General features: G+C 69.6%; 50 protein-coding genes, 1 tRNA gene and 1 pseudogene (1 of these 52 cut by a window edge). 34 read left to right on the forward strand and 18 right to left on the reverse strand.

Going from position 1 to position 55,750, the window contains the following annotated elements:
• Window positions 1–135: 135 nt before the first annotated feature.
• Entirely contained in the window at window positions 136–750 is a 615-nt protein-coding gene (recR, locus tag PIQ37_RS18955) for a recombination mediator RecR (protein WP_342074656.1), read from the forward strand.
• Window positions 751–825: 75 nt separating this feature from the next.
• On the forward strand, window positions 826–1,173 hold the full coding sequence (locus PIQ37_RS18960; RefSeq protein WP_010342491.1) for a histidine triad nucleotide-binding protein: 348 nt from the start codon (window positions 826–828) through the stop codon (window positions 1,171–1,173).
• 81 nt (window positions 1,174–1,254) lie between these two features.
• Here the strand turns inward: PIQ37_RS18960 and PIQ37_RS18965 are convergent, their stop codons facing one another.
• The 4 genes from PIQ37_RS18965 to PIQ37_RS18980 are packed head-to-tail and all read right to left on the reverse strand — an operon-like array spanning window position 1,255 to window position 5,627.
• Entirely contained in the window at window positions 1,255–1,773 is a 519-nt protein-coding gene (locus PIQ37_RS18965; RefSeq protein ID WP_017914772.1) for a Slp family lipoprotein, read from the reverse strand.
• The gene (locus PIQ37_RS18970) at window positions 1,770–3,719 is read right to left on the reverse strand and encodes a DUF3488 and transglutaminase-like domain-containing protein (protein ID WP_342074657.1); all 1,950 of its coding nucleotides are present in this window, start codon (window positions 3,717–3,719) and stop codon (window positions 1,770–1,772) included. The genes PIQ37_RS18965 and PIQ37_RS18970 overlap by 4 nt, the downstream gene beginning before the upstream one ends.
• Window positions 3,712–4,668: a DUF58 domain-containing protein gene (locus PIQ37_RS18975; RefSeq protein ID WP_342074658.1), complete on the reverse strand. Its 957-nt coding sequence runs from the start codon at window positions 4,666–4,668 to the stop codon at window positions 3,712–3,714. The genes PIQ37_RS18970 and PIQ37_RS18975 overlap by 8 nt, the downstream gene beginning before the upstream one ends.
• Window positions 4,669–4,673: 5 nt before the next feature.
• Window positions 4,674–5,627 (reverse strand): AAA family ATPase, encoded by a 954-nt coding sequence (locus tag PIQ37_RS18980; protein ID WP_342074659.1) that lies wholly within the window; start codon window positions 5,625–5,627, stop codon window positions 4,674–4,676.
• Window positions 5,628–5,663: 36 nt separating this feature from the next.
• Between PIQ37_RS18980 and PIQ37_RS18985 the strand changes: the two genes are divergently transcribed.
• From PIQ37_RS18985 to PIQ37_RS18995, 3 genes are read left to right on the forward strand one after another with little or no spacing between them, the layout of a single operon-like run.
• Window positions 5,664–7,508: a glycosyltransferase family 39 protein gene (locus tag PIQ37_RS18985; RefSeq protein ID WP_342074660.1), complete on the forward strand. Its 1,845-nt coding sequence runs from the start codon at window positions 5,664–5,666 to the stop codon at window positions 7,506–7,508.
• A gap of 48 nt (window positions 7,509–7,556) precedes the next feature.
• The gene (locus tag PIQ37_RS18990; protein ID WP_342074661.1) at window positions 7,557–8,546 is read left to right on the forward strand and encodes a glycosyltransferase family 2 protein; all 990 of its coding nucleotides are present in this window, start codon (window positions 7,557–7,559) and stop codon (window positions 8,544–8,546) included.
• On the forward strand, window positions 8,543–10,390 hold the full coding sequence (locus PIQ37_RS18995; protein WP_342074662.1) for a hypothetical protein: 1,848 nt from the start codon (window positions 8,543–8,545) through the stop codon (window positions 10,388–10,390). Before PIQ37_RS18990 ends, PIQ37_RS18995 begins: the two co-directional genes overlap by 4 nt.
• 21 nt (window positions 10,391–10,411) lie before the next feature.
• Here PIQ37_RS18995 and PIQ37_RS19000 read toward each other — a convergent pair whose 3' ends face one another.
• The gene (locus tag PIQ37_RS19000) at window positions 10,412–10,984 is read right to left on the reverse strand and encodes a Maf family nucleotide pyrophosphatase (protein WP_342074663.1); all 573 of its coding nucleotides are present in this window, start codon (window positions 10,982–10,984) and stop codon (window positions 10,412–10,414) included.
• 143 nt (window positions 10,985–11,127) lie between these two features.
• On the opposite strand from PIQ37_RS19000, the gene PIQ37_RS19005 reads away from it, so the two are divergent.
• From PIQ37_RS19005 to PIQ37_RS19070, 14 genes are all read left to right on the forward strand, one after another.
• Entirely contained in the window at window positions 11,128–11,637 is a 510-nt protein-coding gene (locus tag PIQ37_RS19005) for a YceD family protein (RefSeq protein WP_010342480.1), read from the forward strand.
• A gap of 101 nt (window positions 11,638–11,738) precedes the next feature.
• Window positions 11,739–11,933 (forward strand): 50S ribosomal protein L32, encoded by a 195-nt coding sequence (gene rpmF / locus PIQ37_RS19010; protein WP_010342479.1) that lies wholly within the window; start codon window positions 11,739–11,741, stop codon window positions 11,931–11,933.
• Between the two features lie 97 nt (window positions 11,934–12,030).
• Window positions 12,031–13,014 (forward strand): beta-ketoacyl-ACP synthase III, encoded by a 984-nt coding sequence (locus PIQ37_RS19015; RefSeq protein WP_267097022.1) that lies wholly within the window; start codon window positions 12,031–12,033, stop codon window positions 13,012–13,014.
• Between the two features lie 89 nt (window positions 13,015–13,103).
• Entirely contained in the window at window positions 13,104–13,892 is a 789-nt protein-coding gene (locus PIQ37_RS19020; RefSeq protein WP_342074664.1) for a BUD32 family EKC/KEOPS complex subunit, read from the forward strand.
• A gap of 344 nt (window positions 13,893–14,236) precedes the next feature.
• Window positions 14,237–15,181, forward strand: coding sequence for an ACP S-malonyltransferase (gene fabD, locus PIQ37_RS19025; protein ID WP_342074665.1), 945 nt, complete (start codon window positions 14,237–14,239; stop codon window positions 15,179–15,181).
• 91 nt (window positions 15,182–15,272) lie between these two features.
• On the forward strand, window positions 15,273–16,016 hold the full coding sequence (fabG, locus tag PIQ37_RS19030; RefSeq protein WP_010342476.1) for a 3-oxoacyl-ACP reductase FabG: 744 nt from the start codon (window positions 15,273–15,275) through the stop codon (window positions 16,014–16,016).
• Window positions 16,017–16,221: 205 nt separating this feature from the next.
• The gene (acpP, locus tag PIQ37_RS19035; RefSeq protein WP_010342475.1) at window positions 16,222–16,461 is read left to right on the forward strand and encodes an acyl carrier protein; all 240 of its coding nucleotides are present in this window, start codon (window positions 16,222–16,224) and stop codon (window positions 16,459–16,461) included.
• A gap of 129 nt (window positions 16,462–16,590) precedes the next feature.
• The gene (gene fabF / locus PIQ37_RS19040) at window positions 16,591–17,826 is read left to right on the forward strand and encodes a beta-ketoacyl-ACP synthase II (protein ID WP_048490158.1); all 1,236 of its coding nucleotides are present in this window, start codon (window positions 16,591–16,593) and stop codon (window positions 17,824–17,826) included.
• 185 nt (window positions 17,827–18,011) lie between these two features.
• Window positions 18,012–19,361, forward strand: coding sequence for an aminodeoxychorismate synthase component I (locus PIQ37_RS19045; RefSeq protein WP_342074666.1), 1,350 nt, complete (start codon window positions 18,012–18,014; stop codon window positions 19,359–19,361).
• A 68-nt stretch (window positions 19,362–19,429) separates the two neighbouring features.
• On the forward strand, window positions 19,430–20,497 hold the full coding sequence (gene mltG, locus PIQ37_RS19050; RefSeq protein WP_407136992.1) for an endolytic transglycosylase MltG: 1,068 nt from the start codon (window positions 19,430–19,432) through the stop codon (window positions 20,495–20,497).
• Entirely contained in the window at window positions 20,494–21,165 is a 672-nt protein-coding gene (gene tmk / locus PIQ37_RS19055; protein ID WP_017913364.1) for a dTMP kinase, read from the forward strand. The genes mltG and tmk overlap by 4 nt, the downstream gene beginning before the upstream one ends.
• Complete coding sequence (locus PIQ37_RS19060; protein WP_342074668.1) at window positions 21,162–22,124, forward strand: DNA polymerase III subunit delta'; 963 nt, start codon at window positions 21,162–21,164, stop codon at window positions 22,122–22,124. Before tmk ends, PIQ37_RS19060 begins: the two co-directional genes overlap by 4 nt.
• The gene (locus PIQ37_RS19065) at window positions 22,121–22,474 is read left to right on the forward strand and encodes a PilZ domain-containing protein (protein WP_010342469.1); all 354 of its coding nucleotides are present in this window, start codon (window positions 22,121–22,123) and stop codon (window positions 22,472–22,474) included. Before PIQ37_RS19060 ends, PIQ37_RS19065 begins: the two co-directional genes overlap by 4 nt.
• An 87-nt stretch (window positions 22,475–22,561) precedes the next feature.
• A tRNA-Val gene (locus tag PIQ37_RS19070) sits at window positions 22,562–22,636 on the forward strand.
• A 134-nt stretch (window positions 22,637–22,770) separates the two neighbouring features.
• Here the strand turns inward: PIQ37_RS19070 and PIQ37_RS19075 are convergent.
• Window positions 22,771–22,953: pseudogene (locus PIQ37_RS19075) on the reverse strand (helix-turn-helix transcriptional regulator); the annotation flags it as partial.
• A gap of 102 nt (window positions 22,954–23,055) precedes the next feature.
• Here PIQ37_RS19075 and PIQ37_RS19080 point away from each other — a divergent pair.
• Window positions 23,056–23,253, forward strand: coding sequence for a helix-turn-helix domain-containing protein (locus PIQ37_RS19080; protein ID WP_342074669.1), 198 nt, complete (start codon window positions 23,056–23,058; stop codon window positions 23,251–23,253).
• Window positions 23,254–23,342: 89 nt separating this feature from the next.
• Here PIQ37_RS19080 and PIQ37_RS19085 read toward each other — a convergent pair whose 3' ends face one another.
• From PIQ37_RS19085 to PIQ37_RS19100, 4 genes are all read right to left on the reverse strand, one after another.
• Window positions 23,343–23,633: a hypothetical protein gene (locus tag PIQ37_RS19085; protein ID WP_342074670.1), complete on the reverse strand. Its 291-nt coding sequence runs from the start codon at window positions 23,631–23,633 to the stop codon at window positions 23,343–23,345.
• The gene (locus PIQ37_RS19090) at window positions 23,633–24,136 is read right to left on the reverse strand and encodes a hypothetical protein (protein ID WP_342074671.1); all 504 of its coding nucleotides are present in this window, start codon (window positions 24,134–24,136) and stop codon (window positions 23,633–23,635) included. Before PIQ37_RS19090 ends, PIQ37_RS19085 begins: the two co-directional genes overlap by 1 nt.
• A gap of 444 nt (window positions 24,137–24,580) precedes the next feature.
• Entirely contained in the window at window positions 24,581–24,790 is a 210-nt protein-coding gene (locus PIQ37_RS19095) for a hypothetical protein (RefSeq protein WP_342074672.1), read from the reverse strand.
• 121 nt (window positions 24,791–24,911) lie between these two features.
• Entirely contained in the window at window positions 24,912–25,115 is a 204-nt protein-coding gene (locus PIQ37_RS19100) for a tail assembly protein (protein ID WP_342074673.1), read from the reverse strand.
• A gap of 98 nt (window positions 25,116–25,213) precedes the next feature.
• Between PIQ37_RS19100 and PIQ37_RS19105 the strand changes: the two genes are divergently transcribed.
• Both PIQ37_RS19105 and PIQ37_RS19110 read left to right on the forward strand, forming a co-directional pair.
• Window positions 25,214–25,963, forward strand: a complete 750-nt coding sequence (locus tag PIQ37_RS19105) for a DNA-formamidopyrimidine glycosylase family protein (protein WP_342074674.1) — start codon at window positions 25,214–25,216, stop codon at window positions 25,961–25,963.
• Window positions 25,964–26,202: 239 nt separating this feature from the next.
• Window positions 26,203–26,514: a hypothetical protein gene (locus PIQ37_RS19110; protein ID WP_342074675.1), complete on the forward strand. Its 312-nt coding sequence runs from the start codon at window positions 26,203–26,205 to the stop codon at window positions 26,512–26,514.
• Between the two features lie 149 nt (window positions 26,515–26,663).
• Here PIQ37_RS19110 and PIQ37_RS19115 read toward each other — a convergent pair whose 3' ends face one another.
• The 4 genes from PIQ37_RS19115 to lexA are packed head-to-tail and all read right to left on the reverse strand — an operon-like array spanning window position 26,664 to window position 32,533.
• On the reverse strand, window positions 26,664–29,876 hold the full coding sequence (locus tag PIQ37_RS19115; RefSeq protein ID WP_342074676.1) for an error-prone DNA polymerase: 3,213 nt from the start codon (window positions 29,874–29,876) through the stop codon (window positions 26,664–26,666).
• On the reverse strand, window positions 29,873–31,294 hold the full coding sequence (locus PIQ37_RS19120) for a Y-family DNA polymerase (RefSeq protein WP_342074677.1): 1,422 nt from the start codon (window positions 31,292–31,294) through the stop codon (window positions 29,873–29,875). Before PIQ37_RS19120 ends, PIQ37_RS19115 begins: the two co-directional genes overlap by 4 nt.
• A 10-nt stretch (window positions 31,295–31,304) precedes the next feature.
• The gene (imuA, locus tag PIQ37_RS19125; RefSeq protein WP_342074678.1) at window positions 31,305–31,925 is read right to left on the reverse strand and encodes a translesion DNA synthesis-associated protein ImuA; all 621 of its coding nucleotides are present in this window, start codon (window positions 31,923–31,925) and stop codon (window positions 31,305–31,307) included.
• On the reverse strand, window positions 31,925–32,533 hold the full coding sequence (gene lexA, locus PIQ37_RS19130; RefSeq protein WP_342074679.1) for a transcriptional repressor LexA: 609 nt from the start codon (window positions 32,531–32,533) through the stop codon (window positions 31,925–31,927). The genes imuA and lexA overlap by 1 nt, the downstream gene beginning before the upstream one ends.
• A gap of 51 nt (window positions 32,534–32,584) precedes the next feature.
• On the opposite strand from lexA, the gene PIQ37_RS19135 reads away from it, so the two are divergent.
• Entirely contained in the window at window positions 32,585–33,985 is a 1,401-nt protein-coding gene (locus PIQ37_RS19135) for a DUF6624 domain-containing protein (RefSeq protein WP_342074680.1), read from the forward strand.
• Between the two features lie 68 nt (window positions 33,986–34,053).
• Here PIQ37_RS19135 and PIQ37_RS19140 read toward each other — a convergent pair whose 3' ends face one another.
• From PIQ37_RS19140 to PIQ37_RS19150, 3 genes are read right to left on the reverse strand one after another with little or no spacing between them, the layout of a single operon-like run.
• Complete coding sequence (locus PIQ37_RS19140; RefSeq protein WP_342074681.1) at window positions 34,054–34,410, reverse strand: XRE family transcriptional regulator; 357 nt, start codon at window positions 34,408–34,410, stop codon at window positions 34,054–34,056.
• Entirely contained in the window at window positions 34,407–34,748 is a 342-nt protein-coding gene (locus PIQ37_RS19145; protein WP_043092911.1) for a type II toxin-antitoxin system RelE/ParE family toxin, read from the reverse strand. The genes PIQ37_RS19140 and PIQ37_RS19145 overlap by 4 nt, the downstream gene beginning before the upstream one ends.
• Before the next feature lie 53 nt (window positions 34,749–34,801).
• The gene (locus PIQ37_RS19150) at window positions 34,802–36,043 is read right to left on the reverse strand and encodes a citrate synthase family protein (RefSeq protein ID WP_342074682.1); all 1,242 of its coding nucleotides are present in this window, start codon (window positions 36,041–36,043) and stop codon (window positions 34,802–34,804) included.
• A 119-nt stretch (window positions 36,044–36,162) separates the two neighbouring features.
• Between PIQ37_RS19150 and prpB the strand changes: the two genes are divergently transcribed.
• From prpB to prpF, 6 genes are all read left to right on the forward strand, one after another.
• Window positions 36,163–37,050, forward strand: coding sequence for a methylisocitrate lyase (gene prpB / locus PIQ37_RS19155; protein WP_342074683.1), 888 nt, complete (start codon window positions 36,163–36,165; stop codon window positions 37,048–37,050).
• A gap of 31 nt (window positions 37,051–37,081) precedes the next feature.
• Window positions 37,082–37,687, forward strand: coding sequence for a DUF1003 domain-containing protein (locus PIQ37_RS19160; RefSeq protein ID WP_153751165.1), 606 nt, complete (start codon window positions 37,082–37,084; stop codon window positions 37,685–37,687).
• A 40-nt stretch (window positions 37,688–37,727) separates the two neighbouring features.
• Complete coding sequence (gene prpC / locus PIQ37_RS19165) at window positions 37,728–38,891, forward strand: bifunctional 2-methylcitrate synthase/citrate synthase (protein WP_148830582.1); 1,164 nt, start codon at window positions 37,728–37,730, stop codon at window positions 38,889–38,891.
• Window positions 38,892–39,153: 262 nt separating this feature from the next.
• A complete protein-coding gene (gene acnD / locus PIQ37_RS19170) occupies window positions 39,154–41,769 on the forward strand; it encodes a Fe/S-dependent 2-methylisocitrate dehydratase AcnD (RefSeq protein WP_342074684.1) in 2,616 nt (871 codons plus the stop codon).
• 30 nt (window positions 41,770–41,799) lie between these two features.
• Window positions 41,800–42,303: an SRPBCC family protein gene (locus PIQ37_RS19175; protein WP_342074685.1), complete on the forward strand. Its 504-nt coding sequence runs from the start codon at window positions 41,800–41,802 to the stop codon at window positions 42,301–42,303.
• A gap of 38 nt (window positions 42,304–42,341) precedes the next feature.
• Window positions 42,342–43,535 carry a 2-methylaconitate cis-trans isomerase PrpF gene (gene prpF, locus PIQ37_RS19180; RefSeq protein WP_342074686.1) on the forward strand — a complete coding sequence of 398 codons (1,194 nt, stop codon included), beginning with the start codon at window positions 42,342–42,344 and terminating at the stop codon, window positions 43,533–43,535.
• Window positions 43,536–43,595: 60 nt separating this feature from the next.
• Here prpF and PIQ37_RS19185 read toward each other — a convergent pair whose 3' ends face one another.
• Window positions 43,596–44,126, reverse strand: a complete 531-nt coding sequence (locus PIQ37_RS19185; protein WP_342074687.1) for a hypothetical protein — start codon at window positions 44,124–44,126, stop codon at window positions 43,596–43,598.
• Between the two features lie 650 nt (window positions 44,127–44,776).
• Here PIQ37_RS19185 and PIQ37_RS19190 point away from each other — a divergent pair.
• The 5 genes from PIQ37_RS19190 to PIQ37_RS19210 all read left to right on the forward strand — a co-directional run.
• Entirely contained in the window at window positions 44,777–46,996 is a 2,220-nt protein-coding gene (locus PIQ37_RS19190) for a TonB-dependent receptor (protein WP_342074688.1), read from the forward strand.
• Between the two features lie 69 nt (window positions 46,997–47,065).
• Complete coding sequence (locus tag PIQ37_RS19195) at window positions 47,066–48,061, forward strand: nucleoside hydrolase (protein WP_342074689.1); 996 nt, start codon at window positions 47,066–47,068, stop codon at window positions 48,059–48,061.
• Between the two features lie 509 nt (window positions 48,062–48,570).
• Window positions 48,571–53,460 (forward strand): alpha-2-macroglobulin family protein, encoded by a 4,890-nt coding sequence (locus tag PIQ37_RS19200; protein WP_342074700.1) that lies wholly within the window; start codon window positions 48,571–48,573, stop codon window positions 53,458–53,460.
• Window positions 53,461–54,005: 545 nt separating this feature from the next.
• The gene (locus PIQ37_RS19205; protein ID WP_342074690.1) at window positions 54,006–55,094 is read left to right on the forward strand and encodes an MFS transporter; all 1,089 of its coding nucleotides are present in this window, start codon (window positions 54,006–54,008) and stop codon (window positions 55,092–55,094) included.
• 28 nt (window positions 55,095–55,122) lie between these two features.
• On the forward strand, window positions 55,123–55,750 hold the 5' portion of the coding sequence (locus PIQ37_RS19210) for an HAD family hydrolase (protein ID WP_342074691.1). It continues 32 nt past the right edge of the window; only the first 628 of its 660 coding nucleotides appear in the window; its start codon is at window positions 55,123–55,125; the stop codon falls past the right edge of the window.

Below are 55,750 nucleotides of genomic sequence, written 5' to 3' on the forward strand. Positions count from 1 at the left end.
GCGGCTTCAGCCGCGAGGGGCGTTATCGGTAATGCCCTCGCGGCTGAAGCCGCTCCTACGAAAACATCGCGTGACAGCGATGTTTCTTTTACGAATCCCCACTCCCCACTCCCCACTCCCGAATCCCCAACCACAATGAGCTCGTCCCTGCTCGAACAACTGATCGATGCGTTCCGCGTGTTGCCTGGCGTCGGCCAGAAGACCGCGCAGCGCATGGCGTATCACGTGCTCGAGCGCGAGCGCGAAGGCGGGCAGCGGCTGGCCGAGCGCTTGCACGAGGCCATCGAGCGCATCGGCCATTGCGCGCAGTGCCGTGATTTCAGCGAGACCGAGCTCTGCGCGATCTGCGCCAGTCCCGCGCGCGACCGCCAGCAGCTGTGCGCGGTGGAATCGCCGGCCGACCGGTTGGCGATCGAGCACGCCACCGGTTACCGCGGGCTGTACTTCATCCTGCAGGGCCGGCTGTCGCCGCTGGACGGGATCGGCCCGCGCGAACTGGGCCTGGATCGGCTGGCCGCGCGGTTGGCGCAAGGCGAGGTGGCCGAGCTGATCATCGCCACCAACTCCACGGTCGAAGGCGAGGCCACCGCGCATTACCTGGCGCAACTGGCGCGCCAGCATGGCGTGCGGCCGAGCCGGCTGGCGCAGGGCCTGCCGCTGGGTGGGGAACTGGAGTACGTGGATCGCGGCACGCTGTCGCATGCCTTCGGCAGCCGCAGCGAAGTGCCGCGCACCGGCACCGGCGAGTAACCGCCGCACTCGGCTGCGGCGCGACGCCGAATTGGGCTATAACGGCGGCCCCTTCTTTCGTTCCGGGCGCGCTCCATGGACACCATCTTCGGCAAGATCATCCGTCGCGAAATTCCGGCCAGCATCGTCTACGAGGACGATGCCGTGCTCGGCTTCAAGGACATCGCGCCGCAGGCGCCGGTGCATGTGCTCTTCATCCCCAAGCAGGTGGAGATCCCGACCCTGGACGACCTGGCGCCGGAGCAGGCGACCCTGGTCGGCCGGCTGGTGCTGGCCGCGGCCAGCTATGCGCGCGAGCAGGGCCTGGCCCAGGACGGCTACCGGGTGGTGATCAACTGCCGCGAGCACGCCGGGCAGACCGTGTTCCATCTGCACCTGCATCTGCTCGCCGGTGCGCCGCTGGGGCGCTTCGGTACGCCCTGAGCAGCGGCGGGCGCGAACGTGCAGGCATAAAAAAACGCCGCTGGATCAGCGGCGTTTTTCGTTGTTGCTGACGCGGCAGGCTTACCACCAGCCCCAGCGCGGACCCCACGGGCCCCACGGGCCGCCCCAGGGGCCGTACGGGTAGGCGGGTACCACTTCGACCTGGCGCACCACCGGCCACAGGTAGACCACGTCCGCGTCCATCTTCGGCAGGCGGTAGTCGTACTCGCCGATGCGGGTGTTGTCGTAGCCGGACACGTGGCCGATGAAGGTCACCTCGCGGCCGGGCTCGAACACCGCCGGGTCGTAGAAGCCGGCGCGGCAGGCGATGAAGCGGCCATCGCTGGCGTCGGCGGCATCGCTGTCCGGGCGGCCGCTGGCATTGAGCGGGCGCGACAGCATCTGGAAGCAGGTCTGGCCCTGGCCGGGCGTGGTCTTGATGATCTTGCCGCCCCAGCGCACCGGCGCGCCGGCCTGCTGGCCGGCGACCGAGTCGCGCGGGCTGACGGGCGCGAACTGGCCCTGCAGCGGCTTGGGGGCGGTGGCGCAGGCGCCGAGCGCCAACGCAGCGATCACGGGGAACAGCAGGCGAATCTTCATCGGGATGCTCCAGTGGGCGGACGGTGCCTGCGCAGGTCGCGCAACAATGAAGCGCTGTCCGAATCAGCGCCAGCGTAGCGCGCATCGGCGAAACGCCGGCTGAGCGGAATCAGGCCCGCATCGCCGGTTTCCCGCTGTACGCGCGCCGCCCACGCCAGGGCCGGTTCGTGCGGGTCACGGCCCAGCCCACGCCGGGCGTAGCGCCGGCCCAGCGCCCGCCAGGCCCGCAGCAGCGGATCGCGTTCGCGCTCGCCGCGGGCGAGCCACCAGGCCATCGCACCCAGCAGCAATACCGCGAACCCGGCGAACAGGGCCACCAATTGGCCGGGATCCAGCTTCGGCACGCCGAATTGACTGAGCAGGCGCTGCTGGCGGTTGGCGTCGAAGGACAGCACCAGGTCGTTCCAGCCGCGTCGTGCCCAGTCGGCGAGGTCGCGCCAGCGCCAGTCTGCGGCGCCGCCCTGCGCGCCGGCATCGCTGTCCAGGCGGTCTTCCAGGGTGTCGTAGATGCGTTCCGGCGCCACCGCCGCGGTCGGGTCCACCCGCACCCAGCCGCGTTGCGGCAGCCACACCTCGGCCCAGGCGTGTGCGTCCATGCGCCGCACCACCCAGTAGTCGCCGAACGCATTGCGGGTGCCGCCGGCATAGCCGGTGACCACGCGCGCAGGAATGCCGGCGCCGCGCATCAGCACCACGAACGCCGAGCTGAAGTGCTGGCAGAACCCGGCCTTCTGCTGGAACAGGAACTCGTCCACGCCGTCGCGGCCGGGCAGCGGCGTCTCCAGGGTGTAGGCGAAGTCGCGGCGGATCCATTGCAGGGCGCGGGCGACGATCGCCGCATCGTCGGCGCCGGCCTGCTGCCGCCACTGCCGGGCCAGCGCCAGGGTGCGCGGGTTGTAGCCGGGCGGCAGCGCCAGCGCGCGCTGCCGTTGCGCCGGCGCGAGATCGGCCTCGACCCGCTGCGGCAGCGCTGACCGCAGACGCCAGCGGGTCAGCGCGCTGAGCGGGCGCTCGGTCTGCAACACGGCGTCGGCCGTCAGCCGGGTGCCGGCCGGTGCCTGCCGCGGCAGGTCCAGGGCGACCAGTTGCCGGCGGTCGGTCGGCTCCACCTCGAGCTGGTAGTCCCAGCCGCCGGGTGCGAGCTGGATCGGCGGTGCCGGCGCGAAGACGTTGTCGCGCTGCGCACGCCAGGTGCGGCCGTCGAAATCCCACAGCACCGGGCCGCGCCAGTAGCGCTGTGCCGGTGCCGGCACCGGGCCGAAAAACTGCACACGCAATGCGGGGGTGTCGTCGGCCAGCAGGTCCAGCCACTGCCCCGGACTCATCGTGTCCGACAGGCCGGGACGGCCCAGCGCACGTTCCGGTACGCCCCACAGCGGCGAGCCCAGCCGCGGGAACAGCCAGAACGCGGCCAGCGCCAGCGGCAGGCCCAACGCGAGCAGACGGCCGACGCCGCGCAACTGCCCGCGCAGCGGGCGCTGCGCGCTATGCCCTTCCTGGTCGGCCAGGCGCTGCATGCACAGCAGTGCCGCGATCACCGCGGCCAGCCCCAGCGCCATCGTCACCGGCCCCTGGTCGAGCAGGAAGGCGGCGAACGGGGCGAACAGGGCGAAGCCGAGCAGGCTGCGCGCATCGCGCAGGCTCCTCAGTTCCGAGGGCTTGATCGCCAGCATCGCCGCCAGCAGTGCGCAGCCGGTATCGCGGCCGAAGCGCAGGCCGACCTGCCAGTACAGCGCCGCGAGCATCACCGCGACCAGGACCAGGCGCAGCAGCGCCGGCAGCGGCCGCCACGCCGAACTGGCGCCGATCAGCAGCGCGGACAAGGCGATCAGCCAGGCCAGCGTCCCCGGCAACTGCAGCAGCAGCGGCAGCAAGGCCAGCAGCGCCGCGCCCAGCGCCCAGGCGCGGCTGGCGGCGTGCAGTGCGGGCGAGCGCGGCTCAGTCATGCGGCAGCAGCGCCAGCGCGCGCAGGCACACATGCCGGTGCTGCGGGCCGCGGCCCGGCCCCAGCGCCGGTTGCCCCGGCAGCAGCAGGCGGTAGCGGCGGCCGTCGCGTTCGGCTTCCTCGACCCAGCGCGCCAGCCGCGCGATGCGGCGTTCGTGCGGCAAGGCCGGCAGCGTGCGCCAGTCCAGCACCACGACCACGCCGATCGGGCGCTCGTACTCGCGCACCAGCAGGGTGTCGCGGCGCGCCGAGTGTTTCCACGCGATCGCCCGCGGCGCGTCGCCGGCGCGATACGGGCGCAGCTGGTGCAGCTCCTCGCCGAGCGCGTGCAGGCGGGTCTGGGTCGGGGTGCCGGCGCCGGCCGGCAGCGGCGGGCCGTCGGCCTCCGGTTGCGGATAGACCAGCAGCGGGGCGTCCGGCCAGAACCAGGCCCAGGCGCGCAGCAGGCCCAGCGGCTGGGTGGTGGAGACCTGGATGCGCTGCAGGTCCAGCCAGCCACGGCGTTCGGTGGGCACCTCCAGGTCGGCCTCGTTGCGGTCGTCGCGGTGCAGGTCCAGGTAGGTGTGCGCGGCACCGTGGCGCACGCGCAGGCCGCGCCGTCGGCGGCCGTCGGCGGTGGCCAGCGCCAACCGCAGGCGCAGCGGCTGCCCGGCCGCGACCGGCTCGGCCGACAGCGCCTCCAGCCGTAGCCCGGACAACTGTAGGTGCGCGCCGATGGCGCTGGCCATCGCGGCCGCGCCGAGCAGCATCGCCAGCAGCAGCGCGGGGTTGTTGTTGTAGTTCAGCGCGCCGAGCAGCATCGCCGCCAGCAGCAGCGCCAGGAAGCCGCCGAACGGCGTCGGCAGGATGTAGATGCGGCGTCGGTCCAACTGCACCGGCAGGGCTTCCGGCGCGCGCGGCGCGGCCAACTGCGCCAGTCGCTGCCGCCAGTCGCGCCGCCCGCCCGGCATCAGCGTCAGTCCACCGCGACGCTGTGCAGGATCGCCTTGGCCAGGGCCTGGCCGGAGGCCGATTCCTGCTCGGCCACCAGGCGGTGCTCGGCGACGGCCACGAACAGCGCCTGCACGTCGTCGGGCAGCACATGGCCGCGGCCGAGCAACAGCGCATGCGCCTTGGCCGCGCGCAGCAGGGCGATGCCGGCGCGCGGCGACAGGCCGACGCGCACGCCCGGGTGCTGGCGGCTGCGCGCCAGCAGCGCCTGCACGTAGCCGACCAGCGCCTCGCTGGCGTGGATCTGCTCCACGCCCTGCCGCAGCGTGGCCATGTCGGCCTCGCCGAGCAGCGGCTGCGCCTGTGCGATGAGGTCGCGGCGATCGCTGCCGCTGAGCAGCGCGCGTTCGGCCTCGGCGTTGGGATACCCCAGCGCCAGCCGCAGCAGGAAGCGGTCCAGTTGCGAGTCGGGCAGCGGGAACGTGCCCGACAGGTCCACCGGGTTCTGCGTGGCGATGACGAAGAACGGCGACGGCAGCGGATGGGTGGTGCCGTCGAGCGTGACCTGCTGTTCGGCCATCGCTTCCAGCAGCGCGCTCTGCGTGCGCGGCGGCGCGCGATTGATCTCGTCGGCGAGCAGCACGTGGGTGAACACCGGGCCGGGGTGGAACTGGAACTGGCGCGACTGCGCGTCGTATACCGACACGCCGAGCACATCGGCCGGCAACAGATCGGAGGTGAACTGCACGCGCTGGAAGCCCAGCCCCAGGCTCGCCGCCAGCGCATGCGCCAGCGTGGTCTTGCCCAGGCCGGGCAGATCCTCGATCAGCAGATGTCCACCGGACAGCAGGGCGACAAACGCCATGCGCACCTGTTGCGGCTTGCCCAGAACCAGCGCATTGACCTGCTGCTGGGCGCGCGTGAGCGCCTCGCGCAACGTATCGGTTAGCATTTCCGGCAAGCGGAGCGGAGTAGGCATCGCATTCTCGCAACGGTTTCAGGGAGTGTACGGGCAATGCAAGGGGAACAACGTGCACGCAGCGTCTTCATCGTGCTGTGGACGCTCGTCACCGCCGCCAAACTGCTGGTCGCCGCGCGCCTGCCCTTGTTCGTGGACGAGGCATTCTATTGGCAGGAAGGCCAGCATCTGGCGCTGGCCTACTCGGACCTGCCCGGGCTGACCGCGTGGCTGGCGCGGCTGGGCGTGGCGTTCGGTGGCGACCACCTGCTGGCACTGCGCGCACCCTTCCTGCTGCTGGGCGCGGCAGTGCCGTGGCTGATCGCACGCATCGCCACGCGCTGGTTTGGTGCGGTGGCGGGCTGGCGCGCCGGCAGCCTGGCCTTGCTGATGCCGTTGTCCGGCACCCTGGGCATCCTGGCGCTGCCGGACGTGCCGATGGCGCTGGCGACGATCCTGTGCATCGACGCCACCGCGCGGCTGTTGCGCCAGACCGAAGCGATGAGCGCGGTGGAGTTGGCGCTGGGCCTGGTCATCGGCGCGCTGAGCCATTACCGCTTCGTCGGCGTGATCGGCGTCGGCGCGATCGCGCTGCTGCTGATCCCGCAGGGCCGGCGCATGCTGCGCGATCCGCAGGTGTGGGTGGCCATGGCGCTGGGCATGGTCGCCTGGCTGCCGCTGCTGGCCTGGAACGCGGACAACGGCGAGGCCGGTCTCAAGTTCCAGTTGGTCGACCGTCATCCCTGGAGTTTCCAGCCCGCCGGCATCGCCTTCCTGCTGATCCAGTTGCTGCTGGTCACGCCGCTGCTGGCGGTGGCGATGACCAAGGTGGCGCTGATGGCCACGCGCGGCGGCAGCAGCGGCACGCGCGTGCAGTGGCGGTATTTCGGCCTGCTCGGTGGGGTGTCCACGCTGGGCATCTTCCTGCTCGGGTTCTTCACCGACGCCGAGCGGGTCAGCTTCCACTGGCCGCTGCCGGGTTATCTGGCGCTGCTGATCGCCACCCCGGTGATTCTCAACGGCTGGAGCAAGCCGCTGCGCCGCGCCACCTGGCTGCTGGCCGGGCTGGGCCTGGTCGGTGCGTTCGGTTACTACCTGGCGGTGTCGGTGCCGGCGGTGCGCGAGCATACCGCCGGCGACAAGTATTACCCGCGCAACTTCGCCGGCTGGCGGCCGCTGGCCGGCGCGGTGCGGCGCGAACTGGCGAGCATGCCGCCCGGCACCAAGGTGCTGGCGGACAACTTCAAGGTCGGTGCCGAACTCGGCTTCGAACTGCGTGACCCGAGCATCCAGGTGTTGCCGCATCCGTTGAACGACAAGCACGGACGCAGTGCACAGCTGCAGCAGTGGGGCCTGCTCAGCGACGGCCACCGCGACGCTCCGCGGCTGCTGGTGCTCTCGCCCAGCGACATGAAGTACCGGCTGCTGCTGCAGCGCTACCACGCGGTCTGCGACCTGGTCGGCCCGCTGCCGCCGCCGCGGGTGGTGTCCAGCGACCACGGCAGCCAGCGTTTCCTGCTGTTCGCGCTGCCGGCGCAGCGTGCGAACGGCCCTTGCACCACGCCGGCGATGGCCTGGTTCAACACGCCGGACGTCGACGCCAGCGTCGGCCGCCGCTTCGACGTGTCCGGCTGGGCGTTCAAGGACGGCGTGGGGATCGACCGGGTCGAGGTGCTGCTCGACGGCAAGGTCGCGGCGCAGGCGCACTACGGCCAGTTCTACGACGTCACCAAATTCTGGAAGATCTCCACCGATCCCGGCCATCCCAACATCGGCTTCAGCGCCACCATCGATGCCAGCGGCCTGGCGCCGGGTACGCACTGGCTGGGCCTGCGCCTGCACGGCCGCGACGGCAGCGTCGAGGACTGGTGGGAGCAACCGATCGTGCTGCGCCCGCACTGAGCTAGGATGGCGCGCCTTTCCGCCGTCGCGCAGGACCGCACGCCGCCCATGTCCAGTTTCCCTTCCGATCGCCCCGCGGCCGCGCCGCGGATCGCGGTGCTGGTGCCCTGCCACAACGAGGCGGCCACCATCGGCCGGGTCGTGGCCGATTTCGCCACGCATCTGCCGGGCGCGCAGGTCCACGTGTTCGACAACAATTCCAGCGACGCCACCATCGCCCGTGCGCGTGCGGCCGGTGCGGTGGTGCGCGAGGTCGCGCTGCAGGGCAAGGGCAACGTGGTGCGGCGCCTGTTTGCCGACATCGAGGCCGACGTCTACGTGCTGGTCGATGGCGATGCGACCTACGACGCGGCGATGGCGCCGGCGCTGGTCGAGCGCCTGCTGCGCGACGGACTGGACATGGTGGTCGGCGCGCGCCGCAGCGACGAAGCGGCGGCCTACCGCGCCGGCCATCGCACCGGCAACGTGCTGCTGACCCGCTGCGTGGGTTTCCTGTTCGGTCGCAGCTTCGACGACATGCTGTCCGGCTACCGGGTGTTCTCGCGGCGCTACGTGAAGTCGTTTCCCGCACATGCGGCCGGCTTCGAGACCGAGACCGAACTGGCGGTGCACGCGCTGCAGCTGCGCATGCCGGTGGCGGAAGTGGACACCGCCTATGGCGCGCGTCCGGAGGGGTCGCAGAGCAAGCTGCGTACCTGGCACGACGGCACCCGCATCCTGTTGACCATCCTGCGCCTGTTCAAGGCCGAGCGGCCCTTGCTGTTCTTCTCGCTGGGCTTCGGCGCCTGCGTGCTGCTGGCGCTGGCGCTGGCGGTGCCGCTGTTGCTGACCTATCTGCAGACCGGCCTGGTGCCGCGGTTTCCCACCGCGATCCTGTGCTCGGCGCTGGTCCTGCTCGGCGTGCTGCTGCTGGCCTGCGGGCTGATCCTGGACACGGTCACGCGCGGCCGCATCGAGGCCAAGCGCCTGGCCTACCTGGCGATCCCGGCCTGGCCGGCGGCGGACGCGCAGGGTGCGCATCATGGTGACGGCGCATGAGCACGACCGCTGCTGCCGCGGCGCTGCCGCGCCTGACGCGCCGCCAGCGCCTGCTGGCCGCGCTGGATCGCCGCTTCGCCTTCCAAAGCCGCGGCAACGTGATCGCTGCCGGTGTGGCGGTCGCGCTGCTGGGCGGATTGCTGTCGCTGTGGCTGGGTCAGGACGCCAACTGGGACCTGCGCAACTACCACCTGTACAACGGCTACGCCGCATTGCACGGCCGCCTCGGCATCGACCTGGCGCCGGCGCAGATGCAGAGCTACTTCAATCCGCTGCTGGACGTGCTGCATTACGCGCTGTTCGTCGGCCTGCCTGCGCCGCTGGCCGGGTTCGTGATGGGCGTGCTGCACGCACTGGCGTTCCTGCTGCTGGCGGGCATCGTCTGGCAGGTGCTGGACCCGCGGCTGGACCGCGCGCGGCTGGCGCCGTGGCTGGCGTTGGCGGGGCTGTGCAGCGCCGCGTTCCTGTCCGAGTTCGCCGGCACCATGGCCGACAACACCAGCGCCCTGCCGATGCTGGGCGCGCTGCTCGCCGCCCTGCATGCGCAACGCCGCCAGCAGGCCGCGGGGCAGGGCGTGGCGCTGGGCTGGTGGACGCTGGCGGGCGTCCTGCTCGGGCTGGCGATGGCCTGCAAACTGACCAATGCGCTGTTCGCGCTGGCGCTGGGCGTGGCCGCGCTGGTCGCCGGCGGTCGCCCGCGGCAGCGTATTGGCGGCGCAGCGGTGCTGACCGTGGTGACCCTGCTCAGCTTCGCGCTGCTGGCCGGGCCGTGGCTGCTGCGGGTCTGGCAGACCTTCGGCAATCCGCTGTTCCCGCAGTTCAACAGTCACTTCCTGGCGCCGCTGGCGCAGCCGGTGGCGGTCAGCGACACGCGCTGGTTGCCGAAGACGTTGTGGGAGTGGCTGACCTGGCCGCTGCAGTTCTCGCTGGCGCCGAATCGGGTCAGCGAGGTGCGTCTGCGGCAACTGGTGTGGCCGCTGCTGTATCTGCTGGGCCTGGTCGCGTTGCTGCGCTGGGTGCTGCGGCGTCCGCGCGCCTCCGCGCCGGCGGAGGTGGTCGCGCCGGCGTGGCGCGCGGTGCTGGTGTTCGTGGTGGTCGCCTTCCTTGCCTGGCAGGCGGCCTTCAGCATCCAGCGCTACCTGGTGGTGCCGGAGCTGCTGGCGCCGCTGCTGCTGTGGGTGGGGCTGCGGCGGCTGCTGCCGACGCGCATCGCCGCCCCAGCGGCGCGTTGGACCCTGATCGCCTGTGCGGCCTTTGCGCTGTATGGCTGGGGCGACTGGGGCCACGAGCGCTGGGCGCGGCAGGCGTTCCGGGTGCAGGCCCCGCCGATGCCGCAGCCCGAGCGCAGCCTGGTGTTGCTGGTCGGCGATGCACCGGAGTCCTGGCGCATCCCGTTCCTGCCCGAGCAGGCGGCGTACGCGTCGGTCGCCTCCAATTTCCCGGAAACGCCGGCCTACGCCGCGCGGGTGCGCGCGATGCTGGCGGCGCGCGGGCAGGGCTATGCGCTGTTGCCGGCAGAGGTGGATCGCAACGTCGAACGCCTGCAGCGGCTCAATGCCGTGGCCGCGCGCCTGGGTCTGGATCGCGGCCCGGACTGCGCGCTGATGCGGCGTCTGGCGCGGCGCCCGGTGCGCGCCGGCGTGGAGGTGGATGCCGGTCGTTGTCGCTGGGTGCTGCTGCCGGAACGGGCCGTGGATGTCGCCGCCGCGGACCGCCAGACCCAGGCGCTGGCCGCGCAGCAACTGGCGCGCTACGGCCTGGCGCTGCAGCCGGGCTCGTGCCAGCTCCATGCGTCCTGGGTCGGGCAGGCGCGCTTCCCGTACCAGTGGTGCCGGCTGCAGTAAGGAGTAGCACCTGTCGGCCGGCTAGGGCAGGGTATAGCCGGCCTCGCGCAGCAACCCGGACAGCGCGATCAACGGCAGGCCGATCAGCGCGGTCGGGTCCTGGGTCTGGATCGCGCGGAACAGGCTGATGCCCAGGCCTTCGCACTTGAAGCTGCCGGCGCAGTCCAACGGCTGTTCGGCGGCGACGTAGCGGGCGATGGCCTCGGCCTGCAGGTCGCGGAACTGCACTTCGGTGAGGTCGCAGGCGTGCAGGGTGTGCGTGCCGCGCTGCAGGCAGACCGCGGTGTGGAAGCGCACGCTGCGCCCGGACATGGCGGCCAACTGCGCGTGTGCCGCGGCGACATTGCCGGGCTTGCCCAGCGGTTGGCCGTCCAGTTCGGCGACCTGGTCCGAGCCGATCACCCAGGCCTCTCCATCGGTGGCCGCGACCGCCTCCGCCTTGGCCGCGGCCAGCCGCTGCGCCAGCGCCAGCGGCGCTTCGCCGGGCAGCGGGGTCTCGTCGACCTGCGGGCGCGCGCAGTCGAAGGGCAGGCGCAGCCGCTGCAGCAGTTCGCGGCGGTAGGCGGAGGTGGAAGCCAGGATCAGCGCGGGCATCGGCGGAAGGGCGGGCGGCGGCAGGCCGGGGCCGGCAGTCTGCGGCGGCCGGCGCGGACCGGCAAGGCAGTTCGGGCCGGGCTGACAGCGGCCCCGGGGGCGGTTTGACAGCGGCCCCCGCAGTCCTTAACATTCTGCGGCTTATGTCCGCGAACGTGCCCGAACTGTTGGATGCCTGGCGGATGGTCGCAGCGCGCAGGGTCTTCGAAGACCGCCTGCCGCTCTCGGCGATGACCCGTCTGCAAGGCAGCCTGGCCGACACCGAAGGCGAATGCCGCTACACGCTGGAATTCGGCCGCGACGCTGTACTGCAAGTGTCCTATGTCGAACTGAAGATCGAAACCGAGCTGCCGCTGATCTGTCAGCGCAGCCTGCAGCGCTTCCTGCTGCCGGTGTCGAGCGTGCAGCGGCTGGGGCTGATCCGCAGCGAGGAAGAAGAAGCCGCGCTGCCGCCGGATCACGAGGCCTTGCTGGTGCCGGAAGACGGCATGCTGCGGCCGGCCGATCTGGTCGAGGACGAGCTGGTGCTGGCGGTACCGTTGGTGCCGGTGGCGCCCGGAAGCGAGGCGGTCGATCGCGACTGGCCGGCGACCGAGGAAGAAACGAGCAAGGTCAACCCGTTCGCGGCGTTGGCGGCGCTGAAGAAACAGTAGCGGTCGGTCCGCCTGCCGCTGCCTGAGGTTGTTGCCGGACGCGCGCGTCCTGCGCGACGTAATGACGACAGATGTAAACGAACCGAGTTTGGAGCAATCCCATGGCTGTGCAGAAATCCCGTGTCACCCCGTCCCGCCGCGGCCAGCGCCGTTCGCACGACGCCCTCAGCGCCAAGCAGCTGTCGACCGATCCGACCAGCGGCGAGATCCACCTGCGCCACCACGTCACCGCCGACGGTTACTACCGTGGCAAGAAGGTGATCGCCACCAAGACCGCGCAGGTCGAAGAAGATTGATCCGTGCCCGTCCACCGCGCTGCGGCGGACGGAGTCACCCATCTTCACAGGCCGCGCCGCACCGGGGCGGCCTGCGTAACAGGCAACAGGAACCAGCATGAGCAAGCGGATCTATTCCAGGATCGCGGGCACCGGCAGCTATTTGCCTGAAAAAGTGTTGACCAACGACGATCTGTCGCACATGGTCGACACCAGCGACGAATGGATCCGCAGCCGTACCGGCATCCGCGAGCGGCACATCGCCGCCCCCGGCCAGACCGCCGGCGACCTGGGCTACGAGGCCGCGCTGAAGGCCATCGAAGCCGCCGGCATCGATGCCGCCGAACTCGACATGATCGTGGTCGGCACCACCACGCCGGACCTGATCTTCCCGTCCACCGCCTGCCTGATCCAGGCCCGCCTCGGCGTGGTCGGCTGCCCGGCGCTGGACGTCAACGCCGCCTGTTCGGGCTTCGTCTACGCGCTCAGCGTGGCCGACAAGTTCATCCGCAGCGGCGACGCCAAGACCGTGCTGGTGATCGGCACCGAAACCCTCAGCCGCATCGTCGACTGGACCGAGCGCACCACCTGCGTGCTGTTCGGCGACGGCGCCGGCGCGGTGGTCCTGCGTGCCGATGACGACACCGGCATCCTCAGCACCCATCTGCATGCCGACGGCAGCAAGAAGGAACTGCTGTGGAATCCGGTCGGCATCGCCACCGGCCTGGGCGACGGCACTGGCGACCCGGCTGCCGGCGGCATCCAGATGAAGGGCAGCGAGGTATTCAAGTACGCGGTCAAGGCGCTGGACGCCGTGGTCGACGAGACCCTCGAGGCCAACGGCCTGGACAAGCACGACCTGGACTGGCTGATCCCGCACCAGGCCAACCTGCGCATCATCGAAGCCACCGCCAAGCGCCTGGACCTGCCGATGGAGCAGGTGGTGGTGACGGTGGACATCCACGGCAACACCTCGTCCGCCTCGGTGCCGATGGCGCTGGACGTGGCGGTGCGCTCGGGCCGCGTGCAGCGCGGCCAACTGCTGCTGCTGGAAGCCTTCGGCGGCGGGTTCACCTGGGGCTCGGCGCTGCTGCGCTACTGAGAGGCCCCTGTGCCCGGCGCCGATGGCGCCGCGCACGCGACGGCCGCACCGATGACGGTGCGGCGTCGCACGATCCAAGGAGCGATGCGATGGCCGAGCCCATCCTCATCGACGGCCAGCGCGTCTGGCTCAAACAGTACGGCATGCAGTCGCGGCGGCTGGCATTGGCGGCGTTGCGCCTGGTCGCGCGCTGCCTGCATCTGCATGCCTTGCGACCGCCGCCGCACCATGGCGGCGAGCGTGCGCGGCAGGTCGAGGCGCGGCGCCTGGCCGAGCTGCGCGCGCAGGCGGTGCATGTGCCGGACGTGCTCGGTGGCGGGCGTGCCGCGCTGGTCATCAGCGACAACGGGCAATCGCTGGCGCACTGCCTGCGCCAGGCGCAGCACGCGCCGCGGCGGCTGGACGCCTTGGTCGCCGCCGCCGTGGCGGCGATCGCCGCCGCGCACCGCCGGGGCGCCTACCTGGGCCAGCCGTTGCCGCGCAACATGACCTACGACGGCGCCTGCGTGGGCTTCCTGGATTTCGAGGAAGACCCGCTGGAAGTGATGACGCTGGAGCAGGCGCAGGCCCGCGATTGGTTGCTGTTCGGCTACGGCGTGGCCAAGTACTACGACAGCCGGCCGCAGGCGCTGGGCGGCCTGATGCGGGCCGCGCTGCGCGATGCGCGTGCGCCGGTGCGCGACCAGACCCACCAGGTGACTGCACGCCTGCAGCGGCTGGCGCGGGCCGCGGCGCGCTGCGGGCGCTCGGCACGCGCGCTGGCGCACGCGATCCTGGTGCTGCATGCGGCCAGCGTGGCGCGCGTTGGGGTGGCCATGGCGGTGCTGGCGGATTGGTGCAGCGACGGCGATCTCGACCTGCTGCAGTGGCTGCTCTAGCGTGCCGAGCCGCGCGCTGCTCCGTGGCGCAGGGCACGGGCGTGGCGCGCGGGGCGTGGTGGCACGTGCCGGGCATGCAACTGCCGGTTTGCGTCAACGGCCGCAGCACGTGCGCAGGTCGCTGCAGGGCGGCCGAGGCGATGCGGCGGGCCATCGGTGGCAACGCGGATCTGCATGGGGCGACCGATCGTCCACGGCGCGCGCCCGGCACGCGCCGCGCGGGCGACTCCCCGAGCGATCGCCCGCTGGCGTGCCGCGCGGGACGCCTTCACATACGCCCGGGTACAGACGCCCGGCCGGTTTCGCCCGTATCATCGCCGCTCGATTTTCGCAGGGCCAACCGCGTGACCGATTCCACACTCGCCTTCGTCTTCCCCGGCCAGGGTTCGCAATCGCTGGGCATGCTGGCCGAACTGGCCGAATTGCATCCGCAGCTGCGCGACAGCTTCGCCGAAGCCTCCGAGGGCGCCGGCGTGGACCTGTGGGCGCTGAGCCAGGGCGGCCCAGAAGAGATGCTCAACCGCACCGAGTACACCCAGCCGGCGCTGCTGGCCGCAAGCGTGGCGCTGTGGCGGCTGTGGCTGGCCGAGGGCGGGGCGCGTCCGGCGCAACTGGCCGGGCACAGCCTGGGCGAGTACAGCGCGCTGGTCGCCGCCGGCGCCCTGTCGCTGCACGACGGCGCGCACCTGGTGCGGCTGCGCGGGCAGCTGATGCAGGACGCCGCGCCGGCCGGCGTGGGCGCGATGGCCGCCGTGCTCGGCGCCGAGGACGCGGTGGTCGAAGAGGTCTGCGCGCAGGCCGCGGGCAGCCAGGTGGTGGTGCCGGCCAACTACAACTCGCCGGGGCAGGTGGTGATCGGCGGCGATGCCGCGGCGGTCGACCGCGCGCTGGCGCTGCTGGCCGAGCGCGGCGTGCGCAAGGCGGTGAAGCTGGCGGTCAGCGTGCCTTCGCACACCCCGCTGATGCGCGAGGCGGCCAACCGCCTGGCCGAAGCGATGCGCGGGCTGGCTTGGCAGGCGCCGCAGCTGCCGGTGGTGCAGAACGCCGATGCGCAGGTGCACGAGGGCGTCGAGGCGATCCGCCAGGCGCTGGTCGAGCAGTTGTACCTGCCGGTGCGCTGGACCGGCTGCGTGCAGGCGCTGGCCGCCGGCGGCGCCACCCGACTGGCCGAGTGCGGCCCGGGCAAGGTGCTGACCGGGTTGGTCAAGCGCATCGACAAATCGCTCGACGGCCGCGCCCTGGGCACGCCCGCCGAGTTCGCCGGCGCGCGCGAGGCCTGGGCCTCCTGATCGCCGGCCGCCGCGCGGTGCGTGTCGCGCCCGCGCCGGCCTCCTTCTCCTTCCCCGGCGCCATGCGCCGTACGTCTCCAAGGAAACGCAGATGAGCAAGCCATTGCAGGGCGAGATCGCGCTGGTCACCGGCGCCAGCCGCGGCATCGGTGCCGCCATCGCCGACGAACTGGCCGCGCAGGGCGCCACCGTCATCGGCACCGCCACCTCCGACGCCGGCGCGCAGGCGATCGGCGCGCGCCTGGCCGCCCACGGCGGCCATGGCCGCGCGCTGGACGTCACCGACGGCGCCGCGGTCGATGCGCTGATCGAGGCGATCGCCAAGGAATTCGGCCCGGTCTCGATCCTGGTCAACAACGCCGGCATCACCCGCGACAACCTGCTGATGCGGATGAAGGACGACGACTGGCAGGCGATCATCGACACCAACCTGACCAGCGTGTTCCGCACCTCCAAGGCGGTGCTGCGCGGCATGATGAAGGCGCGCAAGGGCCGCATCGTCAACATCGCGTCGGTGGTCGGCGTGACCGGCAACCCGGGCCAGGCCAACTACGCCGCGGCCAAGGCCGGCATCATCGCCTTCTCCAAGTCGATGGCCAAGGAAATCGGCTCGCGCGGCATCACCGTCAACGTGGTCGCGCCGGGCTTCATCGACACCGACATGACCAAGGCGCTGCCGGAAGCGCAGCGCACCGCGCTGCTGGAGCAGATCGCACTCGGCCAGCTCGGCCAGCCATCCGACATCGCCAATGCGGTGGCGTTCCTGGCCGGGCCCGGCGCCGGCTACATCACCGGCGAAACCCTGCACGTGAACGGCGGGATGTACATGCCGTGAGCCTGCGGCGCAGCGGACGCGCCTAAGTGGCTGATCGGCCGGCATTTGTGCAGTGCTGCAAGGGCCAGTCGGTTTCCACTACACTACCCAACGCGGCCATCGCAGCCCGATGGCGTTTTGTGAGTCCCTCACAGGAGCACCGCACATCCGTGTGCGGGGATCCTAAAACTCGAACCACCACTACTCCATCTGGAGCGATATCCCAATGAGCACCATCGAAGAACGCGTCAAGAAAATCGTCGTCGAACAACTCGGCGTCAAGGAAGAAGAAGTCACCAACAACGCATCGTTCGTCGATGACCTGGGTGCCGACTCGCTGGACACCGTCGAGCTGGTGATGGCCCTGGAAGAAGAGTTCGAGTGCGAGATTCCGGACGAAGAAGCCGAGAAGATCACCTCGGTGCAGCAGGCCATCGACTACGTCAAGGCGCACGTCAAGAGCTGAGGCTGCGTTCTCGATCGCCATCGGCGCCTGCGTGGGCCCGATGCGCGTGACAATCCCATGGGGCCGCGCATGCGGCCCTGTGTTTTTACAGCGTCAAGGCCGCGCGTATCGCGGTGAGGAGATTTCGCAATGAGCCGTCGTGTCGTCGTAACCGGCATGGGCCTGGTGTCGCCGTTGGGCAATGACCTGGCCAGCAGTTGGGAAGGGATCGTCAACGGACGCTCCGGCATCGGCCCGATCACCCAGATCGATGCGTCTCAGTTCACCACCAAGATCGCCGGCGAGATCAAGGATTTCGATCCGACCAAGTTCATCTCGTCCAAGGACGCGCGCAAGATGGATTCGTTCATCCATTACGGCGTCGGCGCCTCGTTCATGGCGCTGGACGATTCCGGCCTGGAGATCACCGAGGCCAATGCCGAGCGCATCGGCGCGATCCTCGGCTCCGGCATCGGCGGCCTGCTCGGCATCGAGGAGCAGACCATCAAATTCCACGAGGGCGGCGCGCGCAAGATCTCGCCGTTCTACGTCCCCAGCACCATCATCAACATGCTGCCGGGCCAGGTGAGCCTGATCAAAGGGCTGAAGGGGCCGACCTTCTCCGCGGTCTCGGCCTGCGCCACCTCCAACCATTCCATCGGCACCGCGATGCGCATGATCCAGCACGGCGACGCCGACGTGATGCTGGCCGGCGGCGCCGAGCGCGGCTCCTCGCCGACCTCGGTGGGCGGCTTCTGCTCGATGAAGGCGATGTCCACCCGCAACGACGATCCTGCCGCGGCCTCGCGGCCGTGGGACAAGGAGCGCGACGGCTTCGTGCTCGGCGACGGTGCCGGCGTGCTGGTGCTGGAAGAGTACGAACACGCCAAGGCGCGCGGCGCGCGCATCTATGCCGAGCTGGTCGGTTTCGGCGCCAGCTCCGATGCCTTCCACATGACCGCCCCTAGCGAGGACGGTGAAGGCGCCGCGCGCAGCATGGTGGCGGCGATGAAGGACGCCAAGCTCAATCCCGACCAGATCGACTACCTCAATGCGCACGGCACCTCCACGCCGCTGGGCGACCTGGCCGAGACCCTGGCGATGAAGCGCGCGCTCGGCGATCACGCCTACAAGACCATGGTCAGCTCGACCAAGTCGATGACCGGCCACCTGCTCGGCGCCGCCGGCGGTGCCGAGGCGATCTTCTCGGTGATGGCGATCCACGCCGGCATCATCCCGCCGACCATCAACCTGCACGAGCCGGGCGAAGGCTGCGATCTGGACTACGTGCCGAACGTGGCGCGCGAGAAGAAGATCGACGTGGCGATGTCCAATGGGTTCGGCTTCGGCGGGACCAACGGGACGTTGGTGTTCAAGCGGGTCTGAGGGGGCGTAGCCCCCTCGGGATTCGGGAGTTGGGATTCGGGATTGGGTAAAGCCGGCGCTTGATTGATGTCGCGCGTTTCTCCCTGACACGGATGCGCGGCATGTCCGCGCTGCGATTCTCCGGCGCCGCACTGCCCGTCGGCGCCTGCGCCGCCTCACGTTTTCATTCTTCCAGCGGATCTTCGATGCTGCGTACCGTTCCCTTGCCGGCCGACGTCGATCTGCTCGCGCTGCATCGCCTGGCGCCGCAGCGGTATCCGGTGTTGCTGGAATCCGCGGCGTCGGGCACGGCGCAGGGCCGTTGGGATCTGTTGCTGGTCGCCGACGGGCAAGGCCTGCGGCTGGATCGCGATGGCGTGACCCGCGCGCTGGATGGTGCGGCGGTCGCTGGCGATTTCCTCGATGCGCTGGACGCGCGCTGGCAGGCCGAGCGCTGCCAACGCGACGAACCGCGCTGGCCGTTCCGCGGTGGCTGGGCGCTGTTGCTGGACTACGAACTCGCCGCGCAGGTGGAGCCGGTGCTGCAACTGCCGCCCTCCGCTGCGGCCACGCCCGCGGCGCTGGCCTTGCGCTGCCCCGCGGCGCTGCTGCGCGATCACGTCACTGGCGACTGCGTCGCGCTGGCCGAGCCCGCGCATGCGGCGTTGCTGGACCGCGTGCTCGCCGATCTGCAGGCGCTGCCCGCGGCGGCGACTGCGCCGGCGTGGCAGGCGCCGCTGGCGATCGAGGAAGACCCGCCGCAGCGCTTCGTCGACGGCGTGCGCCGCATCCTCGACTACCTGCGTGCCGGCGACGTGTTCCAGGTGAATTTGTCGCGGCGCTGGTCGGCGCGCTTCGCCGCGCCGCTGGCGCCGGCGGCGCTGTACGCGCAACTGCGCCACGCCAACCCGGCGCCGTTCGCCGGCCTGTTCGTCGGCCACGGCCGCGCCGTGGTCAGTTCCTCACCGGAACGGCTGGTGTCGGTGCGCGGCGACGTGGTCGAGACCCGGCCGATCGCCGGCACCCGCGCACGCGCGCCGGGCGACGACGAGGCCGCGCGCATCCGCGAACTGGTCGGGCATCCCAAGGAGCGCGCCGAGCACGTGATGCTGATCGACCTGGAGCGCAACGATCTGGGGCGGATCTGCGCGCCGGGCAGCGTCGAGGTCGACGAGCTGATGACCGTGGAGAGCTACGCCCACGTGCACCACATCGTCAGCAACGTGCGCGGCCGGCTGCGTGCGGGAACGACTCCGGGCGAGACGATCCGCGCCACCTTCCCCGGCGGCACCATCACCGGCTGCCCCAAGGTGCGCTGCATGCAGATCATCGCCGAGCTGGAGCAGACCCCGCGCGGCGCCTACACCGGCGCGTTCGGCTGGCTCAACCGCGACGGCGACATGGACCTGAACATCCTCATCCGCACCGCCGAGGTGGACGGCGCGCAGGTGCAGTTCCGCACCGGCGCCGGCATCGTGTTCGACTCCGACCCTGAACGCGAGCTCGACGAGACCCGGGCCAAGGCACGCGGCCTGCTGCGTGCGCTGGAGCCATGAGCGGGGCCGCGCGATACCGGGCCATGCCGGCCGCGCGGTATCCTGCACGTCATTGAATTCGCTCCGAGGTGGTCGTGGCTTGGGCTAAACGCGGGTGTCTGACCCTGCTGGCGGCATTGCTGGTGCTGGCGCTGCTGCTCGCCGCGGCCGGCGCGTGGTGGTGGCACGGCTATCGCGCCTTCGCCGAGCAACCGCTGCAGGCGACCCAACCCAGCGTGGAAGTGGCGCGCGGCGCCTCGCTCAACGGCGTGCTGCGCAAGCTGCGCGCCGCCGGCGTGACCCAGGGCAGCGACCTGCAGTGGCAGCTGCTGGCGCGCGAGCTGGGCGTGGCCGGCAGACTCAAGTTCGGCGAATACGCACTGCAGCCGGCGCTGAGCCCGCGCGAGCTGCTGCTGCGCATGCGCAAGGGCCAGGTGATCCAGTACCGCTTCACCATCGTCGAAGGCTGGAACGTGCGCCAGCTGCGCAGCGCCTTGAACGCGGCCACGCCGCTGGTGCACACCACCACCGACTTCAGCGACAGCGAGTTGATGGCCAAGCTCGGCCAGCCCGGTCAGCACCCGGAAGGCCGCTTCCTGCCCGAGACCTACCTCTACCAGCGCGGCGACACCGACCTGCAGCTGCTGCGCCGCGCGCATGCGGCGATGGACAAGGCGCTGGCCGAGGCCTGGGACGCGCGTGCCAAGGACCTGCCGCTGCAGTCGCCGGAGCAGGCGCTGATCCTGGCTTCGATCGTGGAAAAGGAGACCGGCCTGGCCGCCGAGCGCCCGCAGATCGCCGGCGTGTTCGTGCGCCGCCTGCAACTGGGCATGAAACTGCAGACCGACCCGACCGTGATCTACGGCATCGGCAGCGCCTACGACGGCAACATCCGCAAGCGCGACCTGGAGACCGATACGCCGTACAACACCTACACCCGCACCGGCCTGACCCCGACCCCGATCGCCATGCCCGGGCGCGAGGCGCTGCGTGCCGCCACCAACCCGGCGCCGGGCGACAGCCTGTACTTCGTGGCCATCGGCGACGGCAGCGGCGCGCATGCGTTCTCCTCCAGCTATGCCGAGCACAACGCGGCGGTGGCGCGCTACCTGCAGCGCCTGCGCCAGGCGCGCAACGGCGCGGCGGTGACGCCATGAGCGAGGCCGTGTTGAGTCACCATCGCTTCGTCAGCCTGGAAGGCGGCGAGGGCGCCGGCAAGACCACCGCGATCAACGCGATCCGTGAGTCGCTGCAGGCGCAGGGCCACGAGGTGGTGCTGACCCGGGAACCGGGCGGCACGCCGTTGGCCGAACGCATCCGCGCGCTGCTGCTGGACAAGACGCCCGGCGAAGTCGCCGAGCCGCTGGCCGCCGAGACCGAACTGCTGCTGGTGTTCGCCGCGCGCGCGCAGCATGTGCGCGAGGTGATCCGCCCGGCGCTGCAGCGCGGCGCCTATGTGGTCAGCGACCGCTTCACCGATTCCAGCTACGCCTACCAGGGCGAGGGCCGCGGCCTGGACCGCGCCTGGATCGCCGACCTGGAGCGCCGCGCGGTCGGCCTGCAGCCGGGCCTGACCCTGCTGCTGGACCTGGACGTGCAGATCGGCCGCGCCCGCACCAGCGGTCGCGACCTGTGGCCGGACCGGATCGAGAGCGAGCAGGACGATTTCTTCCAGCGCGTGCGTGCCGGCTTCCGCCAGCGCGCCGCGCAGGATCCGCAGCGCTTCCGCGTCATCGACGCCAGCCAGCCGCCACAGGCGGTCGCCCAGGCGGTCGCTGCCGCGCTGGCGGCGTGGATGCAGCAGCAACAGGAGCCGACGCCATGAGCGATCTGCCGTTTGCGCCATGGCAGCAACGCGCCTACGACCAGACCGTGGCCGCGCTCGACGCCGGCCGCCTCGGCCATGGCCTGCTGATCTGCGGGCCGGAAGGCCTGGGCAAGCGCGCGGTGGCGCTGAAGCTGGCCGCGCACGTACTCGGCCAGGGCGAGCCGGCCGCGAACCTGCGCAGCGCGCAGCTGATCGCCGCCGGCACCCATCCGGACCTGCAGCTGATCTCGTTCATCCCCAACCGCACCGGCGACAAGCTGCGCACCGAGATCGTCATCGAGCAGGTGCGCGAGATCTCGCAGAAGCTGGCGCTGACCCCGCAGTACGGCGTGGCCCAGGTGGTGGTGGTGGACCCGGCCGACGCGATCAACCGCGCCGCCTGCAACGCCTTGCTGAAGACGCTGGAAGAACCGCAGCCCGGCCGCTACCTGTGGCTGATCAGTGCGCAGCCGGCGCGGCTGCCGGCGACCATCCGCAGCCGTTGCCAGCGCCTGGAGTTCAAGCTGCCGCCGGCCGACGAAGCGATCGCCTGGTTGCTGGCGCAGGACTTTCCCGAGAAGACCGCACGCGAAGCGCTGGATGCCGCGCGCGGCCATCCCGGCCTGGCCGCGCAGTGGCTGCGCGAGGACGGATTGAAGCTGCGCCGGCAGGTGGCCGCCGACCTGGAGCAGGTCGCCGCCGGCAAGCTCGGCACGCTGGACGCCGCGCAGCGCTGGAGCGGCGACGCGCTGGCCGAACAGCGCCTGGGCCATGCCGCCGACCTGGCGCTGGCCCAGGCGTCGCAGGCCGGCTTGACCGACCCGGCGCGATTGCACAAGCTGGCCGCGTGGTTCGACGCCGCCAATCGCACCCGCGACCTGCTGCGGACCACCGTGCGCGCCGACCTGGCGATCGCGGAACTGTTGCTGGCCTGGCGCGATGGCGATCGCCCGGCCCGGAGAGGGGCACAACGATGAGCGCGATGAGCGGACGCCAGGGCATCCTGTCGCTGGCGGTGAAGGACAAGGCGGCGCTGTACAACGCCTACATGCCGTTCGTGAAGAACGGCGGCATCTTCGTGCCCACCCCCAAGCGCTACTTCCTCGGCGACGAAGTGTTCCTGCTGCTGACCCTGCCCGATTCCAGCGAGCGCCTGCCGGTGGCCGGCAAGGTGATCTGGGTGACCCCGGTCGGCGCCCAGGGCAACCGCGCCGCCGGCATCGGCGTGCAGCTGCCGGACAACAGCGAAGGCGAAACCATCCGCACCAAGATCGAGACCCAGCTGGCCGGCATCCTCAACGCCGACAAGCCCACCCAGACCATGTAGCGGCCGCGTTTCGACGGCGCACAACGGACCTCTCAAGAACCCATTGACGCCGCGCGCCACAGCCCTATAATGTGCGGCTCGCGACACGGGCGGTTAGCTCAGCGGTAGAGCATTGCCTTCACACGGCAAGGGTCGCAGGTTCGAACCCTGCACCGCCCACCACGAAATAAAGAATTACGAGAAGCCGGCCTAGTGCCGGCTTTTTCGTATCTGCACGATAACAGCAGCTTCCTGGTCGCCGCTAAGCGATCACTGCTGCGATCTCGCTCAGCGAGGCGTGCCGCCATCCAGGCCTCGACCTCCGACTCCACCCAGGCGGAAAGGCTACCCAGCGGTACGGGCTTCGGAAACTCGCCGGCGGGCACGCGGGCGTACAGGGTGGACTTCGACAGGCCAACGCGCTCCAGCACGTCCGGCAGCCGGAGGAAGCGCAGCGGAGGCTGATCGGATGCATGGCCAGAGCTGGGTTCGCTGTTCATTGGATGGGGTGTCGATCTGCTGAGCTGCTGGCGGCATGATGCTGCCGGATCTTGTCACCCTTGCTACGTACGATCTTTCACCTCCAATTCGAGGTGCTTGTGATGCTGTTGATGACGGTGGTGGCGTGGAGATCGAAGTACTTCGCCGCGGGATCTGCGCCCACCGAGTTGACCGTCCGACGCTGGCTGCAGGCGGGCTCGTTGCCCGGCATGAAGATCGGGGGAACCTGGTACATCGACGAGCACGCGTGGCTCGCCGACGGCACCGAATTGGTGCTGCGTGTTCTGATGAATGGCTGAGAGTTTTCGCGCTGGTGTAGCCAAGCAAGTTGCGGTCCGCGTTGAAGCATTAGCGTGCACCAAGCAAAGAAAACCCCGCCGGAGCGGGGTTAGTTTGGCCGTCGGTCGATTTCCTTGTGGATCGCAACTCTCAGGAAAACTGCGACCGATCCTTCAAGGTGAAAGGTGGCTTGATACATCTTGCCGTCCGACGTCACATCAATCTTGTAGATCTTCGGCTTGAATCCAGAAAGATCATGCAGCCGTAATCGACGTGCTGTGGGATGCGTGAGGAGCGTCGGAATTCTTTCGCGGAAAGCTGCCTTCACCTCGTCAGGGAGAGCGGCGAAGTCTCTCTGAAAGGAATCCTTTCCTAGTTGCACTCCTGTGATTTTCAGCATCACATGCGTTCGAGAAATGCCCTTACATCGTCAGTGCTGGAAAGCACCGGGCCGGCGTCTCCGTTGTCATGAAGTGCATTGTGATGGAGCAACGCCATTCGATAGTCTTCGACCACATCGTGCAGAGAGCACAGTGCATCAATGGCAGCACGATATGCGTCATGCACGCCATCGTCTGCTCTCAACTGGCGATCACGGTCGGCCGCTCTCAGGCCGGCCTTGAGGTTCTCGGAGTAGCCAATGAGTCCATCGCTGATGCGATCGAGCTCGGCAAGGATCTCCTCTTCCGGGACCACGCTTTCAACAGTGGCTAGCGACTCCAACATGCCGCATATGGTGTCGTTGACGAACAGGAAGACCTTCCGCTTCTGCTCAAGCGCAGTGCAGGTTTGAACGATATTTCGAAGTAGGCCCAGATCCCGGACCTGGGCAGCAGCGAACTGGCTGAAAGCGAGTTGCTCTGCGGCAGTGCTGCTGAAGACATTGCTGGCAGCGCACTTCATGGTTGTTTCCTAATTTCCAATGGGGGGAGTCTACATCAACATTCCGTTGATGGTTGACATTGAAGTGGAACGGTGCAAGGCGTAGACGGTCGGTTCACACGGCTCGATTCACCTGACCTTTGACCCCAAATACAGCGGCCGAGTTCCCCATTTCTTGAAACATCAAGGGGTTGCGGTCCGGGCGAAAGATTGGGGCTATGGGGGACGGGGTCAGGCTGGCTGAACGAGCTACCTGAATCACCTACATCGATGTTGGGGAAACCCCTACAGCCTCAGGGGGATGCCCTGATTTAGCCTGGTGGACAGCTGGCGGGAGCTGGATGGTGCAGCGGCAGAGCCCCGGTTCGCCGTTATTCCACGAAGCCCTTCGCCTCGCGTATCTGGGGAGAGTGTCAGCGCAGATCCCCCGAAGCGACCAGGGGACCAGCGGGGTGCAGGGACGAATCAGTCCAAAGACACGCTGAGCGCCTCCTGGTTCGGGAACCCCAGCACGTACTTCGTCTCGACCCAGGTGTCTCCGCCATCGCGCATCGGCACCTGTTCGACGGACAGCAATCGCCACCCTTCCTTCAGCCGAGCGTTGACGTCTTCTTCCTTGCGCACTGCGACTACTTCGGTGATGCGCGTGAGCATCTGCGCGGTCGTATCGTTCATTGTCTCCTCCTTGTCGATGGTGTTGTTCGATCATACCGGAGGTCGCCGTCGTGGCTGAGGTTGAGGCGCTGCCTCGCGCAGCCGCTATCGAAAGGTCAAGGTTGGGGGGCTTGGGGCGACGCTATGCCTGATCCTTCGCGAAGATTCCGCCGCTGATGACGGCCGACCCGCACCACGTATCGCCGTAGGCGACCGGAACCGGGTTGCCCTGGGCCTGGGTATTTACCGGCCCGTTGAATGCGTAGCTGAGTTTGTTGGCCGGGCTGTCCTGCGCGCCCAAGCCCTTCTGCATAAGCAATAGTATCTGGACGATCCCCAGCACCATCGCAGTACCGAGGTTGGTTAACCACACGCAGATTCACGCACGTCCTGTCTACGCTGCGGTCACGAGTGACTCACTCAATTTCTTGTGATACTACGCAAATGCCCGAAGGCCCGTCGATCGTCATCCTCAAGGAAGCCGTCGCCGCGTTCGCCGGGCGCAAGGTGTTGCGGGTGTCCGGCAACAGCAAGCTGGACCTGGAGCGGATGCGAGGTTGCAAGATCCTGTCGCTGCGCAGCTGGGGCAAGCATTTCCTGATCGAGTTCGATGCGTTCAGTGTGCGCATCCACTTCCTGCTGTTCGGCAGCTACCGGATCAATGCGCGCAGGGACGCGACGGCACGTTTGAGCCTGGGCTTCGCCAAGGGCGAGGAGATGAACTTCTACGCGTGTTCGATCAAGTTCATCGACGGTCCGCTGGACGCGGCCTACGATTGGACGGCGGACGTGATGAATCCCGACTGGGATGCGGCGCAGGCGCGGCGCAAGTTGCGCCTGCGGCCGCATACGCTCGCCGCCGATGCCTTGCTGGATCAGGACGTGTTCGCCGGGGTCGGCAACATCATCAAGAACGAGGTGCTGCATCGCATCCGTGTGCACCCCGAGAGCGAGATCGGCGCATTGCCGCCGCGCAAGCTGGGCGAACTGGTGACGCAGGCGCGCGAGTACAGCTTCGATTTCTATCGCTGGAAGAAAGCCTACGAACTGAAGAAGCACTACCAGGTGCACACAAAGACGGTCTGTCCGCGCGACGGCCATCTGCTCACCTATCGCAAGCAACTCGGCAAGGCGCAGCGGCGCGCGTTCTTCTGCGAGCACTGCCAACGGCGGTACGTGCTGGACGATAATTGATCCAACGCCAATTGGGGCTGGCGCGTCCACAACGCAGTGCAAAGATCGTCGTAAGGCGCTTGCTGCTTGGAATTCATGTCGGTATATGGGCTGGGTCGATTCCCACGCTGTCAACACGGGGGATTGGGGGCGACATCAGTGTCGTGTACAGTGATCGACAGCTCTACAAAGAGACCGCTCACTGGGCAAGAAGGGTCATGTGAGCTTTGCTGATTGATTTTCATCAGAAAAGGGGGGGTATGAAATTCCGGGTTTCTTCAATTTCGTTAGCGCTTGGGCTTCTTCTGTGCGTCATCGCGTCGCCAGCCATGGCGGTGACGGAATGCATGGTGACGCCAAAAGCGTTCTACGTCGGCGACAGTATGCTTTGGGTGGATTGGGTGGAAGGTGGAGCCGGCATCATCAGGCAGTCAGATCCTGACTTTAATCCGACGCTTGCCGTTGTCTCCATGGCTGTTACAAACCAGAAATCGCTTGTGGTCCGTTACTCGGCAGACAATGTTGACTGCGCGGGGAGAAACGATATCGCCGGGATTTGGATGTCGCGCTAGTCGTCGTTGTGGTGGCGGCGGAGATTAGCGCATTCCGCCGCAAAGTTTACGTTGTCTCCAACCAGTTTGACTGCAGGCCTTGATGGTGTTGCCTTCGTTGGGTAATCAAATCGAATTGTCGCCGCTTTGCTTTGACGCATGCGACTGCCTCAATGAAAATCCCGGCTGCGGATATCCAGGCCGAGCAGCATGGGTGTCAGGTCTTCGAGGTGGGCGGCGATCAGGTGGCGGACCTTGCCTTCGGTCTCGACGCGGCCGCGCACCAGCAGCAGTTGGGATTCGAGCAGGGCCTGGCGCTGGCGTTCGGCCAGGCGCCGCCACACCACCACGTTGACCAGGCCGTGCTCGTCTTCGAGAGTGACGAAGGTGACGCCGCTGGCGGTCTGCGGGCGCTGGCGCATGGTGACCAGACCGGCGATGGCGACAGCACTGGCATGCGGCAACGCCCGCAGTTCGCCGGAATGGCGGTAGCGGCGCGCGCGGAGCTGTGCGCGCAGTAGGGTCAGCGGGTGCTTGCCCAGGGTGGTGCCGAGCGTCGCGTAGTCGGCGCGGATGTCTTCGCCTTGGCTGGGGAGTGGAAGCGCGACCTGTTGCTCGGCTGTGGCCGCCAGCCCTTCGAACAGGGGGCGCTGCGCTTCGACGCCGGCCACCGCCCAGCGGGCGCGATGGCGATGGCCGGCCAGCGCTTTCAACGCGCCGGCGTCGGCGAGGGCGGCGCGGGCCTTGTCGTCGAGCGCGGCGCGGTGACACAGGTCGGCGAGGTCGTGGAACGGCGCCTGTGCGCGTGCCTGCTGCAAGCGCAATGCAGCGTCCTCGGCCAGGCCGCGGACCAGGCGCAGGCCCAGGCGGATCGCCGGCTGCACCTCGGGCTCGGGGCTGTACGCTTCCAGGCTGCAGTCCCAGTCGCTGTAGCGCACGTCCACCGGCCGCACCTGCAGGCCGTGGCGGCGCGCGTCCTGCAGCAACTGGTCGGGGCTGTAGAAGCCCATCGGCCAGCTGTTGATGAGCGCGCAGGTGAACGCGGCCGGTTCGTGGCATTTGAGCCAGCAGCTGGCGTAGGTGAGCAGGGCGAAACTGGCGGCGTGGCTTTCGGGAAAGCCGTAGCTGCCGAAGCCCTTGATCTGCTCGAAGATGCGTCCGGCGAATTCGGCGGTGTAGCCGTTCTTCAGCATGCCTTTCAGCAGATCCTCGCGATGCGGTTCAAGGCCGCCGTGGCGCTTCCAGGCGGCCATCGAGCGACGCAATTGGTCGGCTTTGTCGGCGCTGTAATCGGCAGCGACCATCGCCAACTGCATGACCTGCTCCTGGAACAGTGGGACGCCGAGCGTCCGTTTGAAGACTTCAAAAAGCTGCGGTGGCAGATCGTCGGTGGCCTCCTCACCGCTGCGCCGGCGCAGATACGGATGCACCATGCCGCCCTGGATCGGCCCGGGGCGCACGATCGCCACCTGGATGACCAGGTCGTAGAACTCTTTTGGCTGCAGCCGCGGCAGCATCGCCATCTGCGCGCGCGATTCGATCTGGAACACGCCGATGGTGTCGGCGCGCTGGATCATCGCGTAGGTCTGCGGATCTTCGGCGGGAATGCTGGCGAGCGTGTAGTCGCGGCCGCGGTGCGCGCGCAGCAGGTCCAGGGTGCGTCGCAGCGCGCTGAGCATGCCCAGCGCGAGCACGTCGACCTTCATCAGCCCGACCAGTTCCAGGTCGTCCTTGTCCCACTGGATCACCGTGCGCTCGGCCATGGTCGCGTTCTCCACCGGCACCAGGGTGTGCAGCGCATGCTCGGAGATGACGAAGCCGCCGGGGTGCTGCGACAGGTGCCGCGGGAAGCCGAGCAGTTGGCCGGCGAGCACCAGCAGCCGGCGCATCACCGGCGTGTCCGGGTCGAAACCGCGTTCGCGCAGCAGTTCCTGCGCCGACTCCACCGGGTCGCGCTGGCCCAGCGCGGAGGACAGCGCATCGACGGTGTCACTGGGCAGTCCCAGTGCACGCGCCACGTCGCGCACCGCGCTGCGCGTGTGGTAGCTGATCGCCACCGCCGCCAGCGCGGCGCGCTCGCGGCCGTAGTGACTGAAGATGTACTGGATCACTTCCTCGCGGCGGTCGTGCTCGAAATCGATGTCGATGTCCGGCCGCTCCTTGCGCTCCTCGGAGATGAAACGCTCGAACAGCATGCCGATGCGGTCCGGATCGATCGCGGTGATACCCAGCGCGTAGCACACCGCCGAGTTCGCCGCCGAGCCGCGGCCCTGGCACAGGATGTCCTTGGAGCGCGCGAAGCGCACCAGGTCGTAGACGGTAAGGAAGTAGGACTCGTACTTCAGCCGCTCGATCACGCCGAGTTCGTGTTCGATCAGGCGCCGCGCCTTGTCCGGCACGCCGTGCGGCCAGCGCTCGGCCGCGCCGCGTTCGGTGAGGATGCGCAGCCACTGCGTGGGCGTGTGCCCGGGCGGTACCAGTTCGTGCGGGTATTCGTACTGCAGTTGGCCGAGGTCGAATGTGCAGCGCTGCGCGATGCGCACGGTTTCGGCCAGCAACGCGGGCGGGTACAGCGTCGCCAGCGTGGCGCGCGGGCGCAGGTGGCGTTCGCCGTTGGGATACAGGTGGGCGCCGGCGTCGTGCAGTGGCAGGCGCTGGCGGATCGCGGTCAAGGTGTCCTGCAGCGCGCGCCGGCCGCGTGCGTGCATGTGCACGTCGCCGCTGGCCACGGCCGGTAGCTGCAGCGCATGCGCCAACTGCAGGCGCGCCTGCAGCAGCGCGGCATCGTCGGGACCGCGCAGCAGTTCCACCGCCAGCCACAGCCGCTGCGGAAAACGTGCTTGCAGCCAGGCGCCATCCGCGTCGTCGTCGCCATCGCCGCGCGGCAGCCACAGGCACAGCAGGCCGGCGCCGTCGTCCGCGCTGGCCAGATCCTCGCGCAGCGCGCGGTAGCTGCCCTTGTCGGCGCGGCGCCGCGCCAGGGTGATCAGCCGGCACAGCCGCTGGTAGCCGTGCAGGGTCTCGGCCAGCAGCACCAGCTTGGGCCCGTGCTCGAACTGGATCTCGCTGCCGACGATGAGGTGCAGGCCCATGTCCTGGGCCGCCTGCCACGCGCGCACGATGCCGGCCAGGCTGCATTCGTCGGTGATCGCCAGGGCGCGATAGCCGTGGTGCAGCGCGCGTTCGCACAGTTCCCAGGGGTGCGAGGCACCGCGCTGGAAGCTGAAGTTGGACAGGCAATGCAGTTCGGCGTAGTCGGGCAGGGTAGGGTCCGCTGGCGTGCGCGGCACGTTGGCGGCGGGTGCGCTGGTTGGCGCAGGGGCGGGCGTCGGCAGCAGCCGCAGGCGCGGCGGCATGCGCGGGTGCGGCGGGGTGTGGCTCATGCGAACCAGCCGTGCAGCATCAGTGCGTCCGGCGCGTCGGCCGGGGCGAAGGCCCAGGCGCGCTGGCCCTGGCGGGTGCGCACCACGTAGTAGTCGCGACGCACGTCGCCGTCGTCCCACCAGCCGCTCTCGATGCGCTCCGGCCCGGCCAGGTGCTCGGGCACGCGCTCGCGCAGCGGCACCGGCCGCGCCAGCAGCCAGCCGGGGCGTGGCGGTGCGGCGGCGGGCGCGGCCGTGCTGCGCACCGCAGCGGATTCGGCGCGCCAGGCCAGCTCCGGGCGATGGTCGGCATGCGCGCGCAGGCCGTGCACGGCGTCGTCGCCCAGGCGCGCGCGCAGGCGTTCGCGCAGTTGCTCCCAGGGCAGTGCCTGCTGCGCGCGCTCGTCGAACAGTTCGCGCGCAGCCGGCACGAATGGCGGCAGTTCGTCGGCGCACAGGCGCAGCGCCTGCACCGGCGCCGGCACGCTGGCCTGCTGCAGGCGCCCGCGCGCCAGTTCGAACAGCATCGCTGCATCGCGCTCGGCGGCGAGCAGGCCCACCGGCACCGCGCTGGGCTCCAGGTCCTCGTGTTCCAGCAGCAGGCGGAAACGCTGCACGCCGCCATCGCGCCCGGCCAGGAATGCGGCCAGGTCCTGGGTCAGCCGGCGCAGCGGGAACAGCAGCGCCTGGTTGGATTCGGTGGCATAGCCCAGTTCCACGCGCGCATCGAAGCGGTCCGGCGGCAGGTAGTACTGCAACGGCAGCGGCGCCTGCCCGCGCAGCGCGTCCAGGTGCTGCAGCAGGGCCGGCGGATAGCGCCGTGCCAGTGCGGTGCGCGGCAGTGCGAACAGCTGCTGCAGGCGGCGCAGGCCCATCCGCGCGAAGCCCTCGGCCAGGGCCGGCGACAGCCCGGCGCGGGCGATCGGCAACTGCCCCAGCGCGCGCTGCAGCGCGGCGTTGTCGAGCAGGGCGATGCCGTCGTGCGCATTGACCAGCGCACGCGCGGCCAGCGGGTGCGGCGCGACCACGATGCGGTGGCGGAAGCCCAGCGCGGTCAGTTCCTCGCGCAGCCGCGCCTCGAAGCGCGGCCAGGGCCCGAACAGGCCGAGGCTGGCCTCGATCTCGAGCAGCAGCGCGCCGGGGTAGTCGGTGCTGACCAGCGAACTGAAGCGGTACGCCCACGCCGCGAGGAACTGCTGGCTGCGGCGGCTTTCTTCGGCATCGTGCAGGGCGGTGGCGAAGCGGTCGCACAGCGCCTGCGCGGTGACCAGCGATTGCCCGGGGCGCAGGCCGCGGGCGCGCGCGGCGGCGTTGACGGCCTTCAGCGTGCGCCGCTGCGGCGGGCCGTCGAGCAACGCCAGCGGTTCGTCCGGCGTCGGCCAGCGACGCAGGACGGTGTCCAGCGCCAGCTGCGGCAACAGGATGCAGGCCCAGCGCATGGTGGCGGTCTCACCCGGTCGCCAGGGCGGACAGGGCGATCGGCTGCGCCGGCGGCAGCCCGCCGCGGCACTTGAGCACGCGCAGTTGCGCCGGCGCGGCGTCGATGGCGATGCGCAGCGCGGCCGGCGACGGATTGGCGGCGGCCTTCAGCGGCCGATAGGCGAAGCCCAGGGTGCGCCCGGTCTCGGCCGCCACCTGCAGCCGGCGCAGGGTCTTGTCGCCGGCCAGCCCCGGCCAGCACAGCACCGCCGCGCAACTGCCCGAACGCAGGCATTGCTCGGCGGCCCAGGCCGCGTCGGCGCCGGCACGGACGATCTGCAACTGCGCCAGCACCACCCCGGCCTGCGCCCAGGCAGCGGGGTAGGGCAGGTACGGCGGATCGACCAGCACGATGCGGCCGCCGCCTTGCGACAGCCGCGCCAGCGTCGGCCACAGCAGCTGCAGCTCGCCGATGCCGTCGGCGGCGTGCAGCAGCTCGGTCAGCGCCATCTCCGGCCAGCCGCGCGCGGGCAGCACCGCGTCCAGCGCGGCGTGCCCGGTGGGCTGCGCGCTGGGCGGCAGCGCCGTCGGCTGGCCGCGCCAGACCCGGCGCTCGGCCAGCAGGCGGTCGAGGGCGACGACGGCGGCCATCAGCCGGGCCGGATCAGGCCGCAGTAATGCCCTTCGATGGCGAAGTCCTGCCCGCGACCGACCACGATCGGCGCATAGGCGGGATTGCGCGGCAGCAGCGCGATGCCGTCGCCATCGGCGCGGTAGCGCTTGATGGTGAGTTCGCCGTCCAGCCGCGCCACCACGATCTGGCCGTTGCGCGCGTCGGCGGCGCGGCGCACCCCGACCAGGTCGCCGTCGAGGATGCCGTCGTCGATCATCGAGTCGCCCTGCACCCGCAGCAGGTAGTCCGGGCGCAGCGCGAACACCGCACGGTCCAGGCGCAACTGCTGGTCCAGGCCGATGTCGGCGCCGATCGGCGTGCCGGCGGCGACCCGGCCCAGCACCGGCAACTGCAGCAGTTCGCTGCGGTTGCCGGCCTGCGCCGGGCGCAGACTGCGCGCCTGCTGCGGCACCTGCGCCAGCAGCCCGACCTCGACCAGCGCCTGCACGTGCTTGCGCGCGGCATTGCGCGAGGCGAAGCCGAAGCGTTCGGCGATCTCGGCCAGGCTCGGCGGCCGCCCCTCCTGCTCGATGCAGGCATGGACGTAGGCGAGGATGGCGGCGCGCTGCGGGGACAGGGTGGTCATGGTGTGCATTTGTACACCTTCGGCGGTGCCTTTGGCGAATGGACCTGCTGAATGCTTTTGGGGGAGGCGCTGTCGGTTTTTCCGGGGCAGCCGTTCTTGGGCGGTACCGCTGGTCTGGATGAGGCCAGTTCGTTGCCGCATCCTTTCTGGTCGGGACTGCATGCGGCAGGGTTCGCGATGCGCATGATGGTCACCTGGGACAGACTTGCGGCTTCTGGCCGCTGCGGCCAGGCGCCATTGTTGCGTTCACCGAGTGGAGTTGCAGGTTGTCTGCGACTGTCGCCGGTACGTCAGCTGACCGGGCAGCGTGTCGCGTCCGGAGCTGCCGATATGAGCGTCTTGACAAGCACACTGGGTGACGTCGCGATGGGCAGATTGGTCAGGGGTTGGAGTTGTGTGTTGCTCGGCGCCTTGGCGGTGTCTGGGCACGCTGCAGGGATCACTCGGCAGGATCTGCGGGACACCCTTCTGGCCTTTCGCGCCAAGGCGAGCGTCGGGCCTTTCGGGCCAGAAGAATTGCGCGAAGTGGCGAAGGTGCTGGATGGCGGTATTCCGTCCGAAGGCCAGGTCGGCTGCGAAGGGGTCAATGCCTTGGGGGCGATCGTGCTCGCGTCGCGCGGTGATGGGAAGCTCCAGACTCGGCTCATGGACGCGCTCTACGAGCGTGTGGGAGATGATGTCGACGCCCAGGGCTATGCTGAACTGGCTGACCGCGTGGCGCTCTCCAGCGGAAAGAAGCCATCCTACGGTGCAGTCCCCGAACTGAAGGACGGAGTGCTCCGGCTGCAAGAGGGCTTGAGCGAGATGGCGGTGAATCAGGAGCGTGATGACCTGGGGCTTGCGCCCATCGCTGTGGACCTTCGGGCTGCGAGTGACCTGATCTCTGTCGGCGTGCCCTATGACCAAGCGGTCGGTGGGGCCGCGTTGTGCCAGCGGCCGCAACCCATCACGCATCCCGATCTGAGGCGCTCTCTGGATGAGCGATACGCGCGGGACCAGAAGCTGAGGGAAGCGTGGGACGAGGCCGGGACCGGGGCGGATTCCGCCGAAGCGAAGGCGGCAGACGCCGACGATGCCAGGAATGCGGTGTTCGTAGCGGATGTGCTCAAGAAGTACGGCTTTCCCGATGCGCAAATGGTGGGACGCAAGGGCGTCATGGCGTTCTACATCCTGGTGCAGCACTCCCACAGTCCTGAGCTGATACGGGCGGCGCTCGGAATGGCGCGGCCGCTGATGCTCCGCGGCGAGATGGCTCGCCATGATTACGCGCTCATGATCGATCGACTGTGCATGTACCAAGGAAAAGACCAGATCTACGGCTCTCAGGTCAGCGAGGACGGCGGAAAGATCGAGCCGTATCCGATCCAGGACAGGGCCTCGCTGGATCGCCGGCGGGAGATCATGGCGATGGAACCGTTCGATGCATACCTGAGCTCGATGCAAAGTAATTGATCAAGGGCATGTCATTGGCGGGTGCCAATGTCCGGGGCCATGCGTTGAGTCGCAGGGTGGGGATTGCGTCAGCGACGGATGCCGGCCGAAGTCTTGGCTTTCGCCGTTGGCGCTTTGCCGACTGACCTGCCCGATTGCGTGGCGACCAGGTCGATCTGGATCCGGTAGCCCAGCGCCGTGGCCGCGCGGCTCAACGTGTCCAGGGTGAGGCTGGTATCGGTGGCGTCCAGCACGCGGTCCAGTTGCGAGCGGCTGGTGTTCATGCGCCGGGCCAGCGCGCTCTTGGTGAGCTTGGCGGACTTCATCGCTTCGGCGACCTGCCAGGCGATCACGCGCTTGGCAGCGAGTGCGGCGGTGTCTTCGAGGATGCCTTCTTCGGCCAGGAAGCTGTCGAAGCTGGATCCGATATGGGGATTGCGGCTCATCGCATCACCTTGTCTCTGCGGCGTTTGGCGGTGGCGAGATCGGCGCTCGGGGTCTTGCCCGATTTCTTGACGATGCCGTGCAGCAGCACCATGTCCGATCCAACGGTGGTGAAAAAGATCCGCGCAATGCCTTCGGGAATCGCACTGCGCACTTCCCACAGGCGCTGGTCCAGCTTGCGCACCAAGGGCATGCCGAGCGGCCATCCCAACTGCACTGTCTTGATGTCGCCGCCGATCGCTTTCCTGGCATCAGCCGACACCGCTTCCCTGAGCCAGACCCGCACCGGCTCGACGCCCGATGCGGCACGGTAGAAGCGCACGTCCAGTGTGGTCTCCATGACGGCATGGTGTACCAATCTTGGTGCATTCGCAAGGTGCGCCCGCTGTCCCCTTAGCCGCGCCCAGCGCCATCCTCGGGCATCGCCCCGGTGTAGCGCGCCCGTGGCCGGATCAGCTTGCCCAGGGCCTGCTGCTCCAGGGCGTGGGCCAGCCAGCCGGCCTGGCGGGCGGCGGCGAACAGGACCAGGGCGTGCGCCGCCGGCAGGTCGTGGACGAAGCAGAGCGCGGCCAGCAGGCAGTCGATGTTCGGGCGCTGGCCGCTGCAGTCCTGGGCGGCGGCGATCACCGCGTCCACGTGCTGCATCCGCGCGCTGTCGCCGCTGCGTTCGCGCAGCAGGCGCAGCACTTCGGCCGCGCGCGGGTCGCCGTCCGGGTACAGGGCATGGTGGAAGCCGGGCAGGTCGTCGCCGCGCTGCCAGCGTTCGGCGATCAGGGCGCTGGCGCTGGGCGCGTCCTGGGCGTCGCGCAGCAGGGCATGGGCGCGGGCGGTGGCACCGCCGTGGCGCGGGCCGGACAGCGCGGCCAGGCCGGCGCTGACGGTGGCGTGCAGCGGCGCGCCGGTGGAGGCGACCACGCGGGCGGCGAAGGCGGAGACGTTGAGTTCGTGGTCGGCGCACAGCAGCAGCGCGGCGCGCACCAGTTCGGCGAAGTCGGCATCGCCGGGACGCCAGTGGTCGGCGATCAGGCGATGCAGCGGGCGCGCGTCCGGCGCGGTGCCGACCAGCAGCGCGGCGTTCTGCCGCAGCAGGGTGGCGGCGATTTCGCGGCGCACGCCGGGGGCGGCGTTGAGCGACTGCCGAAGCTCCAGGGCCAGCAGCGGGATGCAGGCCATGGCGCGTTCCAGCGGCGGCAACGCGGCATGTCCGGCCAGCGGCGCCACTACCTCCGGCCAGGGCGCGACCGGGGCGCTGGCGAACGGGTCTTCGCCGTCGGGGCAATCCCACAGTAGTCGCGCGACGTCCTCCAGGCTGGCGCCGGCACGGACCATGGCCACCGCCGAGCGTCCGCGGTAGTAGGGGCCGTCGGGGCGGATCAGCGAGATCCGCGTCTCCAGCACCGGCAGGCCGCGGTCCAGGCTCTGCGCGGCACCACGCGCGGCGCCGCGGCCGGCGCGCTTGCGCTGCGCCAGCCGTTCCACTTCGGCGCGCAGGTAGGCGCGGCTGCGGTGGTCGGGACCGGCGCGCGAACCGAGCAGGCCGCGGCTGACGTAGGCGTACAGGGTGGCGCTGCTGATGCCGAGCAGGGCGCAGGCCTCCGCGGCGGAGATCAGGTTGCGGTCGGGAGCGTCGGACATGAAGGGACGATAGGTTGATTCATTGAATCAAGATTGATCCGTGCCTGCGAGAGTGCCAGATTGATGCCCATCGCGGAACGCCCGGCAGGGCGCTGCCGCCTCTACTTCAGGAGCCGCCCATGTCCCTCGTTTCCCCCGGCGCCGGTTTCCGCGCCGCCCTGGCCGCCGAAGCGCCGTTGCAGGTGATCGGTGCGATCAACGCCAACCATGCGCTGCTGGCGCAGCGCGCCGGCTACAAGGCCATCTACCTGTCCGGCGGCGGCGTCGCCGCTGGCTCGCTGGGCCTGCCGGACCTGGGCATCAACACCCTGGACGATGTGTTGATCGACGTGCGCCGCATCACCGACGTGTGCCCGCTGCCGCTGCTGGTGGACATCGACACCGGCTTCGGGCCGAGCGCGTTCAACATCGAGCGCACCATCAAGGCGCTGATCAAGGCCGGCGCGGCCGCCTGCCACATCGAGGACCAGGTCGGCGCCAAGCGCTGCGGCCACCGTCCGGGCAAGGAGATCGTCAGCCAGGGCGAGATGGTGGACCGGGTCAAGGCCGCGGCCGATGCCAAGACCGATCCGGACTTCTTCCTGATCGCGCGCACCGACGCGATCCAGGCCGAGGGCGTGGACGCGGCGATCGAACGCGCCATCGCCTGCGTGGAGGCCGGCGCCGACGGCATCTTCGCCGAGGCCGCCTACGACCTGGACACCTACCGCCGGTTCGTCGACGCGGTGAAGGTGCCGGTGCTGGCCAACATCACCGAGTTCGGCAAGACCCCGCTGTTCACCCGCGACGAACTGGCGTCGGCCGGCGTGGCGATCCAGTTGTTCCCGCTGTCGGCGTTCCGCGCCGCCAACAAGGCCGCCGAGGACGTGTACACCGCGATCCGCCGCGACGGCCATCAGCAGGGAGTGCTGGAGCGCATGCAGACCCGCGAGGAGCTGTACGAGCGCATCGGCTACCACGCCTTCGAGCAGCGCCTGGATGCGCTGTTCGCCAGCAAGGGCGCATGATCGGCGGCGATTTTCCCGCCCGAGTCCGTCCATGAATCCCAATGCCGGTCCCTCTTCGTCGCTGCGCAGCCGCATCGATCGCCGCCAGACCGCGCGGCAGTTGCTGCAGACCGAACTGGAGAAGCTGCCCGACGCCGAGCGCGAGGTGGTGGAGCGCTTCATCGCCAAGCGCCACGTGGCCCGCGACATCGTCAAGCAGGCCGACCGCGACCGCTCGCTGGGCGAGCGCGTCGCCGACCGCGTTGCCGAGATCGGCGGCAGTTGGAGCTTCATCATCGGCTTCTGCGTGGTGCTGCTGGGCTGGATCGCGCTCAACAGCCTGGTGCTGGCGCGCGCCTTCGATCCGTATCCCTACATCCTGCTCAACCTGTGCCTGTCGTGCCTGGCCGCGATCCAGGCGCCGGTGATCATGATGAGCCAGAACCGCCAGGCGGCGGTGGACCGCCTGCGCGCGCAGAACGACTACGAAGTGAACATCAAATCCGAACTGGAAATCCTGCAGGTGCACGAGAAGCTCAACCAGCTGCGCGAGCAGGACTGGGCGACGCTGGTGGACCAGCAGAACCGCCAGATCGCCATGCTGCAGCAATTGCTCGAGCGCGCCGGGGCCTGGCCACCGGCGCCGCACGCCCCCTGATCCACTGCGTCCATCCGACCGCAACACCGGGAGATTCGCCATGAACGACACCGCTCCGCAGACCGCCCCCGCCTTCAAGCCGAAGAAATCGGTGGCCCTGTCCGGCACCGCCGCCGGCAACACCGCGCTGTGCACGGTGGGCCGCAGCGGTAACGACCTGCATTACCGCGGCTACGACATCCTGGACCTGGCGCGCACCAGCCAGTTCGAGGAGATCGCCTACCTGCTGGTGCACGGCAAGCTGCCCAGCAACAGCGAGCTGCGCGGCTACAAGGCCAAGCTGCGCTCGCTGCGCGGCATCCCGGCCGCGGTCAAGGCCGCGCTGGAGCAATTGCCGCCGTCGGCGCATCCGATGGACGTGATGCGCACCGGCGTGTCGGTGCTGGGCTGCGTGCAGCCGGAGAAGGACGACCACAACCATCCCGGCGCGCGCGACATCGCCGACAAGCTGATGGCCAGCCTCGGCTCGATGCTGCTGTACTGGTACCACTACAGCCACAACGGCCGGCGCATCGAGGTGGAGACCGACGACGATTCGATCGGCGGGCACTTCCTGCGCCTGCTGCACGGCTTCAAGCCGCACGAGGAATGGGTGCAGGCGATGCACACCAGCCTGATCCTCTACGCCGAGCACGAGTTCAACGCGTCCACCTTCGCCTGCCGGGTCATCGCCGGTACCGGCAGCGACATGTACAGCGCCATCGCCGGCGGCATCGGCGCGCTGCGCGGGCCCAAGCACGGCGGCGCCAACGAGGTCGCGTTCGAAGTGCAGAAGCGCTACGACACGCCGGACGAGGCCGAGGCCGACATCCGTGCGCGGGTCGAGCGCAAGGAAGTCATCATCGGCTTCGGCCACCCGGTGTACACGGTGTCCGATCCGCGCAACCAGGTCATCAAGGACGTGGCGCGCGAACTGTCCGAGGCGCAGGGCAGCCGCAAGATGTACGACATCGCCGAGCGCCTGGAGACGGTGATGTGGGACATCAAGAAGATGTTCCCCAACCTGGACTGGTTCAGTGCGGTCAGCTACCACATGATGGGCGTGCCGACGGCGATGTTCACCCCGCTGTTCGTGATCGCCCGCACCGCCGGCTGGAGCGCACACATCATCGAGCAGCGCGTCGACGGCAAGATCATCCGCCCCAGCGCGAACTACGTGGGGCCGGAGGATCAGGCGTTCGTGCCGATCGATCAGCGCAAGTAATTCTCCCCTCTCCCGTCGGGAGAGGGGTCGGGGGTGAGGGTACGGGCGCAGCCTCGTGGTGTTCGGTCGCACGAGCTTGGCCCGCATCCTCATCCGCTCGCATGAGGAGTCGGGTTGCACCAGGCTTCGCTCGTACCCTCATCCGCCCTCATGAGGAATCTGGTTGCACTAGGCTTCGCCCGTACCCTCATCCGCCCCTTCGGGGCACCTTCTCCCGAAGGGAGAAGGGATCAGTCTTCGCTTTTTTCTACTGTAGCCAGCCATGAACAGCCACTACCGTAAATCCCTTTCCGGCACCGCGCTGGACTACTTCGACGCGCAGGCCGCAGTCGATGCGATCAGCCCGGGCGCCTACGCCGGCCTGCCCTACGTGTCGCGGGTGTTCGCCGAGAACCTGGTGCGTCGCTGCGATCCTGGCCTGCTGCAGGATGCCTTGCTGCAGCTGATCGAACGCCGCCGCGACCTGGATTTTCCGTGGTTTCCGGCGCGGGTGGTGTGCCACGACATCCTCGGCCAGACCGCGCTGGTGGACCTGGCCGGACTGCGCGACGCCATCGCCGAGCAGGGCGGCGACCCGGCCAAGGTCAATCCGGTGGTGCCGGTGCAATTGATCGTCGACCACTCGCTGGCGGTGGAGTGCGGCGGCGACGATCCGCAGGCCTTCGCCAAGAACCGCGCGATCGAGGATCGCCGCAACGAGGACCGCTTCCACTTCATCGACTGGAGCAAGCGCGCATTCCGCAACGTGGACGTGATCCCGCCGGGCAACGGCATCATGCACCAGATCAATCTGGAGAAGATGTCGCCGGTGATCTACGTGCACGACGGCGTCGCCTTCCCCGATACCTGCGTGGGCACCGACAGCCACACCCCGCACGTGGACGCGCTGGGCGTGATCGCGATCGGCGTCGGCGGGCTGGAAGCGGAGAGCGTGATGCTCGGTCGTGCCTCGTGGATGCGCCTGCCGGACATCGTCGGCGTGGAGCTGAGCGGCCGGCCGCAGCCCGGCATCACCGCCACCGACGTGGTGCTGGCGCTGACCGAGTTCCTGCGCCAGGAGCGCGTGGTCGGCGCGTACCTGGAATTCTTCGGCGAAGGCGCCGCCGCGCTGACCATCGGCGACCGCGCCACCATCTCCAACATGTGCCCGGAATACGGCGCCACCGCGGCGATGTTCTACATCGATCAGCAGACCCTGGACTACCTGCGCCTGACCGGGCGCGAGGAAACGCAGGTGGCGCTGGTGGAGCAGTACGCGCGCACCACCGGGCTGTGGGCCGACGCGCTGGCCACCGCGCAGTACGAGCGCGTGCTGCGCTTCGACCTGTCGCAGGTGGTGCGCAACATGGCCGGCCCCAGCAATCCGCACAAGCGCGTGGCGACCACCGAACTGGCCGCGCGCGGCATCGCCGACGCCACCAAGCTGGCCGCCGGCCAGGCCGAGCAGGCGCAGGGGCGCATGCCCGACGGTGCGGTGATCATCGCCGCCATCACCAGCTGCACGAACACCTCCAACCCGCGCAACGTCATCGCCGCCGGCCTGCTGGCGCGCAATGCGCGCGCGCGCGGCCTGGCCCGCAGGCCGTGGGTGAAAACCTCGCTGGCGCCCGGTTCCAAGGCGGTGCAGCTGTACCTGGAAGAGGCCGGCCTGCTGCCGGACCTGGAAGCGCTGGGCTTCGGCATCGTCGCCTTCGCCTGCACCACCTGCAACGGCATGAGCGGCGCGCTGGAACCGCGCATCCAGCAGGAGATCGTGGCGCGCGACCTGTACGCCACCGCGGTGCTGTCGGGCAACCGCAACTTCGACGGGCGCATCCATCCTTACGCCAAGCAGGCGTTCCTGGCCTCGCCGCCGCTGGTGATCGCCTACGCCATCGCCGGCACGGTGCGCTTCGACATCGAGAAGGACGTGCTGGGTACTGATGCCGATGGGCGCGAAGTGCGGCTGAAGGACATCTGGCCCAGCGACGCCGAGATCGATGCGGCGGTGCGCGCCGCGGTGAAGCCGGAGCAGTTCCGCCGCGTCTATGCGCCGATGTTCAACGTGCGCGTGGAGCAGGGCGCGCCGGTGGCGCCGCTGTACGCCTGGCGCCCGCGCAGCACCTACATCCGCCGCCCGCCGTACTGGGAAGGCGCGCTGGCCGGCGAACGCACGCTGCGCGGCATGCGCGCGCTGGCGGTGCTCGGCGACAACATCACCACCGATCACCTTTCGCCGTCCAACGCGATCCTGGCCGACAGCGCCGCCGGCGAATACCTGGCGCACATGGGCGTGCCGGAGGAGGACTTCAATTCCTACGCCACCCATCGCGGCGACCACCTCACCGCGCAGCGCGCCACTTTCGCCAACCCGAAGCTGATCAACGAAATGGCGGTGGTCGATGGCAAGGTGAAGCAGGGCTCGCTGACCCGGCTGGAGCCGGACGGGCAGGTGCTGCGCATGTGGGAGGCGATCGAGACCTACATGGCGCGCAAGCAGCCGCTGATCGTGATCGCCGGCGCCGACTACGGCCAGGGATCCTCGCGCGACTGGGCGGCCAAGGGCGTGCGCCTGGCCGGGGTCGAGGCCATCGTCGCCGAAGGCTTCGAGCGCATCCACCGCACCAACCTGATCGGCATGGGCGTGGTGCCGCTGCAGTTCCTGCCCGGCACCACGCGCACGACCCTGGGCATCGACGGCAGCGAGACCTTCGACGTGGTCGGCGCGCGCACCCCGGGCGCCACGCTGACGCTGCGCATCGTGCGCAAGGACGGCGCCGTGGTGGAGGTGCCGGTGCTGTGCCGCCTGGACAGCAACGAGGAGGTGTCCATCTATGAGGCCGGCGGCGTGCTGCAGCGCTTCGCCCAGGACTTCCTCGAGGACGCCCGCAGCGCCTGAGCCGGCTGCCGCTGTCTTCGGGCGCGTGCCATGCTGGCCGCGCCCGCCACCGCCGAGGAGACCGCCATGACCACGTCCGCCGCCACCACCGGGACCGTCCACTTGCATCGCGTGCTGCGCGCGCCGGCCGAGCGCGTCTACCGCGCCTTCCTGGAGCCGGCGGCGCTGGTCAAGTGGCTGCCGCCGCACGGCTTCGTCGCCACCGTGCATGCGCTGGACGCGCGGGTGGGCGGCAGCTACCGGATGAGCTTCACCAACCTTGGCACCGGCACCAGCAGTGCCTTCGGCGGCACCTACCTGGAGCTGGTGCCTGGCCAGCTGATCCGCCACACCGACCGCTTCGACAACCCGGACCTGCCCGGCGAGATGATCGTGACCGTGCGGCTGCGGCCGGTGGCCTGCGGCACCGCGCTGGAGATCGTGCAGGAGGGCATCCCGCCGCAGATCCCGGTGGAGTTCTGCCACCTCGGCTGGCAGGAGTCGCTGAGCCTGCTGACGCAACTGGTCGAGCCCGAGATTCCCGATTCGCCCTGATCCGTCGTTTCTTCTTTTCGCACGCAACCGGAACCGCCATGGCCCACGCTCCGCAACTCCGCATCCCCGCCACCTACATGCGCGGCGGCACCTCCAAGGGCGTGTTCTTCCGCCTGCAGGACCTGCCCGCGGCGGCGCAGACGCCGGGCCCGGCGCGCGATGCGCTGCTGCAGCGGGTGATCGGCAGCCCCGATCCCTACGCCAAGCAGATCGACGGCATGGGCGGGGCCACGTCCAGCACCAGCAAGACCGTGATCGTGGCGCCGAGCACGCGCCCGGACCACGACGTGGACTATCTGTTCGGCCAGGTGGCGATCGAGCGCGCGTTCGTGGACTGGAGCGGCAACTGCGGCAACCTGTCCGCTGCGGTGGGGCCGTTCGCGATCGCCGCCGGGCTGGTGGATCCGGCGCGGATTCCGCGCGATGGCATCGCCACGGTGCGGATCTGGCAGGCCAACATCGGCAAGACCATCGTCGCGCAAGTGCCGATGACCGACGGCGCGGTGCAGGAGACCGGCGATTTCGAGCTGGACGGGGTGACCTTCCCGGCGGCGGAGATCGCGCTGGAATTCCTCGACCCGGCCGCCGACGAGGACGGCGCCGGCGGCGCCATGTTCCCCACCGGCAACCTGGTCGACACGCTGGAGGTGCCCGGGGTCGGCAGCTTCCAGGCGACCCTGATCAACGCCGGCATTCCCACCATCTTCCTCGAGGCGCAGGCGCTGGGTTACCTGGGCACCGAACTGCAGGACGCGATCAACGGCGATGCGCAGGCGCTGCAGCGCTTCGAAACCATCCGCGCGTACGGCGCGCTGCGCATGGGCCTGATCGCCACGCTGGAAGACGCGGCGACGCGCCAGCACACGCCCAAGGTCGCCTTCGTCGCGCCTCCGGCCGACTACACCGCCTCCAGCGGCAAGCCGGTGGCGGCCGCCGACATCGACCTGCTGGTGCGGGCGATGTCGATGGGCAAGCTACACCACGCGATGATGGGCACCGCAGCGGTGGCGATCGGCACCGCCGCGGCGATTCCCGGCACCCTGGTCAACCGCGCCGCCGGCGGCGGCGAACGCACCGCGGTGCGCTTCGGCCATCCCTCCGGCACCTTGCGGGTCGGCGCCGAGGCGCGCCAGGTCGACGGCCAGTGGACGGTCACCAAGGCCTTGATGAGCCGCAGCGCGCGGGTGCTGATGGAAGGCTGGGTGCGGGTGCCGGAGACGCCGGCGGGTTGAGCCGGCAGGCCATGCGGAGGCGCAAGTTCCGCATGGCGCTGCCAACCGCGGCGGGACCGCTCAACTGCAGTCCGCGTTGAGCGACGGGTAGGCCGTGTTGAGCAGCCATTTGCCGGCCGTGCCTTTCGCGCCGGGGGAGTTGGCGTACCAGAAGCAGACCTTGACCGGCTTGAACTTGCGCCAGGTGCTGCAGATGCCGTTCCCGTCCGCGGCGGTGCAGGCCCATCCCGCGGTGATGCCGACACTGGCCGCATCGACGATGTCTTTCGCGCCGCCACCAGTGCCGCAGTCGGCGTGCTTGCCTGTCTTGGCCGCGGCCCAGTTGTTGAAGGCGCCCTGGAACGTCGCCCAGTTGGCGAACGCCGATTTTCCGAGCTGACTCTGCGCGCCGCTGGGCGGCAGCGGCGTCGTGGCGTTCTGCATGTGCAGGCCGACGTGCCCGCCAATGCCACCAGCGGCGCGATTGGCGGTGTCCGACGCGGTGCTGGCTACGATGTTGTCGACCGCGGTGCAGGTCTTGGCCTGGGCGGAGCAGGTGAGCAGCGTCGCGCAGAGTGCGGCGACGAGGGACAGGGATCGGGGTGTGAACATCGGGGTCTCTCCAAGGCAGCGCGGATGCGCGCTCTTCAGACGCAGTAGCGGTCGCTGTGTGAAGCGGCGCGCCGGATGCGATGCCATTTCGTGCTGCCCGTGTGGGCTTGCGGCAGCGGGATGGCCGTCTGCGCTGCTGGCGTTCCTGCCGCGGGCGCGGGACGTGCGGGTTGGCACGGGTGCTCGGAGGAGCGGCGTGCCATGGTTGAAGCATTGCCGGGGCGTGTTGCTTCCACCGGCGCTCCAAAGTGGCCTGCAGCCTGAGAACTCCCCGCGTCGGGATTGAAGTCCCTCCCACAAGGCATCTCGCGGTCCCATGCTCCGCCACCGCCACCGCCACCGCCACCGCCACCGCCACCGGTGCCGGTGGCGGTGGCGGTGGCGGCGCGCTGTGCATGCTCTTGTAGGAGGGACTTCAGTCCCGACGCGACAAAAGCGGCTGTGGCCATCCAAAAAGGGAAGGCGGCCCGGGCCGGCAGGCGAGCCGCCGCCGCCAGGCCCCGCTGTTGCCAATCCCGACTCCCCAATCCCAAATCCCCGCCCCCCAGGTGACGCCGGCCGCCGCAGGTTGTATATTTTGTGTTAATTATGCTGCGGCGCGGCAAGGACTCGGCGCGCTCCCGATTACGCCCACCCATCCCGGAGTTCCCATGTCTGCCAGTTGGTCGCTGCGCGCCAGTGCGCTTGCCGTTGCCGTCGTTTCCGCGCTTTCGTTCCCCGCCGCCGCCCAGCAGGCGGACAGCACCGACGGGGCCGCCCGTCTGGACACGATCAAGGTCACCGCCGAGCGCCGTGCCGAGGACTCCAAGGACGTGCCGGTGTCGGCCAGCGTGCTGCGCCCGGAATACCTGGACGCCATCGCCACCAGCGGCTCGGACGTGCGCGTGCTGGCCGGCAAGGCGCCCAGCCTCAACGTCGAGTCGTCCAACGGCCGCGTGTTCCCGCGCTTCTACATCCGCGGCTACGGCAACACCGACTTCAACACCTACGCCTCGCAGCCGGTGTCGCTGATCTATGACGACGTGGTCGCCGAGAACGCGTTCCTGAAGGGCTTCCCGATCTTCGACCTGCAGAGCCTGGAAGTGCTGCGTGGTCCGCAGGGCACGCTGTTCGGCCGCAACACCCCCGCCGGCGTGGTCAAGTTCAACTCGGTCAAGCCGACCATCGGCGCCAACGACGGCTACGCCAGCCTGTCCTACGGCACCTACGGCACCATGACCATGGAAACCGGCCTGAGTGTGGCGATGGGCGACAAGTGGGCCGCGCGCCTGTCGGCGCTGGGCCAGCGCCGCGGCGACTGGGTCGACAACACCATCGACAACCGTTCGTTCGAAGGCTACATGGACTCGGCGGTGCGCTTGCAGGTGCTGTTCCAGCCGGGCGAGGACTTCAGCGCGCTGTTCAACGCGCACGCGCGCCACCTCGACGGCACCGCGCGGCTGTTCCGCGCCAACATCTTCCAGCCGGGCACCAACCAGCTGGTCGCCGGCTTCGATCCGGACAAGGTGTCCATCGACGGCAAGAACACCCAGGAACTGCAGACCTACGGCGGCAGCGCCAACCTGACCTGGGACCTGGGCGACATCGTGCTGCACTCGATCACCGGCTACGAGGGCATCGGCAAGTACTACAGCCGCGGCGACATCGACGGCGGCTACGGCGCGGTGTTCGCGCCGCCGTCCGGCCCCGGGGTGATCGCGTTCCCGGTGGAAACCGCCGGCGGCATCAAGAACCTGGACCAGTACTCGCAGGAGCTGCGCGCCGAGTCGCAGTACACCGGACCGCTGAACTGGCAGGCCGGTCTGTACTACTTCCACGATTCGGTGGAAGGCGAGAACTACACCTACAACACCCTGGCCGGCGGCACCCTGTCCAGCTACCAGCTGACCCGCCAGCGCAACACCTCGTGGGCGGCGTTCGGCTCGCTGAACTACGCGGCCACCGAGCGCCTGAACCTGCGCGCCGGCATCCGCTACACCTACGACAAGAAGACCTTCGACGTGCTCGCGCTGGACCGCGTGACCCTGCAGCAGCCCTCCAGCGGCAGCACCGACAACTCCAAGGTCACCGGCGACCTCAGCGCCACCTACACCATCAACGACAACATCAACGTCTACGGGCGCGCCGCCCGCGGTTTCCGCGGCGCCAGCTTCGGCGTGCCGTCGGCCACCGCGCCGCTGACCGTGGCCGCGCCGGAGACCGTGGACTCCTACGAGATCGGCATCAAGTCCGACCTGTTCGACAAGCGTGCGCGCCTGAGCTTCGACGTCTACGACTTCAAGGTGAAGAACCAGCAGCTGACCGCGGTCGGTGGCGCGTCCAACGACGTGCGCCTGCTCAACGCCAAGGCCTCCAAGGCGCGCGGCGCCGAGTTCGACTTCGAAGCGCTGCTGACCCAGAACCTGCGCATGACCCTGGGCGGCGCCTACAACTGGACCCGCATCGAGGACTCGACCCTGTCGGTGGGCGTGTGCCGCACCTGCACCGTGACCGATCCGGTCAACGCTTCCGGCCGCGCGCTGATCGACGGCAACGTGTTGCCGCAGGCAGCCAAGTGGATGGGCAACGCGACCCTGCGCTACGGCATCCCGGTCGGTGACGACGCCGAGTTCTTCTTCTTCACCGACTGGTCCTACCGCAGCGAGATCAACTTCTTCCTGTACGACTCGCGCGAGTTCGTCGGCCAGCCGCTGCTCGAGGGCGGTGCCAAGATCGGCTACAACTGGGGCGCCGGCGCGTACGAGGTCTCGGTGTTCTGCCGCAACTGCACCAACCAGATCCGCGCCACCGGTGCGATCGACTTCAACAACCTCACCGGCTTCATCAACGATCCGCGCATCGTCGGCGCGCAGTTCCGCGCCAACTTCTGATCCGCGGCCCCGCCGTTGCACCACCGACCGCCGGCTATCATGCCGGCGGTTCTTTTTTGGGAGACACGCATGCGCGTGCTGAAGCAATGGGCGGCGTCGGCGCTGCTGATCGCGGCCGTGTGGGTGAACGATGCGACGGCGGCGACGGCGCCAGCAACGGCCGCGCCACCGCAGAAGGTGGTGGTGTCCACCGACGTCGGCGACGACATCGACGATGCGTTCGCGCTGGCGCTGCTGTTGCGCAGCCCGGAGCTGCAGGTGCTGGGCATCGCCTCGGCCTGGGGCGATACCGGCCTGCGTGCGCAACTGCTGCAGCGGCTGCTGCAGCAGGCCGGCCGCAGCGACATTCCGCTGGCGATCGGGCAGCGCACAGACAGCACGATTCCCTTCAGCCAGGCGCGCTGGGCGGCGAAGGGCACGCTGCCGCGCAAGGCGCCGGATGCGGCCGACTTCATCGTGGCGCAGGCGCGGCGGCATCCCGGCCAGGTCACCCTGCTGGTGCTCGGCCCGCTGACCGACGCGGCGCGCGCGCTGCAGCGCGATCCGGCCGGTTTCGCCCAGCTCAAGCAGGTGGTGCTGATGGGCGGCTCGGTACGCGTGGGCTACGGCAAGTCGCGCTACCGCCCGCCGAATCCGCCGGCGGCCGAGTACAACATCGCCGCCGACATCCCCGCTGCGCAGCGCGTGTTCGCCGCCGGCGTGCCGATCGTGATGCTGCCGCTGGACGCCACCCAGGTGACCCTGGAGGAGCCGGAGCGGGTGGCGCTGTTCGCCCATGGCGAGCCGCTGACCGATGCGTTGGCGCAGCTCTACTACCAGTGGCGCGACACCGACCAACCCTGGGCCAGCGCCACCCCGACGCTGTTCGACGTGGTGCCGGTGGCGCAGTTGATGGATCCCGGCCTGTGCCCCACCGTGCCGCTGCGCATCGTGGTCGACGACAAGGGCTACACCCGCGAGGCGCCGGCGGCGGAAACAGCGGGGGCTGCGGCCAATGCGCAGGTCTGCCTGGCACTGGATCGGCCGCGGCTGATTGCGCTGTACATGCAGCGGCTGCTGCGCTGACGCGTGGTCGCGACAAGCGGGGCAGTTGGCTGATTCGTTGCGCTGCAGTCGGGACTGAAGTCCCTCCCACATGAGGCTCGCGCCGTGCGTGCCAACGGCAGGGCCATCGGATTGGCTTCCCTGTGGGAGGGACTTCAGTCCCGACGAGTGGAGCCATCGGCGCATCCATTGCCGCCGCGCCGGGACAGATGTCCCTCCCACATGACCTCGAGCGAAGGTGCGCGGGTACTCAGGGTAGGAGCGGCTTCAGCCGCGACGGGCGTTCCCGGGGATGTCTGTCGCGGCCGATGGCCCGAGGCTATGTAGAGCCAGGGGCTCCACGGCGATCGGTGGCATGGTTGCGGGAGATGCTTCCGCGCCGACGGCGGCCTGCCGCGCACACGCCGACGGATGGCGCATCTTCGCCCCTCCAGCCGTCGCGCCGGCGCTTTATACTCGCGCCACATTCACGGAGCGAACGCATGCACACGGATTCGAAGCGGCGCTGGGCGGGCCTGCGCGCGGGGTTGATGGGGACGTTCTTGCTGCTGGGCCTGGCGTTGGCGCTGGGCGGCTGCAAGCGCAACGAATCCGGGCAGTTGCCCGAGGCCAGCGGCGAGCCGGTGAAGGGGCAGAAGGAAGCGATGAAGGGCTTCGGCCTGGTCCGCGCCTATCCCGACCAGAAGAGCGACGGGCTGTCGCTGGCGCTGGAGTTCTCGCGGCCGCTGGTCGGCACCCAGGATTTCGACAAGCTGCTGCGCTTCGAGGAGAAGGTCGGCACCGACGAGAGCGCCTGGTCGCTGTCCGACGACGGCAAGACCCTGCGCTATCCCTACGTGGAGGCGGCCAAGGACTACACCGTGGTGATCTCGGCCGACCTGCTGGCCGCCGACGGCAGCCGCCTGGGCAAGCCGCTCAAGCAGAAGGTCTACACCGGCGAACTGACCCCGGCGGTCGGCTTCGCCTCGCAGGGCAGCGTGCTGCCGGCGCGCGAGAGCCGCGGCCTGCCGGTGGTCTCGCTCAACGTGCCGGAAGTGGACGTGGAGTTCATGCGGGTCAAGGAGGGCGCGCTGCCGACGTTCTTCGCCCAGTACCAGCGCGGCGGCCGCCGCGGCACCTGGGAACTGGATAGCGAGTACGGCGAGCACACCCCGATCTCGCAGATGGCCGACTCGGTCTACGTCAACCGCTTCGTGCTCGGCGGCGACAAGAACGAGCGCGCGCTGACCTACCTGCCGATCCAGGAAATCAAGGAACTGCAGGCGCCGGGCCTGTACTTCGCGGTGCTGCGCCGCCCCGGCAAGTTCGACAACGAATACGACACCGCCTTCTTCACCGTCAGCGACATCGGCCTGCACGCGCGCGCCTACAAGGACAAGCTGTTCGTGCACACCGCCTCGCTGCAGAGCGGCGAGCCGCTGAAGAAGGTGGAGCTGCGCGTGCTCGGCGCCGACGGCGAGCTGTTCCTGAAGGGCCAGACCGACGACAACGGCAACGCGCTGCTGAACTACACGCTCGACGCCGGCCAGGTGCTGGTGGCGCGCAGCGGCACCGATCTGTCGATGCTGCCGTTCAACCAGCCGGCGCTGGACCTGAGCGAGTTCGCGGTGGCCGGGCGCGAGAACGCCTGGTTCGACGTGTTCGCCTGGTCCGGCCGCGACCTGTACCGCCCCGGCGAGACCGTGCGGGTGTCGGCGCTGCTGCGCGACAACGACGGCAAGCCGGTGCCGACCACCGGCAAGGGCACGCAGCCGGTGTTCCTGCGGCTGAAGCAGCCCGACGGCAAGATCTTCCGCGAGACCCGGCTGCAGCCGGGCGAGCAGGGCTATTTCAGCTTCGAGCAACTGATCCCCGCCGATGCGCCGACCGGACGCTGGCAGGTGGAGTTCCGCACCGACCCGACCAGCAAGGAAGCGGTGCAGGGCATGACCCTGCGCATCGAGGAGTTCCTGCCCGAGCGCATGAAGCTGGACCTGGACAGCGCGCAGAAGACGCTCAAGCCGGGCGAGCCGTTCAAGCTGCAGGCCACCGCCGCCTACCTGTACGGCGCGCCGGCCGCGGGCAACCGCTTCACCGCCAAGCTGGCGGTGGCGGTGGAGCAGCATCCGGTGGAGGCGCTGCCGGGCTACTTCTTCGGCGACCCGACCCTGCAGCTGCCGCGCGAGGCCAAGGACGTGGTCGACACCGAGTTCGGCGCCGACGGCAAGCTCAGCGAGGACCTGGCGCTGCCCGACGAGGCCAAGCCGACCAGCACCATTGCCGCGCTGGTCTCGGCCAGCGTGTACGAGACCGGCGGCCGCACCGTCACCCGCACGCTCAAGCGCGTGCTGTGGCCGGCGCCGGCGCTGGTCGGCGTGCGCCCGCTGTTCGACGACAAGGACGGCGCCGACGCCAACGCCAACGCGCGCTTCGAACTGATGCGCGTGGATGCGCAGGGCAAGCCGCAGCCGGCCCAGGGCCTGAAGGTGACCCTGGTGCGCGAGCTGCGCGACTACCACTGGGCGTTCACCGACAACCGCTGGGACTACGACTTCACCCGCCGCTTCGAGAACAAGCAGACGCTCACCGTCGATGCCGGCGCCAGCGCCGCCAAGGTCGACTTCCCGGTGGAGTGGGGCGAGTACCGGGTGGACGTGTTCGACCCGGCCACCGGCCTGACCACGCGTTATCCGTTCCATGCCGGCTGGAGCTGGAACGACGAGAACCGCGGCCTCGATGCGCGCCCGGACAAGGTCAAGCTGGCGCTGGACAAGACCGGCTACAAGGCCGGCGACACGCTCAAGGTCACCCTGACCCCGCCGCATGCCGGCCCCGGCCTGCTGATGGTCGAGAGCGACCGCATGCTGTACGTGCAGGACATCGACGTGAAGCCGGGCAGCCGCTTCGAGATCCCGGTGACCAAGGACTGGGAGCGCCACGACGTCTATGTCACCGCGCTGGTGTTCCGTGGCGGCTCGGCGCCGAGCAAGATCACCCCGGCGCGCGCGGTCGGCGTGGCCTACGTGCCGATGGACCGCAAGGCCCGGCGCGTGGCGGTGGGCCTGGTCGCGCCCAAGCAGATGCGTCCGGAGCAGCCGCTGCCGGTGACGGTGAGCGTGCCGGAACTGGCCGGCAAGCAGGCGCACGTGACCATCTCCGCGGTGGACGTGGGCATCCTCAACATCACCCGCTTCCCGGTGCCCAACGCCAACGCGCAGTTCTTTGCGCAGCGGCGCCTGGGCGTGGACGCCTACGACATCTACGGCCGGGTGATCGAGAGCTTCGAGGGCGGCACCGGCAAGCTGCGCTTCGGCGGCGACATGGCGCTGGCGGCGTTGCCGCAGGCCAAGCGGCCGACCGCGCGGGTGCAGACCGTGGACCTGTTCTCCGGCCCGGTGCAACTGGACGCCAAGGGCAACGCCCGCGTGCAGCTGCCGGTGCCGGACTTCAACGGCACCCTGCGCGTGTCGGCGCTGGTCTATTCGGACGAGCGCTACGGCAACCGCGACGTGGAGACCCTGGTGCGCGCGCCGATCGTGGCCGAGGCCAGCATGCCGCGGGTGATGGCGCCGGGCGACCGCAGCACCGTGACCCTGGACGTGCAGAACTTCACCGGCCAGCCGGGCGAGTTCAAGGTGCGGGTGGACGGCGAAGGCCCGCTGGCGATCGCCGACAACGCGCGCAGCGCCAAGCTGGGCAAGGACGGCAAGGCCACCCTGAGCTTCCCGCTGGTGGCGCAGGAAGGCTATACGGTGGCCAAGGTACGGGTGCGCGTGGAGGGCAATGGCTATGCCGCCGACCGCCGCTACGACCTGCCGGTGCGTGCGGCGTGGCCGTCGGTGCTGCGCGCGCAGACCCGCGTGCTCGACCCGTTGGCGCCGGTGACCCTGGGGGCCAGCGATGCCGAGGGCCTGATGGCCGGCTCGGTCAACGCGCGCATGCTGGTCAGCGCATTGCCGCCGATCCCGTTCGCCAGCGCCCTGCAGGGCGCGCTGCAGTATCCCTACGGTTGTGCCGAGCAGACCACCAGCAAGGGCTACGCCGCGCTGCTGCTCGACGACGCCACCGCGCGCCTGCTCGGGGTCAAGGGCCTGGATGCGGCCACGCGTCGCGCGCGCATGGAAGGCGCGTTCGGGCGGCTGGCTTCGATGCAGGTGTCCAGCGGCCACTTCTCGATGTGGGGCGACGACGGCTACGTCAATCCGGGGCTGACCCCGTACATCGCCGAGTTCCTGCTCGACGCCAAGGACGCCGGTTTCGCGGTGCCCGACAACGTGCTGCAGAAGGCGTTGAACCGGCTCAGCGAGGACCTGCTGTCCGGCGGCAACAACTTCTACGGCCAGGACCGCCGCGAGAACCTGAAGTTCGCCAATCAGGCCTGGTCCGGCTACGTGCTGGCGCGGGTCAACCGTGCGCCGCTGGGCACGCTGCGCGCGCTGTACGACAACGACCGCAGCAAGGCGCTGACTGGCCTGTCGCTGGTGCACCTGGGCGTGGCGCTGTCGCTGCAGGGCGACAAGAAGCGTGGCGAAGCGGCGATCGCCGCCGGTTTCGCCAAGGACAGCGCCGACCGGCCGCGCTACTTCGGCGACTACGGCAGCGTGGTCCGCGACGATGCGCTGATGGTCGCGCTGCTGCACGAGCGCGGCCTGGCCAAGCCCGAGTACGACGCGCGGGTGATGGCGCTGGGCCGCGAACTGGACGCGCGCCGGCGCGGCGGCTGGCTGTGGCTGAGCACGCAGGAACAGGTGGCGCTGGCTCGCATGGGCAAGGCCCTGCTCAACAGCCAGACCGCGCAGGTGTCCGGACAGTTGAGCATCGGCGACAGCAGCGAGGCGATCGCACCGGCCAAGGCCTTCGGCCGCCAGTTCGACGAGGCCGAGCTGGCGCGCGGCGTGCACTTCGTGCCGCAGGGCCAGCCGCCGCTGTACGCCAGCCTGGAAATCGCCGGTGTGCCGCGCACCCCGCCGGCGGCCGACGACAGCACGCTGAAGGTGGAACGCAGCTTCTACGGCACCGACGGCAAGCCGTGGACGCCGCAGCCGCTGAAGGAGGGCGAGGCGCTGATCGTGCGCGTCACCATCACTTCCGACACCAGCATGCCCGACGCGCTGCTGACCGACCTGTTGCCGGCCGGCCTGGAGATCGAGAACTTCAACCTGGGCGACGCCAAGCAGTGGGCCGACGTGGTGGTGGACGGCATCGAGATCAGCGACCGCTCCAACGCCGCCGACGTCAAGCACGAGGAGTTCCGCGACGACCGCTACGTGGCCGCGCTGAGCCTGTCGGCGGGCAGCAAGGCGCAGGTGTTCTACCTGGTTCGCGCGGTGACCCCGGGCACCTACACGGTGCCGCCGTCGCTGGTCGAGGACATGTACCGTCCCGACCTGCGCGGGGTGGGGCGCAGCAACCCCGGCACGATCAACGTCGTGCAGCCCTGATAGACCTCCCCTCTCCCTCCGGGAGAGGGGCAGGGAGTGAGGGTACGGCGGCCAGAAATGCACCAGAACCGCCGCGCTCAACTCCCCTCTCCCTCCGGGAGAGGGGCAGGGGTGAGGGTACGGCGGCCAGAAATGCGCCAGAACCGCCGCGCTCAACCCCTCTCCCCCGGAAGAGGGGTCGGCGGTGAGGTACGACCGCCAGCAATGCACCAAAGACCGCCGCGCCCAACCGGGCTGCAGACGCCCTCACACTTCGCAGCACCCAAGACAGGACCCGGCAGGGTCCTGTCGTCGTTTGCGGCCAGCGCCTGCGTCGCCGCAGCGCTAACTCCCAGGCGGAATCGCGCCGGCCGCTGCTCAGAGACCAAATGGCCGCCGCAACGCCCCGACGTCGATGAATGCACGTTTTTGCACGATTATGCACGTTCGTCTAAGCTGGGCTCGCATCCGATCGCAGGTTCCCCCGCATGCCGTCCGCCTCGCCTCCAGCTTCCGCGCCAACCCCCGCGCCCACCGTCTCCCGCGCCGTCGCCGCCACCCGCGGCATGTTCCTGCTCTCAGGCATGGCCATGGCCGCCTGGGCGCCGATGGTGCCCTACGTCAAGGCGCGCTTCGCGCTGGACGACGCGCGGCTGGGCATGGTGCTGCTGGCCTTCGGCGCCGGCTCGGTGCTGGCGATGCCGTTGGGCGGGCTGCTCAGCCACCGCCTGGGCGCGCGCACGGTCATCGTCGCCAGCGCACTGGCGCTGTGCCTGGCATTGCCGGCATTGGCGCTGGCGCCCAGCGTGCCGCTGCTGGTGGCGGCGCTGCTCTACTTCAGCGCGGCGCTGGGCGCGCTCGACGTGTCGATGAACGCGCATGCGGTGGAGGTGGAGCGGCGTCTGCAGAAAGCGGCGATGTCCGGCTTCCACGGCCTGTTCAGCGTCGGTGGGCTGATCGGCGCGGCCGGCATGAGCGCCTTGCTCGGTGCCGGCCTGCCGCTGTTGGCCGGCGCCGTGCTGGTCGCCGTGCTGCTGCTGGGCGTGCTGCTGTGGCAGCGCGGCGGCTTGCTGCGGCACGCGGCGTCCACCAGCGAAGCGGTGCCGCTGCGCCTGCCGCAGGGGCCGGTGCTGCTGCTGGGCGCGCTGTGCTTCGTCTGCCTGCTGGCAGAGGGCGCGATGCTGGACTGGAGCGCGGTGCTGCTGCGCGAGCATCACGGCCTGGCGCCCAGCGCGGCGGGCATGGGCTATGCCGCGTTCTCGGTGGCGATGGCGCTGGGCCGGCTCGGCGGCGACCGCCTGGTGGCCTGGCTGGGGCCGGTGCGCACCGTCGCCCTTGGCGCGGTGCTGGCCGCGGCCGGGCTGGCGCTGGCCAGCCTCGGGACCTTGCCGGGCAGCGGCCTGCTCGGCTGCGTGCTGGTCGGCCTGGGCGCGTCCAACCTGGTGCCGGTGATGTTCGGCGCCGCCGGGCGCATGCCCGGTACTTCGCCCGCGCTGGCGCTGGCGACCTTGACCACGCTCGGGTATACCGGCCTGCTCGCCGGACCGGCGCTGATCGGCTTCCTGGCCCACGCCATCGGCCTGCCGCTGGCGCTGGCCGCGGTGGCGGCGCTGTTGCTGCTGGTCGCCGCCGGCGCGCGCCTGGTCCGCCGCTGATCCCCACTTCCGTCCGCTGGAGCCTGCCATGCCGTCGTCCGATCCCTCCGCCTCGCCTCGCCTGGACACCGTGGTGTTCGATCTCGGCGGCGTCCTGATCGACTGGAATCCGCGCCATCTGTATCGCCAACTGTTCGACGAGGAGGCGGCGATGGAATCCTTCCTGCGCGAGGTGTGCAGCCCGCAGTGGAACGAGCGCCAGGACGCCGGGCGGCCGTGGCACGAGGCGGTGGCCGAACTGAGCGCGCTGCATCCGGCGCATGCGCCGATGATCGCCGCCTACCACGCGCGCTGGCCGGAGATGCTGGGCGGCGCGCTGGACGCCACGGTGGCGGTGCTGGACGAGTTGCGCGGGCAGGGCGTGCGGCTGTACGCGTTGACCAACTGGTCGCACGAAACCTTCCCGATCGCGCGCGAGCGCTATCCGTTCCTGCAGTGGTTCGAGGGCGTGCTGGTGTCGGGCGAGGAGCGCCTGGTCAAGCCGGACCCGGCGATCTTCGCGCTGCTGTGCGAACGCTACGCGATCGACCCGGCGCGGGCGGTGTTCATCGACGACGCGCCGCGCAACGTGCACGCCGCGGCCGCCACCGGCATGCACGCGCTGCAGTTCCGCGACGCCGCCACGCTGCGCGAGGAGTTGGTCGCACTGGGCCTGC

The organism is Xanthomonas protegens, from assembly GCF_038442435.1.
Classification (GTDB): domain Bacteria; phylum Pseudomonadota; class Gammaproteobacteria; order Xanthomonadales; family Xanthomonadaceae; genus Xanthomonas_A; species Xanthomonas_A sontii.

Bases quoted from the DNA above. Each gene is read 5' to 3' on its own strand.
- recR (WP_342074656.1), top strand. From the start codon at position 136: ATGAGCTCGTCCCTGCTCGAACAACTGATCGATGCGTTCCGCGTGTTG.
- PIQ37_RS18960 (WP_010342491.1), top strand. From the start codon at position 826: ATGGACACCATCTTCGGCAAGATCATCCGTCGCGAAATTCCGGCCAGC.
- PIQ37_RS18965 (WP_017914772.1), bottom strand. From the start codon at position 1,773: ATGAAGATTCGCCTGCTGTTCCCCGTGATCGCTGCGTTGGCGCTCGGC.
- PIQ37_RS18970 (WP_342074657.1), bottom strand. From the start codon at position 3,719: ATGACTGAGCCGCGCTCGCCCGCACTGCACGCCGCCAGCCGCGCCTGG.
- PIQ37_RS18975 (WP_342074658.1), bottom strand. From the start codon at position 4,668: ATGCCGGGCGGGCGGCGCGACTGGCGGCAGCGACTGGCGCAGTTGGCC.
- PIQ37_RS18980 (WP_342074659.1), bottom strand. From the start codon at position 5,627: ATGCCTACTCCGCTCCGCTTGCCGGAAATGCTAACCGATACGTTGCGC.
- PIQ37_RS18985 (WP_342074660.1), top strand. From the start codon at position 5,664: ATGCAAGGGGAACAACGTGCACGCAGCGTCTTCATCGTGCTGTGGACG.
- PIQ37_RS18990 (WP_342074661.1), top strand. From the start codon at position 7,557: ATGTCCAGTTTCCCTTCCGATCGCCCCGCGGCCGCGCCGCGGATCGCG.
- PIQ37_RS18995 (WP_342074662.1), top strand. From the start codon at position 8,543: ATGAGCACGACCGCTGCTGCCGCGGCGCTGCCGCGCCTGACGCGCCGC.
- PIQ37_RS19000 (WP_342074663.1), bottom strand. From the start codon at position 10,984: ATGCCCGCGCTGATCCTGGCTTCCACCTCCGCCTACCGCCGCGAACTG.
- PIQ37_RS19005 (WP_010342480.1), top strand. From the start codon at position 11,128: ATGTCCGCGAACGTGCCCGAACTGTTGGATGCCTGGCGGATGGTCGCA.
- rpmF (WP_010342479.1), top strand. From the start codon at position 11,739: ATGGCTGTGCAGAAATCCCGTGTCACCCCGTCCCGCCGCGGCCAGCGC.
- PIQ37_RS19015 (WP_267097022.1), top strand. From the start codon at position 12,031: ATGAGCAAGCGGATCTATTCCAGGATCGCGGGCACCGGCAGCTATTTG.
- PIQ37_RS19020 (WP_342074664.1), top strand. From the start codon at position 13,104: ATGGCCGAGCCCATCCTCATCGACGGCCAGCGCGTCTGGCTCAAACAG.
- fabG (WP_010342476.1), top strand. From the start codon at position 15,273: ATGAGCAAGCCATTGCAGGGCGAGATCGCGCTGGTCACCGGCGCCAGC.
- acpP (WP_010342475.1), top strand. From the start codon at position 16,222: ATGAGCACCATCGAAGAACGCGTCAAGAAAATCGTCGTCGAACAACTC.
- fabF (WP_048490158.1), top strand. From the start codon at position 16,591: ATGAGCCGTCGTGTCGTCGTAACCGGCATGGGCCTGGTGTCGCCGTTG.
- PIQ37_RS19045 (WP_342074666.1), top strand. From the start codon at position 18,012: ATGCTGCGTACCGTTCCCTTGCCGGCCGACGTCGATCTGCTCGCGCTG.
- tmk (WP_017913364.1), top strand. From the start codon at position 20,494: ATGAGCGAGGCCGTGTTGAGTCACCATCGCTTCGTCAGCCTGGAAGGC.
- PIQ37_RS19060 (WP_342074668.1), top strand. From the start codon at position 21,162: ATGAGCGATCTGCCGTTTGCGCCATGGCAGCAACGCGCCTACGACCAG.
- PIQ37_RS19065 (WP_010342469.1), top strand. From the start codon at position 22,121: ATGAGCGCGATGAGCGGACGCCAGGGCATCCTGTCGCTGGCGGTGAAG.
- PIQ37_RS19080 (WP_342074669.1), top strand. From the start codon at position 23,056: ATGCTGTTGATGACGGTGGTGGCGTGGAGATCGAAGTACTTCGCCGCG.
- PIQ37_RS19085 (WP_342074670.1), bottom strand. From the start codon at position 23,633: ATGCTGAAAATCACAGGAGTGCAACTAGGAAAGGATTCCTTTCAGAGA.
- PIQ37_RS19090 (WP_342074671.1), bottom strand. From the start codon at position 24,136: ATGAAGTGCGCTGCCAGCAATGTCTTCAGCAGCACTGCCGCAGAGCAA.
- PIQ37_RS19095 (WP_342074672.1), bottom strand. From the start codon at position 24,790: ATGAACGATACGACCGCGCAGATGCTCACGCGCATCACCGAAGTAGTC.
- PIQ37_RS19100 (WP_342074673.1), bottom strand. From the start codon at position 25,115: ATGGTGCTGGGGATCGTCCAGATACTATTGCTTATGCAGAAGGGCTTG.
- PIQ37_RS19105 (WP_342074674.1), top strand. From the start codon at position 25,214: ATGCCCGAAGGCCCGTCGATCGTCATCCTCAAGGAAGCCGTCGCCGCG.
- PIQ37_RS19110 (WP_342074675.1), top strand. From the start codon at position 26,203: ATGAAATTCCGGGTTTCTTCAATTTCGTTAGCGCTTGGGCTTCTTCTG.
- PIQ37_RS19115 (WP_342074676.1), bottom strand. From the start codon at position 29,876: ATGAGCCACACCCCGCCGCACCCGCGCATGCCGCCGCGCCTGCGGCTG.
- PIQ37_RS19120 (WP_342074677.1), bottom strand. From the start codon at position 31,294: ATGCGCTGGGCCTGCATCCTGTTGCCGCAGCTGGCGCTGGACACCGTC.
- imuA (WP_342074678.1), bottom strand. From the start codon at position 31,925: ATGGCCGCCGTCGTCGCCCTCGACCGCCTGCTGGCCGAGCGCCGGGTC.
- lexA (WP_342074679.1), bottom strand. From the start codon at position 32,533: ATGACCACCCTGTCCCCGCAGCGCGCCGCCATCCTCGCCTACGTCCAT.
- PIQ37_RS19135 (WP_342074680.1), top strand. From the start codon at position 32,585: ATGCTTTTGGGGGAGGCGCTGTCGGTTTTTCCGGGGCAGCCGTTCTTG.
- PIQ37_RS19140 (WP_342074681.1), bottom strand. From the start codon at position 34,410: ATGAGCCGCAATCCCCATATCGGATCCAGCTTCGACAGCTTCCTGGCC.
- PIQ37_RS19145 (WP_043092911.1), bottom strand. From the start codon at position 34,748: ATGGAGACCACACTGGACGTGCGCTTCTACCGTGCCGCATCGGGCGTC.
- PIQ37_RS19150 (WP_342074682.1), bottom strand. From the start codon at position 36,043: ATGTCCGACGCTCCCGACCGCAACCTGATCTCCGCCGCGGAGGCCTGC.
- prpB (WP_342074683.1), top strand. From the start codon at position 36,163: ATGTCCCTCGTTTCCCCCGGCGCCGGTTTCCGCGCCGCCCTGGCCGCC.
- PIQ37_RS19160 (WP_153751165.1), top strand. From the start codon at position 37,082: ATGAATCCCAATGCCGGTCCCTCTTCGTCGCTGCGCAGCCGCATCGAT.
- prpC (WP_148830582.1), top strand. From the start codon at position 37,728: ATGAACGACACCGCTCCGCAGACCGCCCCCGCCTTCAAGCCGAAGAAA.
- acnD (WP_342074684.1), top strand. From the start codon at position 39,154: ATGAACAGCCACTACCGTAAATCCCTTTCCGGCACCGCGCTGGACTAC.
- PIQ37_RS19175 (WP_342074685.1), top strand. From the start codon at position 41,800: ATGCTGGCCGCGCCCGCCACCGCCGAGGAGACCGCCATGACCACGTCC.
- prpF (WP_342074686.1), top strand. From the start codon at position 42,342: ATGGCCCACGCTCCGCAACTCCGCATCCCCGCCACCTACATGCGCGGC.
- PIQ37_RS19185 (WP_342074687.1), bottom strand. From the start codon at position 44,126: ATGTTCACACCCCGATCCCTGTCCCTCGTCGCCGCACTCTGCGCGACG.
- PIQ37_RS19190 (WP_342074688.1), top strand. From the start codon at position 44,777: ATGTCTGCCAGTTGGTCGCTGCGCGCCAGTGCGCTTGCCGTTGCCGTC.
- PIQ37_RS19195 (WP_342074689.1), top strand. From the start codon at position 47,066: ATGCGCGTGCTGAAGCAATGGGCGGCGTCGGCGCTGCTGATCGCGGCC.
- PIQ37_RS19200 (WP_342074700.1), top strand. From the start codon at position 48,571: ATGGGGACGTTCTTGCTGCTGGGCCTGGCGTTGGCGCTGGGCGGCTGC.
- PIQ37_RS19205 (WP_342074690.1), top strand. From the start codon at position 54,006: ATGTTCCTGCTCTCAGGCATGGCCATGGCCGCCTGGGCGCCGATGGTG.